The organism is Marilutibacter spongiae, assembly GCF_014145325.1.
In the GTDB taxonomy this organism is placed as follows: Bacteria; Pseudomonadota; Gammaproteobacteria; order Xanthomonadales; family Xanthomonadaceae; genus Marilutibacter; species Marilutibacter spongiae.
Map to the genome: position 1 here is coordinate 57,079 of NZ_JACHTF010000005.1, position 56,064 is coordinate 113,142.

Below are 56,064 nucleotides of genomic sequence, written 5' to 3' on the forward strand. Positions count from 1 at the left end.
GCAGTGATGCAGTGATGGACGCTCATCGAGCGCGCCACCTCGCGACTGGCATCGAGCACCGCGCCCATGGTCAGGGCACCGGCGGGCGCATCGGCGTTGAACGTGCCGAGCGTCCGCGTCTCGAGCAGGTGCAGCAGGAAGGCGGCCAGGTCGCGGGCATCGATGAACTGTGTCGGCGCGGCGGGCGAGCCGGGGCCGAGGATCTCGCCGCCGCGGTCGGCCCGCGCGGGCCAGTAGGTGAAGCGGTCCGTGGTGTCGCCGGGGCCGACGATCAGGCCCGGCCTGACGACGGTCGTGCCGCCGGGCAGTTCCGCGCGCACCGCGGCTTCGCACAGCGCTTTCAGGCCGCCGTAGGTCTCGCCGGTCACCTCGGTGACCGTCGGGTCGGGCAAGCGGATGAGCTCGGCGTCCTCGTCCATGTCGACGATGTCGTTGCGGGCGTAGACCGAGATCGTGGAGACGAGCAGGTACTGGCCGATGCGTGGGGCGAGCAGGCGCGCCGAACGCGTCACGTCGGCCGGGATGTAAGCCGAGGTATCCAGGACCGCGTCCCAACGCTGCTCGCCCTCGAGCGCCGAGAGGTTGGTCTTGCGGTCGCCCTGCAATTGTTCGATGGCGGCGTAGCGTGGATCGCTGAAGCGCTCGGGGTGGGTCTTGCCACGGTTGAACAGCGTCAGCCGGTGCCCCCGTGCGAGCGCGGCCTCGACGAAATGCGGACCCAGGAAACCGGTGCCGCCCATGACCAGGATGCGCAGCGGCCGGTCCTGCGGTCGCGGCGCGGCGGCCTGCGAACCTCCCGTCGCGCACGCCGGCAGCGCCATCGCGACCGCGCCTGCCAGCGCGCCCAGCAACAGTTCACGTCGTCCAGTCTGCATCACGGGCTCCAGCGTCGGGGAATGGCTCGCACTGTGCGACTTTCGTGGCGCGCCGCCATGCGCCGGAGGTCATGCCTGCCCGGTGTTGGAGGCGTCCCCGCCGGGAAGTTCGCGCTGGGTGCGCACGACCCGCCAAGCGGACATCGCGAGACACGCGGCCACGCCGATGCCGACGGCGAACACCGCCCGCGAGCCGAACAGCGCCAGCCATTTGTGCAACCAGACGAAACTGAGGTCGCCGGCGCGGTAGACCACGGTGTCGATGACCGCCTTGCCCTTGTAGCGCGACTCGCGGTCGACCCGCGTATAGATCGTCTCGCGCCCCGGCTTGCCCAGGGAGAACTCGCCGGCGCGCGTGGCCACCTGGACGATCGCGACCAGTACCGGCAGGGGCGACATCGCGAGCAGGGCGTACCCGCAGACGATCGCGAACGCCGGCAACAGCAATGCCGGTGCCACCCCGTGCCGGCGCAGCAACCAGCGCGTGAGCACGAGCTGGATGAGCAGGGTCGTGGTGTTCACCGCCGCATCGATCAGCGAGTAGTAGCGCGTCGCTTCGCGCGCATCGGGGTAGAAGGCCTTCACGATGGCCGCCTGCTCGTTGTAGAGCAGCGTGCCCACGCCCACGCCGAAGAACATCAGCAGCGCGAGCGCCCGCAGGATGGGGCTCGACACCACCAGCTTCAGGCCGGCGACGATCGAACCGCCCATCGCCTGCTCGCCGCTGGCGTCGCGGTGCAGGCGCTCGCGGCGTATCGCCCAGGGCCTGAGCTTGACGATGCACAGCAGGCACACGCCCAGGAACGCCGCCGACACCAGCAGCAGGTGGGCCACGCCGATCACGCCCACCAGCAGGCTGGTCAGGGCGGGGCCTGCCAGCGCGCCCAGGGTGCCTCCGGCGCCGATGTAGCCGTAGAAGCGCTTGGCGTCCTCGTTGTCGAAGACGTCCGCCATGTAGCTCCAGAACACCGTGACCGCGAACATGTTGAACACGGCCACCCAGACGAAGAACAGGCCGCCGCGACCGGGCACGCCCTGGGCGAACAGGGCATGGAAGCCGAACAGGCAGGCGATGAAGGCCAGGTAGACGACGGGCAGGAAGACCCGGCGCGGGAAGTGCGCGACCAGCGCGCCATACAGCGGCTGCAGCAGCACCATGACGACGAACGTGGCGGTGAACAGGATCTGCAGGGTGAAGTCGCCCAGCGCGACCCCATGGCCGGCTGCCCAGGCCAGCAGGCCGGGCGGGAACACCGCGAAGACATCGCCGGAGGCGCCCATCGCGTCGCGCACCGGACGCAGCACGTAGTAGCCGCACAGCAGGCAGAAGAAATACAGCAGCGACCACCACAGCGGTGGCGAGCCCGCCAGCACCGCCCGCAGGCGTCGCCCCCCCGCCGGCCAGGCCTTCATCGTCCGCCGCCCATGTGCTTGTCCGAACCCACCCGGCTCTCCCGACGCTCGAGGTCGCAATGCGTGCACGACGCGCCACGGCGATGCCGAGGGGCATCGCGGCCGCGCGGCGCCCGATGCGCGGCGGGCACGCCGCACATGGTACCCAACCCGGCCTCGTCCCACGCGGCCCGCGCACGCGCGATCTGCTCTAATGCGAACGACCCCGACCCTGGCTGGACCGATGCCCACCAGACGCCACGACTACATCATCATCGGCGCCGGCTCCGCGGGCTGCGTGCTCGCGAACCGGCTCTCCGCCGATCCCGAGGTGAACGTGCTGTTGCTGGAGGCCGGCCCACGCGACCGCCACCCCTTCATCCACATGCCCGCCGGACTCGCCCGCCTGGTGGACCAGGCGCAACTCAACTGGGACTACGACACCACGCCGCAGGCGATGCTGGACGATCGCACGTTGTGGTGGCCGCGCGGCAAGGTCCTGGGCGGCAGCAGCTCGATCAATGCGATGTGCTACACCCGCGGCGATCCCCGCGACTACGACGAGTGGGCGGCCCTCGGCGCAACGGGCTGGGGCTGGAGCGACGTCCTCCCTGCGTTCCTCCGGGCCGAGTGCAACACGCGCGGCGCCGGCCCGCTGCACGGTGGCGCGGGGCCGTTGCACGTGGCCGACCTGCGCCACAGCAACCCGCTGTCGCATGCCTTCATCGAGGCGGGCGTGCAGATGGGCCACGCCCGCAACGACGATTTCAACGGGCCTGGGCAGGTGGGTTTCGGCCTCTACCAGGTGACCCAGAAGGACGGTGCCCGCTGTTCCAGCGCGGTGGCCTACCTCCATCCGGTGCGCGGCAGGCGCAACCTGGAGGTCGTCACCGGCGCGCACGTCTCGCGCATCACCTTCGACCGGGGCGCGGAGCCGCGCGCCTCGGGCGTGGCCTACAGCGCCCGCGGGCGCGCGTACCACCAGCCGGCGACCCGTGAAGTGCTGCTCTGCGGCGGTGCGGTGAACTCACCGCAGGTGCTGATGCTTTCAGGGGTCGGGCCGGCCGACGAACTTCGGCGCCTGGGCATCGAGCGGGTGTTCGAGGCGCCCGGCGTCGGCCGCAACCTGCAGGACCACCTCGACATCTGCACCCTGCGCCGCTCGCGCCTGCCTGTCAGCTACGACCGCGCCAGCGAACTGCGCATCGCCTTCGACTATTACCTGCGCGGGCATCGCGGCGCAGGCACCAGCAATATCGCCGAGGCGGGCGGCTTCCTGCGCTCCCGCCTGGCCCGCGACGCGCGCGCCGACATCCAGTTCCACTTCGTGCCCGCCCTGCTCGACGACCATGGCCGCAATCGGCTGCCCGGCGACGGCTTCACCGTGCACGCCTGCTTCCTGCGCCCGCGCAGCCGGGGCCGGATCCGCCTGGCGAGCGCGCGCGCCGGCGACAAGCCCCGCATCGAGGCGGGCTACCTGAGCGACGAAGCGGGCTTCGACATGGACATGATGGTCGAGTGCGCACGCCTCTCGCGCGAGCTGATGGCCCAGCCGGCCTTCGACCCCTATCGCGGCGAACCGGTCCATCCCGGCCGCGACGATCTCGACGACGCGGGCCTGGCCGCGTTCGTCCGCGCCCGGGCCGAAAGCATCTACCACCCGGTCGGGAGCTGCCGGATGGGCGAGGACGACGAGGCCGTGGTGGACAACCGTCTCAGGGTGCGGGGCGTGACGGGGCTGCGCGTGGTCGATGCCTCGGTCATGCCACGCCTGGTGGGCGGAAACACCAACGCGCCGACGCTCATGATCGCCGAGCGTGCCGCGGAAATGATCCTGGCGCCCGACCCCGCGCGCTAGCGTTCGTCGCTCCGCGCGCCCGCCGGCTCAGGCCCCGCCGAGCATCGGTGGCAAGGGACAATGCAGGACGCCGCAGATGGTGCGCAGGAGTTCGGCTTCGGCGACGCTGACGCGGCCGTCGTGGCCGATCGCCTCGGTGATGGACTCCACCAGTACCTGCTTGGCCAGCGGATCAAGCGCGTCCAGCGGCTCCCACACTTCGTCCAGCGCGACCACGCCCTCGGCCGGCGGCGCGTAGGGCATGTGGTCGCGCGGCAGGATCCGCTGGAGGCCGGCGAGGTAGGCGCGCCGGGCACCGGCCTCGTCCGTGCTGCCGGCCTGGGCCACGACCGCGAGCAGGGTCGCGAACTCGCGCTTGACGCCCGGCACGCGCTTGCGGCCCATGCGGGCATAGCGCGCGGGGTCGAGCGACTCGCGCACGTGCACCGTCAGCAGGCGCGCCAGGCAGTACTCGAACAGGCTCACCCGGCCATCGGCGTAGACCATCGCGTTGGAGGCATCGAGGAAGCCGTCCAGCTCCGGCCGCGGGCGCAGGCGCAGCACCGGGAACGCCATCGCCGCCAGCGGCAGCCGGAGCATCGGGTTCAGGTCGTGCAACTCGCTGTCGTGGATGTGGCGGGCGCGCTCGGCGACGACACGACCCAATCGCGCCGATACCTCGGCCACCTGCTTGCCGGCGATGGCATCGCGCGAGTCCATCAGCAGGCCGAGCAGGAGCGGGACCACGCCTTCGCGCTCGGCGGCGAGCGCGCGCAGGGACGGCGGCATCGCCGCGACCAGGGCGTCGGCACGCAGGTAGTCGTCCGCGCCCGGATGGGCCACCTGCGCGGAGACGGACCGCGGCGACAGCGCCTGCTCGCCCGCGGGCGGCAAGGGCGGGGGCGGCGCGCCTGGCGCAAGGCCCATCTGCACGTCCTCTTCGAGCCCGTTGGGAGCGGCCTGCATCCAGCGACGCGAAAGAGCCTTGAGCTGCGCGTCGTCGAAGCCCGGTTCCAGCGCCTGGATCCGCTCGACCAGGGGCGGATGGGTGGCGAACAGGCCGCTGAACCCGACGCCGTCGCCGAACAGCATGTGGCTGACCTCTTCGGCATCGCCGCGCGCGGCCAGCCGCGAGCCGTCCTCCAGCCCACCGATCTTCTTCAGCGCGCCGGCCAGGCCCGCCGTCTGCCGCGTGAACTGGACGGCCGAGGCATCCGCCAGGCGTTCGCGGCTGCGACTGACGCCGGCCTTGATCATGCGGCCGAAGAACAGGCCGATGGAACCGATCGCCATCGCCGCCAGGGCCGCCACCAGCACCACCGCCACGCCCTCCCTGCGGCTGGCGTAGTGGCCGTGGACCATGACCTTGCGACCGATGATGGCGATCATCATGATCCCGAACAGCACGCCCATGAGACGGATGTTCAGGCGCATGTCGCCGTTGAGGATGTGGCTGAACTCGTGGGCGATCACGCCCTGCAGCTCGTCCCGGTTGAGCCGGTCCAGGGCACCGCGCGTCACCGCGACCACGGCGTCGGACGGCGAGTAGCCGGCGGCGAAGGCGTTGATCGCCGCTTCGTGCTCGAGCACGTAGACCTTGGGTACCGGCACGCCGGACGCGATCGCGATTTCCTCGACCACGTTGCGCAGGCGTCGCAGGTTCAGGTCGCGGGTGTCTTCCGGCACGGGGACCCCGCCCAGCTGCAATGCCACCGGCTCCCCACCGGCGCCCAGGCTGGCGATCCGGAACAGCGACCCCAGGCCGATCACCGCGAGCGTGCCGAGCGACGCCATCGCCATCAGGCCGGGCGTGAACCCGGCGACGACGCCGACCGCCACGTCGACCGCCAGCACGATGCCCAGCACCGCGAGCCCGAACAGCACGACCAGCCGCGTCGAACTCTTGCGCGCCGCCGCCTGGTGTTCGAAGAAGTTCATGCGTGGATCGGCCGGGGGTCGAATGGGCTGGAGACGCGACCCGGCGGCGCCGGACGCTGGAGGAAGTCCCGGGGGCGGGCCCCGGGCTGGCGATTCAGAACTGGACCTTCGGCGCCTCGCGCACCTCGGGTTTGTCGGCGGGGATGTCGAGCAGGGCCGCCGGCGCGAAGTTGAACATGCCCGCCACGACCGAAGACGGGAACATCTCGCGCTTGTTGTTGTAGGCCATCACGCTGTCGTTGTAGGCCTGTCGGGCGAACGCCACTTTGTTCTCGGTGCTGGTGAGCTCTTCGGTCAGCTGCATCATGTTCTGGCTGGCCTTGAGTTCCGGGTAGGCCTCGAAGGTGACCAGCAGGCGGCCCAAGGCGCCATCGAGCGCACCCTGGCTGCGCGAGAGCTCGGCCATCGCGGCCGGGTCGCCGGGCGACGCCTTGGCCGCCGCCAGCCCCGCCTGTGCCGCGTTGCGCGCGGCGGTGACCGCTTCCAGGGTGCCCTTCTCGTGCGCCAGGTAGGCCTTCGCGGTCTCCACCAGGTTGGGGATGAGGTCGAAACGGCGCTGGAGCTGGACGTCGATCTGGGCGAAGGCGTTCTTGAACGCGTTGCGAGCGCCGACCAGGCCGTTGTACATGCCGACCGCCCAGAACCCCAGGACTGCCAACACGACAAGCAGAATCAATAAACCCATCATGACCTTCACTCCTCGTGGCTTGAAACCCCGGGTGGGGTCGGCGCTAGAATCGAATGCACTCCCAGCATACGCAGGCGCTGCGAACGATGAAAGCCACCATGACCGCACGGCCACGCACCTTCCTACGCCTGGCGGTCCTGTCCGCCCTGCTCCCGCTCGCCCTCGGCACCACCGCGCAGACGCCTTCCACCGGCACGCAGGCGCCGGCCACCGACACCATCTCCACCGTCAGCGACACGCCGCTGCCGCCCGGCTTCGACGTGAAGCGCTTCGAGGCCATGGCGCAGGCGCTGGTCGCGGACCGTCGCGTGCCCGGCATGGCCGTGGCCATCGTGCACGAGGGCAAGGTGCTCAGCGCGCGCGGCTACGGCGTCACCGACATGCAGGCGCCCACGCCGGTGGATTCGCACACGGTGTTCCGCCTGGCCTCGCTGTCCAAGGCCTTCGCATCGAGCATGGCCGGGCTGCTGATCAACGAGGGCACCCTGCGCTGGGACAGCAAGGTCACCCAGTACCTGCCCAACTTCAAGCTCAAGGACCCCTACGCCACCCAGCAGGTCACCGTCGCCGACCTGCTCAGCCACCGCCTGGGCCTGCCGCACAATGCCTACGACCGCGACCTCGAGCGCTACGTCGACTACCGCACCCTGACCGGCCGCCTGGCCAATACGCCGCTGCGTTGCCAGCCGGGTACCTGCTATGCCTACCAGAACGTCGCCTTCAGCCTGATCGGCGACGTCGTGTTCGCCGCGACCGGGGACTTCTACAGCCAAGAAGTGCGTCGGCGCATCTTCAAGCCCCTCGGCATGAACGACGCCAGCCTCGGCCTGGAAGGCATCGAGAGCAGCCCGAGCTGGGCGCGTCCGCACATCGCCACCCGCGGCGGCTGGGCCTCGGTCTCGCCCAAGCCGACCTACTACCAGTTGCCGCCCGCGGCCGGCGTCAACGCCAGCGCGAGCGACATGGCGCAGTGGCTGATCGCACAGACCGGCCATCGCCCGGACGTGCTCTCGGCACCCCTGCTGGCGACGCTGCATGCGCCGCTCGTCGACACCCCCGGGCAGATGAGCACGTCCTGGCGCCGGGAACGCATCACCTACGCCGGATACGCGCTGGGCTGGCGCGTCCACGACTACGCCGGCCAGCGGATGATCTACCACGGCGGTGTCGTGCAGGGGTATCGCGGCATGGTCGCGCTGCTGCCGGGCCGCGATTTCGGCGTGGCCGTGCTGTGGAACTCGAACACGAGCCTGCCGTCGGGCCTGCTGCCCATGATCCTCGACAGCGCGCTCGGCCTGCCCGAGCGCAAGTGGCTCGACATCGACTACGACGACGCGCTCACCGGCGAAGGCGGCGCACCGCAGTACGTCGACACGCGGGACCTTCGACTCGTCGCGCGCCACTGACGCCGCGACCGGCCCGATCCATGGGGTGCTTCGTGGATTTCCGGGCAGGGCGGGATGACCAGCGTCCGTCGCATCCGGAAGGAACCGGCTGCGCCGATGGATTGGCCAGCCTCCAGCTGCCTGGAGGCGCCCTCGTCCCTCCTCCCGCGATGCGCCGCCGGCACGCCTTGCCCCGGCGCAGCGCGTCGTGCGTTCGACGAATGCCGGCGTCCCGCTTTCGCTTTCTCCCTGGGCTACTTGAGCGGCACAGGGCCTGGCGCAATGCGCGTGGCTTGTCGCACGGTCCGATCCCCCTCACACCGCCCCCCGGTGCGCTTCGCCTACCCGGACTACGCGGCTGACGATCACGCGTTCGTAGCTTCGTAGGATGGGTAGCGCGAAGCAAAACCCATCGTGCGCGGTCGCCGGAAGCCATGGTGGGTTTCGCCTTCGGCTCTACCCACCCTACGAGGACTCTGCAGCCAAGCCCCTCCCACACCCACACCCACACCCACACGAACCGTCATTCCAGCGAACGCTGGAATCCAGCTTTTGCTTTCAACCGTGCCATCGACCATCGCCCGGGGTAGCTGCCCGGCAAAGAGCGTGGCGCAATGCGCTGCGCTTATCGCGCCCGACGGTCCTACGCGGCCCGTTGCCGTTGATCTTGATCTTGATCTTGACCTTCGCGACTTTGAGGCCGCCGAGCACCGCAGGCCGTGGCGGCCGGACAACGGACAGGTCGATCGCCAGCTGGCACCTACAGGCGCCATGGCCTTACGCGCCTCGCAGTGCGCTCGCCCGACCCGGATGAAGCCTCCATAAAAAAACTCTCCCCCGCCTGGGCCGCGGGGAAGAGTCTGATGACCGTGGAAACGGTATCGGGACGTATCAGATCATCGGTGCCGGGATGTTCGGCAGGGCGGCCGGTGCGGCCTTCTTCTTCGAGGCGCGCTTGGCCGTCTTGCGGACGGTCTTCTTGGCGGCCTTCTTCGCCGGCTTCTTGGCCGCAGACTTCTTGGCAGCCTTCTTCACCGTCTTCTTGGCGGCGGCCTTCTTGGCGGCCTTCTTCACCGTCTTCTTGGCGGCGGCCTTCTTGGCGGCCTTCTTCACCGTCTTCTTGGCAGCGGCCTTCTTGGCGGCCTTCTTCACCGTCTTCTTGGCGGCGGCCTTCTTGGCGGCCTTCTTCACCGTCTTCTTGGCGGCGGCCTTCTTGGCGGCCTTCTTCACCGTCTTCTTGGCGGCGGCCTTCTTGGCGGCCTTCTTCACCGTCTTCTTCGCAGCAGCCTTGCGGACCGCCTTCTTGGCCGCGGACTTGCGTGCGACCTTCTTGGCGGCCTTCTTGGCCGCCGGCTTCTTGGCGACCTTCTTCGCCGCCTTCTTGGCGGCGGGTTTCTTCTTCGCAGCTTTCTTAGTGGCCATGGGATGGCTCCTCGTCAGTGGTCCAGCATTGACCGACCCGGGACGGATCGGGGTGTTGCCCAGTACAAACCAGCCCCGCCGGCAACATGCCGACGGGAAACCGCCGGCACGCGACAGCGCGTACCGGGTCGGGTGCATGCCGGAGCCCCATCCACGCACGAAGCGGGAAGGAAGGTCCGGAGGGAATTGTCGGGGGGAGTTTGGTCACTCGTACGAGTTGGTCGGGAAGTGGCGATGTTGAAGTTTCGAAATCCTTCAAGGGACAGAGGCCCGATACCCACCTTTTCGAAAGCCATGGTGGAGTCCGGTTGCGTGCAGCTCGTTGTCGCGATCGCTTTGCTCACTCGTATATGCAGATGTCTTCTGCTTGGCGAAACGTAATCACGGTTTTTGCAAGTGTCAACAACCCCAGGCGCCGGGAAAGCCCGCCGGAAGCGGTGCTGGGGCGCACATGCCGGCGACCGGCCCGCCGCCTGCGCCATCCCTGGCGAACCGCGCGCGTCCTCCTACACGACCACCGATGCAAGAAAACACTTGAAAACAAGGCATTTCCCGCAAGTGGCTATTTTTTGTCCAGCACTTCCGGGCGTATCGCAAGGCCGTCTTGCGCCCGCCTTCCCCAACCCGGACGGGCGGTCGTGGGACACGAAAAAAAATTGCAGGAGGGTGCTGCTTTTCGCGTCGCACAAGATCATTTGCGCAAAAAAAGAACGCGTTCTCCACGCTGTCGGGTGATGGCCGCGTGTGCTCCCCGACCGAGGACACGACGACAGTCGCGACCGGCGGCGGACGCGACGCGATCGGCAGCACTGCGTCGCCCGAGGACTTTTCCCGTGCCGGCCGGGCAACAGCGGTGGCATGTCCGACGCGCGAACCGTGCGCGCTGACTCGAAGCACGCACGACGCGGCGGTGCTTTGCTCCCTGCCCGACCGCGCGACGACACGAAGTGCCTGGCCGGCGGCCATGAATGCCACCCGTGGGCGGGCACGCCTCCTCCCCCTTGCCGCGTCGGCGAGCGCAGGCCAAAAAAAAACCGGGCGCCCGGCCCGGTCGTCGCGTCGTCTTGGCCGGCACCCGTCGGCGACGGGTGCCGGTCGGCGACGTCAGTGCTCGTCGCTCTCGAGCAGGTCGGCGTACTCCTGCGGGCCCAGGAGCTCCTCGGCCTGTTCCGGGGCATCGGCCTGCAGGGTGTACAACCAACCCTCGCCATAGGCGTCTTCGTTGATGATCTCGGGCTTGTCGGCCAGCGCGGTATTCACCTCGAGCACGGTGCCGCTCAGAGGGGCGTACACGTCCGAGGCGGCCTTCACCGACTCGACGACCGCACAGGCGGTACCGGCCTCGACCTGGTCGCCCGGATTGGGGAGCTCGACGTAGACCAGGTCGCCGAGCAGGCCCTGTGCGTGGTCGGAGATGCCGACGGTGACTTTGCCGTCACCTTCGACGCGAACCCATTCGTGGGACTTGAGGAACTTCAGATCGCCGGGGATATCACTCATGACTGGCCTCTAATGTGGGGGCGGTGGCGGCGGGAACGACGCCTAGTTTAAAGGGGGGACCCCGCGCGCGCGCGGGGCACGAACCAACACGGGTGGAGCAAGGGAACGGGGCGGGCCGGCAGCCTCAGTCCCGTCCGTAAGGCGGCCGGCCGCTCTTCAGGGCGTCGTGCAACGCCTCGATGCGATCCTGCCCCCAGAAGGGTTCATCGTTCAGTACATAGCCGGGCAGTCCCGGCAGGTCGGCGGCGATGGCGGCGGCGGTGTTGCTGCCGTAGGTCGCATGCGCGGCATGCTGGCCCGCCATCTCCAGGATGGTGCCGGCGTCGAACCCACTGGCCTCGAGCAGCCCGGCCAGGACTTCACGTTCGGCGATGTCACGGTCTTCCGCCCAGAGCGCCCGGAAGGCGGCGTCGACGTAGGCCGCCGGATCCAGGCCGGCCGACACCAGGGCGATCGCGCAGCGGTCGGCCAGCCCGGGATCGGTCGGGAAATGGCGTGCCTGGATGTTGAGCGGCACGCCGCGGATGTCGCGCCAGCGTTGCAGTTCCACCACGCGGTAGCGCTGGCGTGCGGGTGCTCGCTTCTTCAGCGGCACCGCACCGTTGGCGTCGAACAGCTCGAAGATGCGCACCGGCCGGTACTCGATCCGGGCACCGGTGTCGCGCGCGACCGCCAGCAGCGCCGCATGCCCGAGGTAGGCATACGGCGAGATGGTGCTGAAGAAGTAGTCGATGCTCGCCATGGTCGCGGCTCAGGCCAGCACGCCTTCCTGGACCTGGCCTTCGCGCACGAACGGGAAGCGGACCACGCGCACGGGCACCTCGCGCCCGCGGATGTCGACGCGCACGTTGCCGTCGGTACCCAGCGGGATGTCGCCCGCCGGCACGCGCGCGAAGGCGATCGCCTTGCCGAGCGTCGGCGAGAACGTGCCCGAAAGGATCTCGCCCTCGCCATGCCCCGTCAGCACCTTCTGGCCATGCCGCAGGACGCCCTTGTCGTCCATCACCAGGCCGATCATCTGCCGCGGCGCGCCGCCGGCCTTCTGCTGCTCGAGCACCTCGCGGCCGATGAAGTCGCGCCCCTCGTCGAGGACGACCGTCCAGGCCAGGGCCGCCTCGTAGGGCGATACGTCGTCGTCCATGTCCTGGCCGTAGAGGTTCATGCCGGCCTCCAGGCGCAGGGTGTCGCGCGCGCCGAGCCCGGCCGGCTTCACGCCGGCCTGGAGCAGTGCGTTCCACAGGGCGACTGCATTGCCCTGCGGCACGACCACTTCGAATCCGTCCTCGCCGGTGTAGCCGGTGCGGGCGATGAAGAGCTCGACGCCGCCGTCGGCCAGCTCGGCGCTGCCCGCGGCGAACCGGGCCAGCTTGCCGATCGCCGGCTGGTCCTCGTCGCGCAACAGGCCGACCACCTTCGCCCGGGCGTTGGGGCCCTGCACGGCGACCATCGCGTAGTCCTCGCGCTCGGCGACCTCGACCTCGAAGGCCGCCGCCTGCCCGCGGATCCAGGCCAGGTCCTTCTCGCGCGTCGCGGCGTTGACGACGAGGCGGAAGAAGGTCTCCGACAGGTAGTAGACGATCAGGTCGTCGATGACCCCGCCCCGCGGGTTCAGCATGCACGTATAAAGCGCCTTGCCGGGCTTCTTCAGCTTGTCGACCGAATTGGCGAGCAGGTGCCGCAGGAAGTCGCGCACGCGCTCGCCGCGCAGGTCGACGACGGTCATGTGGCTGACGTCGAACATGCCGGCGTCCTGGCGCACCTGGTGGTGCTCGTCGATCTGGGAGCCGTAGTGGATCGGCATGTCCCAGCCGCCGAAATCGACCATCTTGGCGCCGAGCGCGCGATGGGTCTCGTTGAGGATCGTCTTGTGCATCGTGTGGGGGAGGGTTCGTGGGGATCGGCGATTATCACAGATTGTCGCCAGCCCGGCCCGGCCGCGGCGCGGGCCGTCCACCACACGCATGCGCACGGAAACGCGGTCGCGACGCGCCGGTCAGTCGGCGGCGACGACCTGCAGGGTCATGCCGTCGGCGCGTTCCACCCGCACCATCGTGCCGGCCGGCAGGTCGGCACCGGCGACGTCCCAGTAGGCATCGGCGATCTGCACGCGACCGCGCCCGTTCACGATCGCGCGGTCGAGCGGCACGACCCGTCCGACCAGGGCCTCGGCGCGCCGGTTCAGCGTCGGGCGGTCGCTCTGCCGCTCGCGACCGCGGAACCAGGTGCGATAGACCTGGATCGAGACGAAGCTGAGCACGACGAAGGCCGCGACCTGGGCCAATAACGTCATGCCCGGCAATGCCAGCACCAGCGCGAAGACCGCCGCCGCGGCAAAACCGAGCCAGAGCATGAACGCGCCGGGCGCCATGGCCTCCGCGGCGAACAGCAGCAGGGCGATCGCCGCCCAGCCGGTGGTCTGCCAGTTCCAGTCCATGGACTCAGCCCCCGATGCGCGGCGGTTGCGGCGCCGGCTTGTCGCCCATCGCCTGGCGCGCGAGTTCGGCGATGCCCCCCAGCGACCCGATCATCCCGGAGGACTCCATCGGCATCAGCACGAACTTCTGGTTCGGCGCCTCTGCCAGGGACTTGAAGGCTTCGACGTACTTCTGCGCAACGAAGTAGTTGATCGCCTGCACGTCGCCCTGGGCGATGGCGTCGGACACCAGTTGCGTCGCCTTCGCCTCGGCCTCGGCCAGTCGTTCGCGTGCCTCGGCCTCGCGGAACGCGGCTTCGCGCTCGCCCTCCGCCTCGAGGATGGCCGACTGCTTCTCGCCCTCGGCCTTGAGGATGGCGGCCTGGCGGAAGCCCTCGGCCTCGAGGATGTTGGCGCGTTTCTCGCGCTCGGCCTTCATCTGCCGCGCCATCGCGTCGACCAGGTCCTTGGGCGGCTGGATGTCGCGGATCTCGATGCGCGTGACCTTCACCCCCCACGGGTTGGTGGCCTGGTCGACCACCGTCAGCAGTTGCGCATTGATGGTCTCGCGCTGGCTGAGCGACTCGTCCAGGTCCATCGAACCGATCACGGTGCGGATGTTGGTCTGCACCAGGGCGATCATCGCCACCTCCAGGTTGGACACTTCATAGGCGGCCTTGGCCGCGTCGAGCACCTGGAAGAAGACCACGCCATCCACCTTGACCACGGCGTTGTCCTTGGTGATGACGTCCTGGGACGGTACGTCGAGCACCTGTTCCATCATGTTGACCTTGCGGCCGACGCCGTAGACGACCGGCACCAGGAAGTGCAGGCCCGGGGTCATGGTGTGGGTGTACTTGCCGAAGCGCTCGACCGTCCACTCGTAGCCCTGCGGCACCATGCGCACCGTCTTGAACAGGATGACCACGCCGGCGAACAGCAGCACCAGCGACAACAGCGTTCCAAAGTCCATGCCCCACCCCCGACGTTGATCCTGCGTGGAGTATAGACACCGCCGCCGCCGCGGCGGGCCGCCGCCGGGCGGGAGCCGACGGACTGCGACGCTTTCGCGCCGGTGGGCATCTAGGATGGATGTATGCCCGCCGCCTCGCCCTCCAGCTTCGCCATCGACGTTCCCGACGCCCTCCTGGCACGGGCGCGGGACGGCGAGCACGCGGCGATGGAACTGCTGTATCGCTGGTTCGAGCGGCCGGTGTTCACGCTGGCGCTGCGCATGTGCGGCGACCGCGAGTCGGCCGCGGACGTGCTGCAGGACACCATGCTGAAGGTCTTCGGCCACCTGGGCGAGTTCCGCCACCGCAACGGGTGTCCGTTCTGGGGCTGGCTGCGCCAGGTCGCCGTCAACGAGTCGCTGATGCGCCTGCGCCACCAGCGGCGCTTCGCGCAGGATGTCGCGCTGGAAGACGACCACTGGCTGCAGGACGAAGGACCGCTGCCCTCGGCCGCCGCCGACGCCGCCCGCCTGCAGCGCGCCCTCGCCGCCCTGCCCGCCCTCACCCGCAGCGTGCTGTGGCTGTACCACGCCGAAGGCTACACGCACGATGAGATCGCGCTGCTGATGGACCGCAGCGCGAGTTTTTCCAAATCGCAGGTCGCGCGTGGCACGCGCCGGCTCCGCCAGTTGCTGGACGCCGCCCCCGCCGCCACGACCCGCGCGACACTGGTTCCGGAGAGCCGACATGCCTGACACCCCCGACACCGGCTTCGCCGATCCGCCCGTGCCTTCGCCACGGCGCACGCCGGCCGAAGAGGGCTGGCGCGACGCCTTCCTCGCGCTGGAACTGGAGACACCCGCCGGCGACGGTTGGCCGCGCCTGGCCACGCGCCTGCCCATGGCCGGCAGACCGATCGTGGTCGCCGACCCGATCCCGGCCGTGCGCCCACGCGATGGCCGGCGGCGCCGGCGAACCGTGGCCGCATGGGCTGTGGCGGCGACGCTGGCCCTGGCGATCGGGATCGCCGTGCCGCGCCTGGACGCGCCCGCACCGTCGCCCGGCGCACCGTCGACATCGGCCCCGTCGACACTCGCGCGAGCGGACGTTTCCCCGCCGCCGGTGCGCGAAGACGCGGCGCCGATCCCGATCGCCGCCACGCCGACGCCGCTCGCCGTCGCCGCGACCACGCCTGAAGCCACGCGCGCCGCGTCGCTCGGGTCGGCCGCCCCGGATGGCGGGGATGCGCCTGCCCCGCACCTGGCCACCCTCGCGACGCGGGCGACGCCTCCGGCCGACGCACGCACCGCCCCGACCACCCACGCGTTCGATCGCCTGTACGACGAGTCGGCACGCCTGGAAGCGGTGGTGATGCTCGCCCGCGACGACGGCATGTCCAGCGCCACCGCGGCGGCGATGACCACGGCGATCGACGCGCGCATCGGCGGCATCGACGTTTCGCTCTCCGAACCCGGCCTGCTGCCCGACGCGCGACTGCAACTCTGGCAGGCGCGCGTGGATGCGCTGCGCGACCTCGCCGGCCTGGAATTCACCCAGCGGCTGATGGCCGCCCAGGGCCGCGACGACGAGGCCACCCTGGTCCGCGTGGACTGACGCCACACCCTGTTTCGAACACACCCGACGAGGTTCCCATGAATGCCCTGACTTCCCGTGCCCTCTGGCTCGCCTGCGGCCTGGCCCTTGCCGCCGGCGCGATCCATGCCCAGACCTCGCCGCCCGCGGATGCCGCGGCGGCACGCAAGGCGCTCGACGAGGCACGCGCCGACCTGGATCGTGCCGCGCGTCGCGTGGCCGAACTGTCGCGCGCAAGCGGCGCGCCGGAAGCGCCCATGGTCCTGGAACGTCGCTTCCAGCGTTCGCCGGTCCTGGGCGTGGTACTGGCGCCCGATGCGGACAAGGGCGTGCGGATCGCCGCGGTGACGCCCGGTAGCGCGGCCGCCCGGGCCGGCCTCAGGAGCGGCGACCGCCTGCTCGCGGTCGACGGGCAAACGGTCGCCGCCGCCGATGCCGACGCGCGCCTGGCGCGTTCGCGCGAGTTGCTGTCCGACCTCTCGACCGACACGCCGGTGTCGATCGCTTACGAGCGCGACGGTACGCAGCGCACCTTGGCGCTCACCCCGACCGTGAGTGAGCGCGTCATGGTATTCCGGGGTGGCGACGGCACCACGACGTTCCCCCGCGGCCGCGTGCATTGGCAGCAGGCCGGCGACGGCAGGCTCGAAGTCGAGGCCGACGGCTTCACGCATGTCCTGGCCTCCGGCGATTCCGGCGCCCACGAGACGATCCTGATCCGAGGCAACCCCGACGGCAGTGCCCAGGGCGGCGTCGCCTCGCCGATGGTGGCGCCCCGCGTGCGCACCGAGATCATCGACCTGGGCCGCGCCGACTGCGCCGGCGGCACGTGTGCCTCGCCGCTGCTGATGGAGGCCTTCCGCTGGAACGGCCTCAACCTGGCGTCGGTGGATGCCTCGCTGGGCCGCTACTTCGGCACCGGCAGCGGCGTGCTGGTGCTCAGCACCGGCCCCGAGCTCAAGGGGCTGCAGAGCGGCGACGTCATCCGCAAGGTGGACGGCAAGCCGGTGGCGACGCCACGCGAGGCGATGGATGCGCTGCGCGGCAAGCCGTCGGGCAGCCGGGTCGCGGTCGAGTACCTGCGCGACCGCAAGACCGCCATCGCCCAGGTCACCGTTCCCGAGCCGATGGTGATCAACATCCCGCGCCCGCCGGCACCGCCACCCCCGCCGCCCGCGCCAGCCGCACCCGACGCGGTGCCTCCGCCCGTGCCAACGCCCCCGACGCCCCCGGCCCCGCCCTCCACCGCGGTACCTGCCGCGCCGGCACCGCCACCGCCGCCGCCCGCACCCGCGGCACCGGGCATGGAGCAGGCACGGGTCTTCGCCTGATCGCGTGCGCCGGCAGGTTCAGCGCGTGCCGCGCGGCGGCGCGGATACCCAGCGGTCGAACACCGCATCGATGTCGGCGTCATCGACCTCGCCGCCGTCCTCCAGGCGCGCCGCCTGCCCGAAGAGCGGGATGATCATCGCCATGCCATCGATCTTCGTCTTCAGTCGGGCCCCCGTCCCTTCGACGAGGAACCCGTCCCAGCGCGCGCGCACCTTTGCCCAGAACGCCTGCGTCGCATCCCAGTAGGCATAGGCCGCGCTGAAGTCGACCTCCTCGGCCTTCTGGTAGTCGTTGAAGCCGAACTCACGGACCAGCGCCACGTGGCTGCCATCGGCGTTGCGCTGGACCTTGGTATTGAACTGCTCGTGCGTCCAGCCATTCGGAGTGACGGTATGGCGGTTCACCACGGACAACGCGTTGTAGTCCTCGCGCTTGGTGTACTCGCGGCGGGGCAACGGGCGCCAGCCGAGGTCGCTGGTCCAGGTGGAGATGCCTCCCTGGTGTTCCCAGCGGCCGGTGCCGCAGTAGCGCGGCGCGTCGCTGACCTCGTAGACGCATTGCGTCCATGCGCCCTGGTTCAGCGCGGCGGGTACTGTACGCACTGTCCAGGTCTGGGTGTCGCTGAACTCGAAGCGTGTCGGCGCCTCGTAGGTCCAGTCCTGCCGCCAGTGCTTGGTCACATGCTGGCTCTTGGCGTCGACCAGGATGTGCTGCAGCACGATCCGGCCCGGGCTGTCCTCGACGACGATGACGGTCTCGTCGCCGCCGCTGCGCATGGCGGGGTTGCGCTCGTAGCCGGCCTGCAGGGTCACCGTTTCGTCGAAGGCGAAGTCGACGATGTATTCACCCTGCATGGCGAGGATGGCGGTGCGGTCGGCGGCGGCGGGCTCGCCCGCGAGCGCGGGTGCGGTCGCGGACAGGAGGACGAGGGTGGCGAGTGCGGATTTCATGGTGTCGGACCTTTGCCTGGCAAATGCGTGCTTGAGGATCTTCAGTGCTGGAGAAACCATGGCCAGGGTCACCAGTTCACCGACAGGCTGACGCCGACGTTGCGCCCCGGCGCAGTGTAGCGCTCGAGCGTACCGCTGCTCGCAAGCGTACCGACCGGCAGTTCGCCGGTGTCCCAGTAGGTCCGGTCCGCCAGGTTGAACACGCCGGCGTTGACGGTTGCACCCGGTGCGAAGTTCCAGTGCGCGAGCAGATCGAGCACGCCGTAGCCCGGCGTCGCGAAGTCGGTATCGACGGGGAGGTCGCGCTTGCGCGCGGCAAAGCGACCGGCCAGCTCGACACCCCAGGCCTCGGCGTCGTATGCCAGGCCGAGCGTGCCACGCAGCGGATCGACGGTTGCGAGTGGCGTGCCATCCGAACGGTCCTCGCCCTCGGCCCAGGTCGCCGCCGCGCGCAGCGACCAGCCGGCCAGGCCGTCGGCGTAGCCGCCAAGGTCGAGGCCACCGCTGAACTCGACGCCCTGGATCTCGGCGTCCTCGACGTTCTGCGACTGGAACACCATCAGGCCCTGGTCGTTGAAGCCGATGAGGCGCAGGGACTCGATGAAATCGTCGTAGCGGTTGTAGTAGGCCGACAGGCTGGCGTAGGCGGTATCGCCGGCGTAGCGCAGGCCAAGTTCGATGCCGTCGCTGGTCTCCGGCTGCAGGTCCGGGTTTGGGATGGCGGTGTACCCGAACTGCAGATTGGTGAAGCCCAGGTTGACGTCGTTGTACGGCGGCGCACGGAAACCATGCGAGTAGCCGGCGAAGGTCGACCAGGCCTCGCTGAAGCGCCAGACGAAGCCCAGCTTGGGCGACACGCTGGTCTCGCTCAGCTCCTCCACCACGACGCCCGGGTTGTCTTCCGCGAAGATCGAATCCACCTTCGGCTCGAGCCGGTAATGGTCGACGCGCAGGCCGGGGACCAGGGTGACGCGGCCGTCGGCGAAGGTCATTTCATCCTGCAGGTACAGCGCCGCGTTGTTGGTCTCGCTGTTCGGAAAATCCCTGACCGGAAATACGTCCGGCGGCATCACTGGCGTGGAGATGCCGCCCGGATTGACCACCAGGCCATCGCGCTTCTGGCGGACGCGTTCTGTAGACAGGTCGAAGCCATAGGTGAATGCATGCTCGACGCTGCCGGTCGCGAACGCCTTGAAGACGTTCCCCTGCAGGCCGACTTCGCGCTGGTCGAAGTTGAACGAGCGCAGGCGGGTCTGCGCCGCACCCGAGGCGAGGATGCGGTCCTCGGCGGTATCCTGCGTCGTCTCGCTGTCCTGGCGGTACAGCTTGACCTCGAAGCCGTCGGCCAGCGCCGAATCGAGTCCGCTCGCCTGCCAGTCCAGCGACACGCGTGCCCGGGTCTGGTGGTCCCGCCCGGTCAGCGACGTCGTCGTCGTGCGGGTCAATGCATTGAAACCCACGGACGACAGCACGTCGGTGTCGACATGATGCTCGTTGCCTTCGACCGTCAGGCGCAGGCGGTGCTTGTCGTTGACGTCGAACACCAGCTTGGACAGCAGGCTGCGCCCGTCGCGCTCCTGAGGGTTGGGCGTGGTGCGGGCACTACCGGCGACGTCGTTGGAGCCCATGTTCTCCGTGTCCTGGCCTTGGTGGTGGCCGACCGCCACCAGGCCGCTCCAGCGATCGCCGGCGAACGCGGTCGTGATGCCCCCGAACAGGCCCTGCCAGTCACCGTCGTAGCCCAGCTTGAACCCGAAGAAGCTGTCGTCGGTGCCCACATAATCTTCGGGATCCTTGGTGATGAAGGCCACCACGCCGCCCAGGGCGTCGGAGCCGTACAGCGCGCTGGCCGGCCCGCGCACCACCTCGACCGCCTTGAGCGTGTCCAGGTCGACGAAGTTGCGGTTGGCGTTGGAGTAGCTGCCGATCGAGAACGCGTCCGACACGCCGATGCCATCGGTCTGCATACGCACCCGGTTGCCGCCGAGGCCGCGGATGCGCACGTCGCCGATGCCGAAGCGGCCGACGTCGCGGGTCACGGTGACGCCCGGTTCGTAGCGGAACAGGGAATCGAGGTCACGGGCGAGCATGGCGTCCATCTCGCTGCGATCGATGGCCGAGACCGTCGCGGGCACGTCGGCGATCTCGCGGGCGGTCCGGGTGGCGGTGACCACGACCCGGTCGAGTTCGGTTCCGGTCGCGGTACTGGCGCCGGCGGCGGCCATGGCATCGCCACCGGGGGCGTCGGCAAGGGCGGGCACGGGCAGCTCCAGCACGATGGCCAGGCAAAGCGGATGGAGCGGGCTGGAAGGCATGGTGGTCTCGGCGTTCGGAATGTCGGGCACACCCGCCCGTGGCGCGGGCCGGCGTGGCGACCGGCGGCCAGGGGGCGGACGCAGGAAAGGGGCCCGCCAGCGGCGAACGCGATGGCGGGCATGCCGTCCCTGGCATGCCGCGCCCGGCGGGGGAGAGAGGGCTTTCCGGGGAAAGCCGCCGGGCGCGGCCTAGGGCAGCATCGTGCTACTTGGTCAGGATCAGCTTGTCGTTGCGGGTGTGCCGCAGGCGGTAGACCTCGCCGCCGTGCTGGATCAGCACCTCGCGCCCGCCACGCAGCAGGGCGTCACTGTCGAGCAGCGCACCGCGGGGCACGCGTGGGGTGGGCAGGCCCAGGCCCGAGGGCTTGAGCGACGCCGCGCGCTCGACGGCGCGCGACGGGAACTGGACGGCAACGGACGAAGCAGCGATCGAATGACGCATGGACATGGCCGTGACTCGTTGTGAATGAGATGCTGATGATAATCATTCTCATTTTCGAGTCAAGCCGTGGGCAGGCGCGAATGCCCTGCCCACGGACCTCAGGCCGTCGCGGCCTTCACCTGTTGCCAGCCGCGCTCGTCCACCTGCTCGAGCACCTCGAGCGCCTTCAGGTTCTGCTCGAGCTGGGCGGTGCGGCTGGCGCCCAGGATCACGCTCGACACGTGCGGGTTGCGCAGGCACCACGCGATCGCGAGCGGCGCGGGGTCCACGCCCAGTTCGGCGGCGACCGCGGTGAAGCGCCGGGCCCGCGCCAGGCGCTCGGCGCCGGCCTCGCCGCGGATGTTGTCCTGCAGCCAGGCCGCGTCCTCCTGCGCCAGCCGGGAGTCGCCGGGAATGCCGTCGTTGTACTTGCCGGTCAGCACGCCCGAGGCCAGGGGCGACCAGATCGTCGTGCCCAGCCCGTACTCGCCGTAGAGCGGCGCGTACTCCAGCTCCACCCGCTTGCGGTGCAGCAGGTTGTACTGCGGCTGCTCCATCGTCGGCGGATGCAGACCGTTCGCGCGGGCGAACTTGCAGGCCTCGCGCAGTTCGGCCGCCGACCATTCCGACGTGCCCCAGTACAGGACTTTCCCCTGGCGGATGAGCGCATCCATGGCCAGCACCGTCTCGCCGACCGGGGTATCGGGATCGGCGCGGTGGCAATAGTAGAGGTCCAGGTAGTCGACGCGCAGGCGCTTGAGGGCGTCGTGGCAGGCGTCGGTCACGTGCTTGCGCGAGAGCCCGCGTTGGGTCGGGGCGGGGTCCCGGGCGCTGCCGAAGTAGACCTTGCTCGAGATGCAGAAGCCGTCGCGCGGCAGCCGCAGGTCGGCGATCACGTCGCCCATCACCCGCTCCGCCTCGCCCTTGGCGTAGACCTCGGCGTTGTCGAAGAAGTTGACCCCGTTGTCCCAGGCGCAGGCGATCAGGTCGCGCGCCTGAGAACGGCCGATCTGCGCACCGAAGGTGATCCAGGCGCCGAACGACAGGGCCGACAGCTGCAGGCCGGACGAACCGAGGCGACGGTATTGCATGGCGGGCTCCAACGTTGGGAAGGCTTCAGTGTATCGGTACCCACGGCGGCGCGAAGCCGGTACAATCCGCGCACTCTTCCTCCGGGGAGTAGCCCACCGGCCGCCCAGCGCGGGTCCGGGGCGCGACGTCAACACACTTGGCCGGCAGGCCATGGCGCGCGCAGTCGACATCCGTCCAGGAACGACCGGGCAAGACCGAAGGCAGGCGTTGCGCGTACCCGGGCCGGGCCGTGCGGCGTCCGCCTTCGCGTCCTGCGAAAGCCCGGCCCGCATCGAGACCCTGGACCCGATATGGATGCCCTGCCCTTTTCCACCACTTTCATTTCCACCGGCACCGTCGCGCTCGCCGAGATCGGCGACAAGACCCAGCTGCTCGCCCTGATGCTGGCGGCGCGCTTCCGCAAGCCCTGGCCGATCGTTGCCGGCATCCTCGTCGCGACGCTCCTCAACCACGCGCTGGCCGGCTGGCTCGGCAGCCTGGCCTCGGGCTGGCTGTCGCCCAGCGTGCTGCAGTGGATCGTAGCGGTCAGTTTCCTGGCCGTGGCCCTGTGGACGCTCAAGCCCGACACCCTGGACGAGGACGAGTCGCTGCCGGCGCGCGGGGCTTTCATCGCCACCCTGATCGCGTTCTTCCTGGCCGAGATGGGCGACAAGACCCAGGTGGCGACCGTGCTGATCGCCGCGAAGTACTCGCCGCTGTGGGAGGTCGTGCTGGGCACGACGCTGGGCATGCTGCTGGCGAACGTACCGGTGGTGGTCCTGGGGAGCCGCTTCTCCTCCCGCCTGCCGCTGAAGGCCGCGCGACTGACGGCGGCCGGGGTGTTCCTGGCGCTGTCGGCCTGGGCGTTCTGGCGCGCATTGGGCGGCTGACGGCGACACCGGCTATCCTGCCGCCATCGTGACGGGGACCTCCCAATGCTGGCAGCGACCGACCATGGACTGAAGGCCGTCATCTCCACGCTGTTGACGCGGCCCGACGAGATCATGCTCGAGATCGGCGCCAGCGGCGAGCTGATGGTGGCTCGCCTGCGCGCGGTGATCGCGGTGCTGCTGCTGTTGTTGCCGCTGGCCAACATGCTGGGCGGCGGCCGCATCGACGAAAACCTGATCGGCCTGGCGGGCGCGGTGGTCGTCAACGTCTTCGCCCAGGTCTGGATGGCCCTGGCGCGCCGCCGCCGCCGCTTCCGCTGGCTGCCGTTCGTGACCACCGCGTTCGACGTCAGCATGGCCACCCTGGTGCTGGCCATGCTCGCCAGCCAGCACCTGCCGGCCGGCCTCAACAGCCTGATCGTGTGGTGCGGGTACATCCTCGCGATCCTGCTCACGGGCCTGCGCAACGACGGCCGCGTCACCCTGATGGCGGGCCTGCTGGCACTGATCCAGTACGGAACGCTCTATGCGTGCATCCTGCTGGTGGCCGACTCCCCCGAGCAGCTGATCTCCATCGACTACGGCACGGTCACCGTTGGCAGCCAGGTGCAGCGCCTGCTCTTGCTGGTCATCGTCACCCTGGTCACCGCGATGATCGTCTATCGCATGCAGCAGCTGGTGCAGATGTCCGGCACGGACGGGCTGACTGGCCTGCCCAATCGCACCTGGCTGATCCACCGCATGCCGCGCCTGTTCGAGGCGGCCGACGACGACGGCAGCAGCCTGACCCTGGCCCTGATCAACCTGGACCGGTTCCGGCGCCTGAACGACGAGATCGGCCATGCCGAGGCCGACCGCGTGCTGCGCCACGTCGTGGCGATGCTCAACGAGATGATCGACGCCGGCGAATGGCTGGCGCGGGTACGCGGCGACGAGTTCGTGCTGGTGCTGCGCAAGCCGGTGGGCACGGCATGGGAGCGTGTCGACGCGATCCGCCGGATCCTCGCCGACCGCCCCTACCAGCCCGAGCGCGGCGCCGATGCCGTGCGCCTGAGCTTCAGCGCCGGCCTGGCCAGCTACCCGCACGACGGCCGCAACCTCTCGGCCCTGCTCCGCCGCGCCGACCAGCGCCTGCAGGGCGCCAAGCAGACCGGCCGCGACCGAGTCGTCGCCCGGGAGGCCTGAAACGCCGGCCCGGCGCGTTCGCGCTTGCCCGTCCTCGCGACCCTGCACTAGGCTGGCGCCTTGTCTATCGCGCCATCGCGGCCGCAGGGGTCAATACGTGGAATTCATCACCCGGATCGGGTTCGGCCTGTTCGGCCTCGTCGTTCTGCTCGCCATCGCATGGTGTTTCTCCAACAACCGCAAGGCGATCAACTGGCGCCTTGTCGGGATCGGCCTGGTCATGCAGCTGCTGATCGCCGGCTTCGTGCTGCTCACGCCCTGGGGGGCGAGCGTGTTCGACATGCTCTCGCGCGGCTTCGTCACCCTGCTGGGCTTCACCACCGAGGGTGCGCGCTTCATCTTCGGCGACTTCACCGATCCGGAGAAGTTCGGCTTCGTGTTCGCCTTCCAGGTGCTGCCGACGATCATCTTCTTCGCCAGCTTCATGAGCGTGCTCTACCACCTGGGCGTGATGCAGAAAGTCGTCCAGGGCATGGCCTGGGTGATCACGCGTCTGATGCCGGTCTCCGGCGCGGAAACCCTGTCGGTGTGCGCCAACGCCTTCATCGGACAGACAGAATCGCCGCTGGTGGTGAAGCCCTACATCTCGAAGATGACCGAGTCCGAGTTGCTGACCCTGATGGTCGGCGGCATGGCGACCATCGCCGGTGGCGTGCTCGGCGCCTACGTCATGCTGCTGGGCGGCGGCGACCCCGCGCAGCAGGCGTTCTATGCCAAGCACCTGATCACCGCCAGCATCATGGCCGCCCCGGCGACGCTGCTGATCGCCAAGATCCTGGTGCCCGAGACGGCGACCCCGCTGACCCTGGGCACGGTGCGCATGGACGTGGAGAAAACCACCACCAACGTCATCGACGCCGCCGCGGCCGGTGCCGCCGACGGCCTCAAGCTGGCGCTCAACGTCGGCGCCATGCTGTTGGCCTTCATCGCGCTGATCGCGCTGCTCAACGCGCCCCTGGTCTGGATCGGCGAAGTCACCGGCCTGCAGGACGTGCTAGGGCGGCCGACCGACCTGTCGTCCCTGCTCGGCTACCTGCTTTCGCCGCTGGCCTGGGCGATCGGCGTGCCCTGGCAGGACGCCAGCACCGTCGGCGGCCTGATCGGGACCAAGGTCGTGCTCAACGAGTTCGTCGCCTACGTGCAGCTCGGCGAGATCCTGCGCGGCAACGTGCCGGGCGTGGCGCTGACCGACCAGGGCCGGCTGATCGCGACCTATGCGCTGTGCGGCTTCGCCAATTTCAGTTCGATCGCGATCCAGATCGGCGGCATCGGCGGCATCGCCCCGGAGCGGCGCCACGATCTCGCGCGTTTCGGCCTGCGCGCGGTGCTCGGCGGCTCGATAGCGACCCTGATGACCGCCACCATCGCCGGCGTGCTCACGCACTTCGCCTGACGTCGCCCCATGTCCGCGGCCGTCGTCGTCATCGGTTCCTTCAACGTCGACCACGTCTGGACGGTCGAGCGCCTGCCGCGTCCCGGCGAAACCCTCGCCGGCCGCTACCGCAGCGGCCCGGGCGGCAAGGGCTTCAACCAGGCCGTGGCCGCGCGACGCGCGGGCGCGGATACCCGGTTCGCCTGCGCGCTGGGACGCGATCCCGGCGCCGAACTGGCTTTGTCGCTGGCCGCGGCGGAAGGCATCGAGATGCTGGCCCTGCGCGTTGACGAGGCCACCGGCACCGCCGGCATCCAGGTCGACGCCACCGGCCGCAACAGCATCATCGTCGGGCCGGGCGCCAATGCCCGGCTCGACTCGGCCCACGTGGCGGGTGTCGCCGACCGCTTCGAAGGTGCGCGCGTGATGCTGGCCCAGCTCGAGACGCCGGTGGACGCGGTCATGGCGGGGTTCGCCGAGGCCCGCCGCCGCGGCATCACGACGATCCTCAACCCCGCCCCCGCCGATGCCGGGGTGCCCGACGCGCTCTGGGCGCTCACCGATTTCGCCACGCCCAACGAAACCGAGTTCAGCATGCAGCTCGAGCGCTGCTGCGGGCTGGAGGTCGATGCCGAGACCCTGGCCGCGCGGACGGACGCATCGCTGCACACCCTGTGCCGGCGCCTGCTCCCGTCCGGGACGGTCGTGGTCACGCTCGGCGCGGCCGGCGTGTTCGCGTCCCGGCCGGAAGCCGCGCGGGCCGACGGCGGCCCGGCGTGCCTGCGCGTGGCCGCCCCACGGGTCGAGGCGATCGACACCACGGGGGCCGGCGACGCGTTCAACGGGGCACTGGCCGCGGCCCTGGCGGCGGGCCCCGATCGCGATCTGGCGGCGGTGCTGCTGGACGCGGTGCGCTTCGCTTCGCTCTCGACCGAGAAGACCGGCGCCGCGCTGTCCATGCCCCACCGCAGCGAGCTCCGGGCGCGCTTCCTGGACCCAGGCGCGCGACCCTGAAAATTAACGTCGGATTAACAACACTTGCCCTAGCCTGCTCCCGGGCCTCGTATTTGAGGAACTCGTCACACTTTCAGGGAGAAAGCGCATGGCCGGAAAATTCGAGATCAGCACCCGCAGCAACGGCGAATTCCAGTTCAACCTGATGGCGGGCAATGGGCAGGTCATCCTCACCAGCGAGGGCTACTCGGCCAAGGCGGCGTGCCTGAACGGGGTGGAGTCGGTCAAGAAGCACAGTGAGGACGAAGGCTTCTTCGAGCGCCTCACCGCCTCCAATGGCAGCCCCTACTTCAACCTGAAGGCGAGCAACGGCCAGGTCATCGGCCACAGCCAGATGTACAGCAGCACGTCCGCGCGGGACAACGGCATCCAGTCGGTGATGACGCACGCGCCGTCCGCGCTGCTCAACGACAAGACGGCCTGAGCGCCCCACCGGCCACGCCGCGGCGGCGCCGGGCGCACGCCGCGCCTTACAATGCACGGATGTCCCACGACGGCTTCCGCATCGGTCCGCACGCCATCGCGCCACGCCTCGTCCTGGCGCCGATGGCCGGTGTCACCGACAAGCCCTTCCGCATCCTGTGCAAGCGCATGGGCGCGGGCCTGTGCGTGTCGGAAATGACCACGTCCGACCCACGCTTCTGGAACACCGCCAAGTCCCGCCACCGCATGGACCACGAAGGCGAGCCCGAACCGGTCAGCGTTCAGATCGCCGGCACCGAGCCCGAGGTGATGGCCGAGGCGGCCCGGCACAACGTCGAACATGGCGCGCGGATCATCGATATCAACATGGGCTGCCCGGCGAAGAAGGTCTGCAATGCCTGGGCCGGCTCGGCGCTCATGCGCGAGCCCGAACGCGTCGCGCGCATCCTCGCGGCCGTGGTCGCCGCGGTCGAGGTGCCGGTCACGCTGAAGATCCGCACCGGCTGGGCGAGCGACCAGCGCAACGCCCTGCAGATCGCCCGCATCGCGGAGGACTGCGGCATCGCCGCGCTGGCCGTGCATGGGCGCACGCGCGACCAGCAATACACCGGCGTCGCCGAGTACGACACCATCGCCGAGGTCAAGGCGGCGCTGTCGATCCCGGTCTTCGCCAACGGCGACATCGATTCGCCGGAGAAGGCCGCCTACGTACTGGCGCACACCGGCGCCGACGCGCTGCTCGTCGGCCGCGCCGCGCAGGGACGGCCCTGGATTTTCCGCGAGATCGCGCACTACCTGGCCACGGGCACCCGGCTGGCGCCACCGTCACTGGCCGAGGTGCGCGACGTGCTGCTCTCCCACCTGCGCCACCTGCATGCCTTCTACGGCGAGGCCTCGGGCGTGCGCATCGCGCGCAAGCACCTGGGCTGGTATGCCAGGGACCGCCCCGAGCACACGCTCGAACAGCGCGCGCTGTTCCGCGCGACGGTCAACCGCGCCGACACCGCCCACGACCAGTTGCGGATCACCGCCGACTATTTCGATGCCCTGGTGGCGGGCGAGCCGCCGCGCCTGACCGCGGCCGCCTGAGGCACGACCGGCGGGCGCGCGGCAAGCATCAAGCGTGCCAGCCAAAGGTCACCGGTGCGTCTGGCTCATGCACCTGGACACGAATGGCGCTCCAATGCACATGCCGGGATGTCCCCATCGGCAGTATCCTCCGCTGCCGCGTCCCGGCGCCCAGGAGACCCCCATGAACGGCAAGATCACGCTTTTCGTACTGGCCTCGTTCGCGGCCATGCCCGCCATCGCCGGCAACGACCCCGTCGGCGACCTGTCCGGCATCACCGGCCTGAGCGAGCGCAAGGTACAGATGGTGCTCGGCAACCGTACCGCCTTCGCCGAGTACCGCTACACCTACGACCGCGCGCTCGCGCGCTTCACCCGTGCGGTCGGCAAGGATGCCCACGAACGCCTCATCCGCGGTGAATCGGTCGCGCTGCGCGACAGCGAAGGCCGTGAAGTGGTCGTGCAGCTGCCCGGCGAGCTCCGGTCGGACCGCACGCTGTAGGCACGCACGCGCGTTCAGCGCTCAAGGGCAGGCGCCGCGCGACGCGGCGCCGCGCCCCCGCCCTGCGCGACCCGCTCGTCCTCCGGCGGCGGCGCCGGCGAATGCCAGATGCGACGCCACATGTCGCCCAGCCGGCGGCTGGCCTCCCAGGGCCACTCCAGCTGCGTGGGCGGGATCTCGCGCCAACCGCCTTCCTGCGCCTGGGCCACCGCGAAGCGGAAGCTGAAGTCGGGTTCGGCCCCCATGCGCAGGTCGGACAGCACGAGCTGGCCGTCGCGCTGCTCGGCCTTCATGAAACCGTGGTTGAACCAGCCCAGGCGGCTGACGCTGGGGTAGTCGGCGACCTGCGCGAAAGCGCGTGCGTCGGACGGATACGCGCGAAACGTCATCGGCCCGGTGTCGGCGACCAGCGAACGCTCGCCCTCCAGGAAACCCTCGGGTGTCATCGCCACCACCCGCCAGAGCAGGATGTTGAACGGCATGGGCACCGAGAAGCGTGGCGCGTCGGCAAGGCCGCGCTCGGACAGCGTGTCGCCGGCGACGCGGTCCACCGCCGACTTGGCGAGCAGCGATGCGCCCAGGTACAGCGAACTGATGGCCAGTCCCAGGACGAGTGCGTGGCGCGCCACGGGTCGCTCGCGCGCGAACCACGCCACCAGGCAGGCCACGAGCAGCCAGATCGTGTAGAGCGGATCGATGATGAAGACGCTGGACCACATCACCGGTCGCGTCGGCAGGGGCCACCACAGCTGCGTGCCGTAGACCGTGAACGCATCGAGCACGGGATGCGTGCACAAGGCCAGCTGGATCGCCCAGAACCAGCGGCGAGGCGATTGCGCGACGCGCTGGCCGCGGCCCTTGCACCAGGCCCAGATGGCCCAGGCCACGAAGGGCAGCACCAGCAGCGAGTGGCTGAGGCTGCGGTGCCAGGTCATCCGCCGTACCGGGTCGTCGGTCAACAGATGGATGGGCAACACGTCGAGGTCGGGCAAGGTGCCGAGCGCGGCGCCCGCGAGCAGCGCGGCGCGCCGGTGCCCGCGGGGCGCGATGGCGGCCGCGATGGCGCCGCCGAGGACGATCTGGGTGAGGGAATCCATGCTTGCATGCTACCGGTCCCTCGCCCCCCGGGTCCCCTCCCGGAGGTCCTGCCCGGGCGCGGTCAGGCCGCGCTCGGGAATGCCTCGCGGGACGGCGTCGAGGTGGCGGGCAAGGCCGGCAGCAGCGCCAGGGTCTCGCCCGTGTGCGACAGCAGCCGCAGGCTGCCATCGGGGTCCTCGCACAACGCGGTGAGGCTTTCCACCCAGTCGCCGTCGTTGGCATACACGCATCCATCGCGTTCGAACAGGGCGGCCCGGTGGATGTGGCCGCACACGATGCCGTCCAGGCCGCGACGCTGCGCGTCGGCCAGGCCGGCGCCGACGAAGCGCGCGATGTAGCGCTCCGCGGCGCCGCTGCGGCGCTTGAGGAATTCCGACATTGACCAGTAGCGCAGGCCCAGGCGCCGGCGGGCGCGGTTGAGCCACTGGTTTCCGGTCAGGATGCGGTAGTAGAGCCAGTCGCCCAGCCGCTCCTGCAGGCCGCCGAACTGGGTGGCGTCGTCGTAGTCGTCGCCATGGGTGACGAGCAGGCGCCGCCCGTCCGCGGTGACGTGGATGGTGCGTCGCCGGACCTGCATGCGCGGCAGGGCCAGTCCGCAGAACCTGCGGGCCGGGCGGTCGTGGTTGCCGGGCACGTACACGAGTTCGGTGCCGGCCCGGGCCAGGGCGTGCAGCGCTTCCACGACCCGTTGCTGGGGGGATTTCCACACCGCCCGGCGCTGTGCCATCCACCACAGGTCGACGATGTCGCCGACCAGGTAGAGACGATCGCAGCGCAGGCCGCCGAGGAAGTCCGCCAGCTCGGCGGCGTGGCAATGCTTGGATCCCAGGTGGACGTCCGAGATGAACACGGCGCGGCGCCTGGCGGGGAGACGGCTCATGGGCGTGCCATGCGCGGGGGGTGCTTTCACGGACAGGCTCCAGGCGTCCCGGGGGTGTCGTGCAGGGGCTCGGGGGGGCGCACCTGCAGGTAGCGCGCGCGCTTGCGCGGCCGCAACTGGTGCATGTCGACCTCGATCAGCCCATCCACCGAGTCGCTGAAGCCGGGGTCGACGCCGAACGCGAGGAAACGGGCGCCACCGGGTTCGCACAGCTCGGTGTACTGCTTGTAGAGCATGGGCAGCGCCGCCCCCATCGCCTCGAGGTTGTCGCGCAGGACCGCGAAGGCCGTGTCCGCGTCCAGGGCCTCGTCGAAGCCCGGCGGCGCGGCGCGGTAGCTGAAGGGTCGATTGGACACCGCCTGCCCCTCGGCGCTCCCGTAGAAGCGGCTGTAATAGGCGACGATCTGCTCGCGCGCGTCGACCGGCAGCGCGGCACTGATCGACACCGGTCCATACAGGTAGCGCACCCCGGGGTGGGCCACGAGGTAGGCGCCAATGCCCTGCCACAGGTAGTCGATGCTGCGGCTGCCCCAGTACTCCGGCACCACGAAGCTGCGTCCCAGCTCCATGCCTTCCAGCAGTCGCGGCAGGGACGCGTCGGCGTAGCGGAACAGGGATGCGGTATACAGGCCGGCGAGCCCCCGCGTCGGCAGCACGTCGGCACCCCGGGCGACCCGGTACGCCCCGGCCAGCCGGCGCGCCGGGGCATCCCACAGCACGATGTGCTCGTACCAGCCGTCGTACGCGTCCAGGTCCAGCGCCGAGCCGGTGCCTTCGCCGACGCGACGGAACGTCAGCTCGCGCAGGCGCCCGATCTCGCGCAGCAGCTGAGAACCGGTGGCGAGCCGGCCGACCCGGATCTGCTTGCCGTCGGCGGTGGCGCCCAGCAGGGCCAGGCGCGCCACGCCGCGCGCGACCACGTCGGCATCGACGGGCGGTACGAGGGGAACCGGTGCGTCATCGAGCCGTCCCGCCGGCGGCGCGCGGCGCGTGCCGATCGCGTGCAGTTCGCGGCGGACGCGGCGCAGCAGGTCCGCCGGCTCGGTGTCCGCGGGCAGGTGCAGCAGGCGCCCGATGCGCAGGGTGACGCGTCGGCGCCGGCGGGCGAACATTTCCCGCGCCAGCAACATGGTGCCCATCGGCTTGAAGACCGCCGACGCGCCATAGAACAGCGCCGAGTTGCGGGCCTGCACGCGGATCGGCAGGACCGGCGCGCCGCTGCGCCGGGCAAAGCGCAGGAAGCCGCGCCGCCAACGACCGTCGGAGACGCCGCGCAGCCCCAGGCGCGCGACCTCGCCCGCGGGGAACACGATCACGCAGTGCTCCTGCTCCAGCGCCGCCTGCACCGCGCGCAGGCTCTCGACGCCTGCGGCCCCGCCAATCACCCGGACCGGCAGCAGCAGGCCGTCCAGGCCATCCACCATCGACAGCAGCTCGTTGGCGACGATGCGCACGTCGCGGCGCACGCTGCCGACGAGATCGAGCAGGGCCAGCGCATCGAGCGCGCCGGAAGGATGGTTGGCGATGACCAGGAGGCGACCGCGGGCTGGAATCCGGTCTCGCTCGGTGGGGTCGACGACGTAATGCGCCTGGAGGAAGTCCAGCGCCGCGGTGACGAAATCGAAGCCCCGCAGGTGGCGGTTCGCCTCCAGGAAGCGTTCGGCCTCGTCCAGTCGCGACCAGCGGCCCAGGGTCCTGAGCAGGGGCCGCGACAGGCGCGACCTGCGGCCACTGAACCAGTGCGGGAAACGCTGTTGCAGACGCTCTTCGATCCGGCCCATCCGTTCGCATCACTGGCGACCGTGAGGCCGTCGGCGGCAGCTTGCGGCCAACGCGCGACGCGCATGTGTCGCCGCGACGACAGGTCCGTGACACGGGTCCGGGCAGGCTGCGAACCCCGCGGATGGCTTAACCCGCAGGAAACGGTCGGACGAGGCACAATGCATGTCCGCCCGGCAGCCTGTATCATTTCGCCATCCCTTTATCCGAATTGAAGGATATAGCCTCGATGTCCAGCTACCTGTTCACCTCCGAATCCGTGTCCGAAGGCCATCCGGACAAGATCGCCGACCAGATTTCCGATGCCGTCCTCGACGCGATCCTGACCCAGGACAAGCGCGCCCGGGTGGCCTGCGAGACGCTGGTGAAGACCGGCGCGGCGATCGTCGCCGGCGAAGTCACCACCACCGCGTGGGTGGACATCGAGGAGCTGACACGCAACGTCATCAACCAGATCGGCTACGACAATTCCGGCGTTGGCTTCGACGGCCACACCTGCGCGATCATCAACATGCTCGGCAAGCAGTCGCCGGACATCGCCGCGGGCGTCGACGGCAGCGCGAAGAAGCAGAAGAAGCCGGAAGAACAGGGCGCGGGCGACCAGGGCCTGATGTTCGGCTACGCCTGCAACGAGGCACCGGAATTCATGCCGGCGCCGATCTACTACAGCCACCGCCTCGTCGAGCAGCAGGCCAAGGTGCGCAAGAAGCGCAACTCGCCGCTGCCCTGGCTGCGCCCGGATGCCAAGAGCCAGGTGACCCTGCGCTACGACAACGCCAACCAGATCGTCGGCCTCGATGCCGTCGTGCTGTCGACGCAGCACGACCCGGGCATCAAGCAGAAGGACCTGGTCGAGGCCGTGCGCGAGCACATCCTCAAGCCGGTGCTGCCGAAGAAGTGGCTCGACGCCCTGCCCAGGAACAAGGTGCACATCAACCCGACCGGCATCTTCGTGATCGGTGGCCCGGTGGGCGACTGCGGCCTGACCGGGCGCAAGATCATCGTCGACACCTACGGCGGCATGGCCCGCCACGGCGGCGGCGCGTTTTCCGGCAAGGACCCCTCGAAGGTCGACCGCTCGGCCGCGTACGCGGCCCGCTATGTCGCCAAGAACGTGGTCGCCGCGGGCCTGGCCGACAAGTGCGAAGTGCAGGTGAGCTACGCCATCGGCGTCGCCGAGCCGACCTCGATTTCGGTCACCACCTTCGGCACCGGCCGCATCAGCGACGACAAGATCGAGAAACTGATCCGCAAGCACTTCGACCTGCGCCCCTACGGGATCGTCAAGATGCTCGACCTGATCCATCCGATCTACCAGGACACCGCGGCCTACGGCCACTTCGGCCGCAAGCCGAAGGAAGTCAGCTACGTCGACGGCGCCGGCACCAAGCAGGTCGCCACGGCCTTCTCCTGGGAAAAGACCGACAAGGCCGAGGAGCTGCGCAAGGCCGCGAAGCTCAAGTAAGCGCAACGGCGCCCGGCGCGGGGCGCCGCTCTCCGGAACGGGCCGCTTGCGGCCCGTTTTCATGTCACCTTGCCGCCCGATGGTGTTTGATGGCCGTGCCGTAGGCCCGCACCCGTGTCGCGGACCCGTGGCCCGCATGGCGCCGCCTCGCGTGGCGGGCGCCCTCCACCGGCCTGCCGCAGCGCCACGATCGGCCGCACCGGCACCGTCCCGCGGGCACGCCAACAGTTATGGCACTCCCCCTTGGTGACGGAGCATGCCCATGCCCGACAGGTTCGACGAAATGCACGACGCGGCCGGCGAGGTCCGGTCGCACTACCGGGCCTTCGACGACTGGGTGCGCGAGACCCCCGACGCGATCATCGCCGGCAAGCGCCGCGAGGCGGAGATCTCCTTCACCCGCGTCGGCATCACCTTCTCGGTCTATGGCGAGGAGTCGGGCAACGAGCGCCTGATCCCGTTCGACATCGTGCCGCGCATCCTGCCGGCGTCGGAATGGCGGATGCTCGAAGCCGGCCTGCGCCAGCGCGTGCATGCGCTCAACCTGTTCCTGGGCGACGTCTACGGCGAGCAGCGGATACTCAAGGAAGGCCGCGTGCCGGCGCAGATGGTGCTCGGCAACAGCGAGTTCAGGCGTGAGATGCAGGGCCTGGCGGTCCCCGGTGGCATCTACTCGCACGTCTCGGGGATCGACCTGGTGCGCGCCGGCGACGGCGAGTACTACGTGCTCGAGGACAACCTCCGCGTGCCCTCGGGCGTGTCGTACATGCTGGAGAACCGGCGGATGATGGCGCGCCTGATCCCGGAACTGTTCGCCCGCCAGCAGATCGCGCCGGTGGAACGCTATCCCGACGCCCTGCTCGAGATCCTGCGCCAGGCGGCGCCGCCCGCGGTCGACAGCCCGATCGTCGCGGTGCTGACGCCGGGCGCGGCCAACTCGGCCTATTTCGAGCATGCCTTCCTCGCCCAGCAGATGGGCGTGGAACTGGTCGAGGGCGCCGACCTGTTCGTGCGCGACGACATGGTCTACATGCGCACCACGCGCGGTCCGCAGCGCGTGCACGTGATCTATCGCCGCATCAACGACGACTACCTCGATCCGACCGTCTTCCGCCCCGAGTCGATGCTCGGCGTCCCGGGCCTGTTCGATGCCTACCGAGCCGGGCACGTCACCCTGGCCAACGCACCCGGCACCGGCGTCGGCGACGACAAGTCGATCTACCCGTTCGTCCCGGACATGATCCGCTTCTACCTGAGCGAGGAGCCGATCCTGCACAACGTGCCGACCTACCAGTTGCGCCACCCCGACGAGCGCCAGTACGTGCTCGACAACCTCGCCGACCTGGTGGTCAAGGAAGTCCATGGCGCCGGCGGTTACGGCATGCTGGTCGGCCCGGCCGCCACCCGCGCGGAGATCGAGTCGTTCCGCCAGCGCATCCTCGACGATCCCGACAACTACATCGGCCAGCCCACGTTGTCGCTGTCCACCTGCCCCACGTTCGTCGAGAGCGGCCTGGCGCCGCGCCACATCGACCTGCGTCCCTACATCCTCTCGGGCGAAAAGATCCACGTCATGCCCGGCGGCCTGACCCGGGTGGCCCTGCGCGAAGGCTCGCTGGTGGTGAACTCGTCGCAGGGCGGCGGCACCAAGGACACCTGGGTGCTCGATACCGACGCGCCACTGCCCGGAGGAGCCCGCTGATGCTGTGCCGGACCGCCAACGACCTGTACTGGGTGGCGCGCCACATGGAGCGCGCCGAGAACACCGCCCGCCTGCTCGACGTGACGCAGCGCATCGCGATGCTGCCCGAGCGCCTGGACCGCGGCAAGGCGCAGGCCGCGCCCTGGCGCCGCGCGCTGGAAGCGCTGGGCGTGGCGGAGCGCTTCGAGGCCTGCCACGACCGCGTCGACGGCGAGACCGTGGTCGACTTCCTCCTGCTGTCGCCGGACAACCCCTCCTCCGTGCAACAGGCCTTCCATGCAGCCCGCGAGAACGCGCGCGCCCAGCGCGTGGCGATCACCGCGGAGATGTACGAAGACCTCAACGCGACCTGGCTCGAGATGCGCGGCATCGACGCCGCGCGGATCCGCAACGAGGGCATCAGCGGCGTACTGGAGTGGATCAAGAACTGCTCGGCCTCGTTCCGCGGGGTCATGATCGGCACGCTCGGCCGCGACGAGGGCTACCACTTCCTGCGCCTGGGGACCTTCATCGAGCGTGCCGACTGGGCCATCCGCATGCTGGACGTCGTCGGCAGCGACGCCGACCTGGCCGAGAGCCGCGAGGTCCGCGACGCGGTGGAGTACTTCCAGTGGAGCGCCCTGCTGCAATCGCTGTCCGCCTTCGAAACGTATCGCCGCCTCTACCGGGACTCGGTCAATCCCGTCACGGTCACCGAGCTGATGCTGCTCAACGGCGGCAACCCGCGCTCGCTGCGCACCTGCGTCGGTCGCCTCCACGAGGTCCTGCAGGCGCTGGCCGGGCACGACGGACTGGAAGTCGTGCGGCAGGCCGGCTCGCTCGCCGCCCAGGTACAGTACGCCCGGCTCGACGAGATCGTCGACAGCGGGCTGGAAGCCTGGCTGCACGACGCGATGGGGCGGCTTGCCCGGCTTGGCGACGAGATCCACCGCCAGTTCATGTCGGCCGACGGCCAGGGCGCGCGCGTGGGCGATGGCACGCGGGGCCCGTCGCAGGCACAGTCGGCGATGCGCCAGTGAACCGCGCTTGCCACGCCCCGCCGTCCCGGCACAATGACACTCCCGCGACCTGCCGCCATGCGGCCCGGAGCCCATGACCTACTGCATCGGAATGAACCTCGACGCCGGCCTGGTGTTCCTGTCCGACGCAAGGACCAATGCCGGCGTGGACGACCTGCGCAGCGCCGGCAAGATGCGCACCTTCGGCAACGACGGCGAACGCCTGCTGGTGACGCTGTCGGCGGGGAACCTGTCGCTCACCCAGAACGTCCTTAACCTGCTCGACCAACGCGCCCGGCACGAGCCCGACCGGCCGGGCCTGCACAACGCGCGCTCGATGGTCGACGTCGCGCAGCTCGTGGGCGATTGCATGCGCGAGGTGCGCGCGCGCGACGAGGCCTACCTGCGCGCGCGCGACATCGACCCCACCGGCAGCTTCATCGTCGGCGGGCAGATCGCTGGCGAGGCGCCGCGCCTGTTCCTGGTGTACTCGGAAGGCAATTTCATCGAAAGCACCCCCGAGACGCCGTATTTCCAGACAGGGGAGACGCGTTTCGGCAAACCCATCATCGACCGCGTCATCGTGCCGGGCACGTCCCTGCACGAGGCCAGCAAGTGCGCGCTGGTGTCGATGGACTCGACCATGCGCGCCAACCTGTCGGTGGGCCCGCCGCTGGACCTGCTCGTATATCGGCGGGACAGCCTCGGCGCGCCGATCCAGCGCCGCCTGGAGGAAACCGATCCCTACCTGATGACCCTCCAGCGCCAATGGAACGATGCCCTGCGCATTGCCCTCAATGCGCTCGAGCCGGCGCCCTGGCTGGACGACTGCGACGGCTGAACGGGTGGCGCCGGCGGGACGCCAGCGGGCGCGGCTCGCGGTAGAATGCGCCCCTGCCCCGCCGAGGGGCGCTGCGACCGCCGCGATCGTCCCCCGGGACGGCCACCGCCGGCGGCCAGGCTCGGCAGGGTTTCACATGCACCAACGGCGCCCGGTCTGCGAACCCCCGCCTCCGCGACGGCCGACGGCCGCCGGGGCGCACAGAACCGGAGTCCACATGAACGCTGTACAGAAGACCTTTTCCCAGGATGGCGACTACAAGGTCGCCGACATCTCGCTGGCCGACTGGGGCCGCAAGGAAATCGACATCGCCGAGCACGAGATGCCGGGCCTGATGTCCATCCGCCGCAAGCACGCCGCGCAAGCGCCGCTCAAGGGCGTGCGCGTGACCGGCTCGCTGCACATGACCATCCAGACCGCCGTCCTGATCGAAACGCTCAAGGACATCGGCGCGGACGTGCGCTGGGCCTCGTGCAACATCTTCAGCACGCAGGACCACGCCGCGGCCGCGATCGCCGCCACCGGCACCCCGGTCTTCGCCTGGAAGGGCGAGACGCTGGAAGAGTACTGGGACTGCACCCTCGAGGCGCTGAGCTTCCCCGACGGAAAGGGTGGCTACCTCGGCCCGGAGCTGGTCGTCGACGACGGCGGCGACGTGACCTTGCTGATCCACAAGGGGTATGAGCTCGAGAAGGGCGACGCGAGCTGGGTCGAAAGCGCCTCGGGCAGCCACGAGGAGCAGGTCATCAAGAACCTGCTCAAGCGCGTCAATGCCGAGCGCCCGGGCTTCTGGACGACCGTCGTGGAAAGCTGGAAGGGCGTCTCCGAAGAGACCACCACCGGCGTCCACCGCCTGTACCAGCTGGCGCAGGACGGCAAGCTGCTGGTCCCGGCGATCAACGTCAACGACTCGGTCACCAAGTCCAAGTTCGACAACCTCTACGGCTGCCGCGAGTCGCTGGCCGACGGCCTCAAGCGCGCGATGGACGTGATGCTGGCCGGCAAGGTCGCGGTGGTCTGCGGCTACGGCGACGTCGGCAAGGGCTCGGCCCACTCGCTGCGCGCCTACGGCGCCCGCGTCGTGGTGACCGAGATCGATCCGATCTGCGCCCTGCAGGCGGCGATGGAGGGCTTCGAGGTCAACACGATCGAGAACACCCTCGGCCGCGGCGACATCTACGTCACCACCACCGGCAACAAGGACATCATCACCGTCGAGCACATGCAGGCGATGAAGAACCAGGCGATCGTCTGCAACATCGGCCACTTCGACAACGAGATCCAGGTCGATGCCCTCTACGCCCTGTCCGGCGTCGAGCGCACGAACATCAAGCCGCAGGTCGACAAGTTCACCTTCAAGGACGGCCGCTCGATCTTCCTGCTGGCCGAGGGTCGCTTGGTCAACCTGGGCTGCGCGACCGGCCATCCGAGCTTCGTGATGAGCAACTCGTTCGCCAACCAGACGCTCGCCCAGATCGACCTGTGGGCGAACAAGGACGCATACGCGAACAAGGTGTACCTGCTGCCGAAGAAGCTCGACGAGGAGGTGGCCCGCCTGCACCTGGAGAAGATCGGCGTGAAGCTGACCACGCTCAGCCAGGAGCAGGCCGACTACATCGGCGTTGCCGTGGACGGCCCCTACAAGCCCGAGCACTACCGCTACTGAGCCGGCGCGCGTCGCCAGCGGCATGTCGGAACGGGCGCCTCGCGGCGCCCGTTTCCGTTGCGGGGAGCCGGACATCCCGGCGATCGCGGGGATGACGAGGGGTGGTCGCATGGCACCGTAGGATGGGTTGCGCGAAGCAAGGGCCATCGCGCGTCATGCGTGCGGCTGCGCCCACGGCGGGATTCGCCTTCGGCTCTACCCACCCTACGGCCAGGGCGCGGCCAAACCCGTTCGGCGGACCCAAAAACCGTCATTCCAGCGAACGCTGGAATCCAGCCTTTGGCCAAGCTCGGGCGTTCTCCGCGGCCCGGCGCAGCGCGCTGGAATGACGAAAAGTGGTGGCCTGTCACCGCGGGAGGGGTTGCGCGAAGCAGAACCCATCGTGCGCAGCGGGCGAAAGCCATTGGCCTTGCCCGCCCCCGGTGCGATGCCCGCCGCGTGTTCCCGCGGTGGCGTGAGGCACCGTGCTTCAGCGGACGGAGGCGGCCCTGAAAACGGCCAGCTGGGCATCGAACGCGCGCCGGTAGGCCGGTCGGGCCTCGGCACGGGCGACGTAACGCGACAGGTTCGGGTGAGCATCGAGCAGGCCCGATGCCCTGAGCCTGAGCAGCACCGACGCCATCATCAGGTCGCCGACGCTGAAATCGCCATCGAGCCAGGCGGCATCGCCGAGCCGGTCGGCGAGCGGGCGCAGCCGGTCGTGGATCCGCTCCTGCACGAGCGGCAGGCGCTCCGCGCTCCATGGCCGGTCGGCTTCCAGCAGTCGCGCGGTGACCAGTTCCAGTATCGGTGGCTCGATCGTGTTGAGCGCTGCGAACAGCCACGCGATCGCGCGCGAGCGGTCGGCGCCCGCGACGGGCATCAGGCCGGGGTGCCGCTCGGCGATATGGAGCACGATAGCGCCGGTCTCGAAAAGGACGACATCGCCGTCCTCGTAGGTCGGGATCTGGCCGAACGGGTGCCGCGCCAGGTGCGTGGGCGCCTTCATGTCCTGGAACGACAGCAGGCGGACCCCATAGGCCTGGCCGACCTCCTCCAGCGCCCAGCGCACGCGCATGTCGCGCGCCAGCCCCTGGCCGCGGTCCGGCGATGATTCGAAGGCCGTGAGGGTCGGCATTCCGGTGGTGGCCCGTGGGTTCTTCATGTCCGGCTCCTGTTCGCGATCGCATCGCTTCAGCGGGTCGACGATCCACGGGCCGGGGTATCGACGCGGTGCGTGGCGGCCGCCCGCGCGCGCATGCCCCGATGGCAACACACGAGCGTCCGGCGCGCTGCCCCGCCCGGTCACCGCCAGTTCGCGTTGGCGTCCCAGAACGCGACGCTGCGGCGGTAGGCATCGCGATCGATCGGCACGCCTGAACCGCCTTCCTCCACGCCCAGTGCGTTGCGCATCATGGTGATCGGCGCCATCGGGATCTCGTCCGGGGTGGCGGTGTACAGGCAACCCACCACGCCCCACTCGCGGTCGATCGGGTTGCCTTCCTTCTGGAGCTGCGCGGCGCTGTAGACGATCACCACGAGGTAGTCCGCGACGGGAGGCTCCACGCCTTCGAACCAGCGCACGAGGACCGGGAGTTCCTGGCGCGAGCGGGACTCGTAGCCCGAGCGCAGCAAGTGGCGGTTGGCCTCCGTGACCGGCACCGTCAGGCAGCGCGTGGTCGTCCAGTTGCGATGCACGTGCAGCTTGCAGAAGGGCGCGTATCCCTCGAGCACACGCAACGGTTGCGTTGCATTGAGGTATTGCTCGAACTGCTCCGGACTGCAGTCGCGGATGGTGTTGGGGCGCGGCTCGCGGGGAAACAGCCGGGTGCGTGCGAAGGGCGTGAGACGAATGGACATCGGCGGACCGGGCGCTGAAGGGGCGGCCGCACAGGGTAGCCCCTTGCCTCTTGAACAATTCGTTTACATTCATCGCGATGAAGCGATACACTAACCCGATCCCACGCCCGAGCGCCTGCCCGATGAGCACACCCCACCGTACGCCCATCAGCTTCGAGTTCTACCCGCCCAAGACCGATGAGCAGCGGACCCAGCTCGATCGCACGGCGGCGAAGCTCAAGGCGGCCGGCCCGGAGTACGTGAGCGTCACCTTCGGCGCCGGCGGGTCGACGCTCAGCCACACGCCCGAGGCCATCCAGCACCTGGCGGCGCGGCACGGGTACAGCGCCGCACCGCACATCACCTGCATGGGCGGCTCGCGCCAGGAAATCCGCGGCATGCTCAAGCTCTACAAGGCCATGGGCGCCAAGCGCCTGGTCACGCTGCGCGGCGACCTGCCCTCGGGCATGGTGAGCCCCGGCGACCTGCGCTACGCCAATGAGCTGGTGGAGTTCATCCGCGACGAAACCGGCGATCACTTCCACATCGAGGTCGCCGCCTACCCCGAGATGCACCCGCAGGCGCGCGACGCGCATGCCGACCTGGCCCACTTCAAGCGCAAGGTGGAGGCGGGCGCGAACGGCGCCATCACCCAGTATTTCTACAACGCCGACGCCTACTTCCGCTTCGTCGACGACGCCCGGGCCCACGGCATCGACATCCCCATCGTGCCGGGCATCATGCCGATCTCGAACTTCAGCCAGATCCGACGCTTCTCCGACATGTGCGGCGCCGAGATCCCGCGCTGGATCGCGCAGCGCATGCTGGCCTATGGCGACGATGCCGCCAGCGTACGGGCGTTCGGTGCCGACGTAGTCGCCGAACTGTGCCAGCGACTGATCACCGGCGGAGCGCCGGCCCTGCACTTCTACACCCTGAACCTGGCCAAGCCCTCGCTGAGCGTGATCGAACGCCTGGCCTGAGCCCGGCTGGCGGGCCCCTGAACGGCGGGCACCGCCTTCACTGTCCGCCCCCCGCGGGCGGCGGTAACCTGCACGCGTGCCCCCTTCCCGCCCCACGCCCGCGCCCCCCATGCACAGGCCCGCCACGGCTACGCTGCTGGTCGGTCTCCTGCTGGTCTCGGCCTGGCCACGGCCCGCCGATGCCCAGGTGCATCGCTGCAACGCCCCCGACGGCACTTCGATCTTCACCGACCGCGCCTGCGCCTCGCTGGGCGCGACCGCCAGCCTGCCAGACGCGGGCACGCACGCTGCCCGCCACGCCAGCAGGATGCGCTGCATGGGCTCGGTCCAGGACCTGATGTTCGAGATGTCGATGGCCTTCGATGCCGGCGACGCCAACCGCCTGGCCAGCGTCTACCACTGGGCCGGCATGTCCTCGGGCAGCGCCTACGCGACCATCGAGCGCCTGGACCGCATGGTCAGCCGGCCGCTGGTGGACATCGTCGCGATGATGCCCGACCCGCCCGACCCGCCCCCCAGCCTGCAGCCGCTGCCCCGAGCACCGGTCGCCGCCCGCGCGGAGGGCGCGATCCCCGCACGACAGGCGGACCCGGCCAGCGAGGACGACTCCTACGTGGAGACGCTTGCCCGGCGCTACGCCGACTCGCCTGAGCCGGAGCCGGACGCCCAACCGGTCCAGACGGTGCGCCACGACGCCGCCGGCGCGCCATACGGCCGCCCGGCGGTGCCGCCGCCCGCCACCTTGCCGCCCGCGCCCATCGTGCCGGTGGCACCGGCCAGGCCAGTCGGCATCAAGGTGGTCCAGACGCTGACCGACGGCATGACGCCGACCAGCACCGTCTTCGGCCTGACCCGGCATTTCGGTTGCTGGTGGATCCGCAACTAAGGTCCCCGGGTGCGGGCGCCGCGCCGCGAGACAGGGCAAAATGGTCGCCTTTACTCCACTTGAAGGGACCCCGGCGATGCAGCAGTACCCCGACTGGATCTGGCACAACGGCAGCATCAAGCGCTGGCAGGACGCCACCACGCACGTCATGGCACACGGCCTGCATTACGGCTCGTCGGTGTTCGAGGGCATTCGCTGCTACGAAACGCCGGACGGGCCGGCGATCTTCCGCCTGACCGACCACAATCGCCGCCTCTATGCCTCGGCGCGCATCTACGACATGGCGCTGCCCTACGACCTGGACACCCTCAACGCCGCCTGCCACGAGGTCATCGCCCGCAATGGCCTGACCCGCGCCTACCTGCGCCCGTTCGCGTGGCGCGGCCTGGGCGGTTTCGGGCTGTCGGCCGACACCCCGATCGAGATGTCGGTGGCCACCTGGTTCATGGGCCCGTACCTGGGCGAAGCCGCGCTCGAGACGGGCATCGACGCCTGCGTGTCGAGCTGGCAGCGTTTCGCGCCGAACACCATCCCGGCCGGCGCCAAGGCAGGCGGCAACTATCTCTCGGGCCAGCTGATCGCCCGCGAGGCGCGCCGCCTGGGCTTCGGCGAAGGCATCGCGCTGGCGTCCACCGGCCTGCTCAGCGAAGGCGCGGGCGAGAACCTGTTCCTGGTCTTCGACGGCGCCCTGCACACCACGCCGGTGAGTGCCGCGCTGCTCAACGGCATCACCCGCAACACCATCATCACCCTCGCCCGCGAGAACGGCATCGAGGTCGTGGAGCGCGACCTGCCGCGCGAATACCTGTACCTGTGCGACGAACTGTTCATGTGCGGCACGGCGGCGGAGATCACCCCGATCCGCTCGGTCGATGGCCGCCAGGTCGGCGCCGGTCGCCCGGGGCCGGTGACCCGGCGCATCCAGGACCTGTTCTTCGGCCTGTTCGACGGCCGCACCCAGGACACCCACGGCTGGCTGGAACCCCTGCAGGGCTGACCGCCCCGTGCATCGCCACCGCGCCGCCTCGACACCGGCGGCGCGCCTCAGTCGACGAGCGCGCTCGTTGCCTGGGGACCAAAGGACATGGTCGCCACCACGCCCCGGATCTCGCCCGGGGTGACGCGCACGTTCCAGCCGTAGAGATCGCACAGGCGACGCACGATCGACAGGCCGATGCCCCCGCCCTGCGAATGGCCGGCATGGGTGCCGCGATACCCGCGCTCGAACAGCTTGGCGGCATCCTCGGCGCTCAGCCCCGGGCCGGAATCGATCACTTCGACCGAATCGGGCAGGAGGCGGACGATGACCTCGCCGCTCTTGGTGTACTTGACCGCGTTGCCGATCAGGTTGCCCAGCGCCACCGAGACGGCCGCTTCAGGGGCGTCGACGACCAGTTCGCTGTGTCCCTCGATCCGCAGCTCCAGCGGCTTGCCGGCGATCTGCGCGCGATGCGATTCCAACAGGCTGTCGGCGAGCCGGCCGACGTTGGTGGCGCCGTGGCCGCGCTCGTTGCGCGAAAGCAGCAGCAACGCGCTGATCAGGTCGGTGCACTGCGCCTCGGCGCGCTGGATGCGCAACAGCCGGCTGCGGGTCTTCTCGTCGATGTCGGGATGGGACAGCAGCAGCTCCACCGCGCCCTTGATGACGGCCAGCGGCGTGCGCAGCTCGTGGCTGACGTCGGCATTGAACTCGCGGTCGCGCTCGACGACCTCGGTCAGGCGCGCGGAATAGTCGTCGAGGGCCTCGGCGAGCTGGCCGACCTCGTCGTCCGGGAAATGGCTGGCCAGCGGTTCGAGCTGGCTGCTGTCGCCGGACTCCTTCAAGCGCGTGGCCAGTTCCGAGACCGGGCTCATGACGCGCGACGCGGACCACCAGCCGACCAGCAGCGACAGCAGGCTGAAGACGAAGACCGAGACATAGATCGCGCGGTTGAACTGGGTCTCGCCGCGCACCGACTGGGTCATGTCGTAGGCGAGGAAGAACCACTCGTTGGGCGTCTTGCGCACCGCCAGCTTGTAGGCGAACGGCGAGCCATCGGGGTTGGTCCCCGACATGCTATGGATGCCGTCGCCGAACTCGTACCAGTCCGGCTCTTCCTGGCGCAGCGCATCGAAGTTCTCGCGGCGCACGACCTTGCCGTACATCTGCTGGAACGGGATGCTCGGCGATTGCCCGGGCGCGGTGTAGTAGCTCTCCGCGTAGGCGTCGATGTTGCGGTTCATCACGTCCTCGACCAACTGGTTCTCCACGCGGTTGCGCGTGTAGTTGGTCGCCCACGCGAACAGGGCCGTCAGGCCGAAGCCCAGCAGCACGAAGGCGAGGATGATGCGGCTGCGAAGTTGTCGCCGGAAGCGCCGGCGCCGGCGTGGGCGCGGGGATGCGTCAGTCGCGCTCATCGGGCGCGGCGATGCGGTAGCCGATTCCGTGGCGGGTCTGGATCAGGGGCACCTCGAAGGGCTTGTCCGCCACCGCCCGCAGGCCGTGGATGTGCACCCGCAGGCTGTCCGAATCGGGCAGTTCCTCGCCCCAGACGCGGGTCTCCAGTTCCTGCCGGGTGACCACCGCGGGCGAAGCTTCCATCAAGGCCTGGAGGATCTTCAGCGCGGTCGGGTTGAGTTGCAGCAGCTTGCCCTGGCGCCGCACTTCAAGCGTGTCGAGGTTGTACTCCAGGTCGCCCACGTTGAGCACCCGGGTCTGCACGCCACGGCCGCGGCGCGAGAGCGCGTTCAGGCGCACCTCGACTTCCTGCAGGGCGAACGGCTTGATCAGGTAGTCGTCGGCCCCGGAATCGAAACCGGCCAGCTTGTTGTCGAGGCTGTCGCGCGCGGTGAGCATCAGCACCGGGGTCTGCTTGCGCGCCTCGTTGCGCAGCTTGCGGCAGACCTCCAGGCCGTCCATGCCGGGCAGGTTGAGGTCCAGCACGATCGCATCGAAGTCGTGGACCACCGCCAGGTGCAGGCCGGTGATGCCGTCGGCGGCGAAATCGACCGTGTGGCCGCGATCTTCGAGGAAGTCGCCCAGGTTGGCGGCGATGTCCTGGTTGTCTTCGATTACGAGTATGCGCATCACGCCTTCCTTCGGAGGGTGCAGGCCCGGTGGGACCGACGACCCGGTGTATGTTTGACCGCCGACCGGAGCCACGGTTCCTGAACAGGCAGCATGTCCCCATGCGACCGCATGCCCCGATTCTGCCAGAGCGACGGGACGGCGCCGTGCAGGCGCCTTCACCCCGTCCCGGCACGTGCCAATAAAAGGCCCAGGGACGGGACCACCGTGCCTGGGCCAAGATTGGTTCGTACTGTCCCGATACCGTAACCCGCTATGTCCATCGACTGACCTGAGGCTGACCGAACTGGAACGGGCTGAGCTGCGGTCCGACCAAGGCTACGCGGGTGCCGATTAAAGGCTTGTTAAATACTGGAACCGCGCTGAAATCTTGTTCACATTGCTTTTAATTCAGTGACTTGCGACACCCAGGCGCGTCGGCATTCAGTCGCCCAGGACACTCGCAGGCGTCAGGCTGCCCTGGCGCAATGCGTCCGCACCGGCCTCCTGCTGTCGCCGACGCTCGGCCACGGTCTGGCAGGAGCTGACGACGAAATTGCTGCCCACGCGTCGCTCGCGCGTGCAGACCCGGCGACTGTCCTCGGCGGCCTGGGTCAGCAGCGTGTTGACCTTTTCCTGGGCGTTGAACAGCTCAACCCGAAGCTGCGGCGGCATCGCATCCACGCTCCCCGACTGCCCCAGCAGGGCTTGCATGGCGTCAAGCGAGGCGACGACCTCGGCACGCGCCGCGGCCGACAGCTCGGCATAGGTCTCGCCGTCGGCGAGGTCCCGCGCGATCGCTGCCCGCTGGGCGGCGAAATCGGACCCGGCCGAACGCGCCACATCGAGTGCGGCCTCGCCATGATAGGCCTGCACAGGCGTGGACAGGCACAACAACAGGGCACAGCCCAGGACGACTGCCTTCATCGCGAACTCCTTTTGTTTCCCGGAATGGATCGGCACGGCCCAACGCCGGCCCCCTTGACCACGAAGCTAGCGCGGTCGACGCGCACGTGGCACCTCGGAGGCGCAACCCGCCCGATGCGGCAAAGCCGGCGTCCTGCGGTCTACTAGGATTTCCGCGCGTGGTTGCGCTTGGCGGCGCGGCGTTTATGGCGCTCGGCGGAGTAGCGGATGATCTCGCCGGCGATGTCGATGCCGGTGGCATCCTCGATCCCCTCCAGGCCCGGCGATGCGTTGACCTCCAGCACGAGCGGTCCGCGCGCGGACCGGATCAGGTCGACGCCGGCCACGCCCAGGCCGAGGACCCGGGCCGCACGGATCGCGACGTCCTGCTCGGCGGCGGTGGCCTTCACCACGCGGGCGCGGCCGCCGCGGTGCAGGTTGGAGCGGAAATCGCCCTTGGGGGCCTGACGCTTCATCGCCGCGACGACGCGGCCGCCCACCACGAAGCAGCGCAGGTCGGCGCCCTTGGCCTCGGCGACGAACTCCTGGACCAGGAACTGGGCATACAGGCCGCGCAGCGCCTCGATCACGCCACGGGAGGCGCTCAGCTTCTCGGTCAGCATCACCCCGGCGCCCTGGGTGCCCTCGTTCAACTTGATCACGTGCGGCGGCGGACCAAGCATCGACAACAGGTCGTTGGTGTCGTCGGGATTGTCGCCGAACACCGTGGCCGGCATGCCGATCCCCTGCGCGGCGAGCATCTGGTGGCTGCGCAGCTTGTCGCGCGCGCGCAGGATCGCGTCGGAGGCGTTGGGGGTGAAGGTGTCCATCAGTTCGAACTGCCGGAGCACCGCGCTGCCGTAGCGGGTCACCGACGCGCCGATGCGCGGGATCACCACGTGGTAGCCGGACATCGCCCGTCCCTTGTAGTGCATCTGGAACCCGTCGGAGGCGATGCGCATGTAGCAGCGCAGCGGATCGAGCACGCGCACCGAGTGCCCCTGCTCGCGCGCGGCCTCGGCCAGTCGCCGGGTGGAATAGAGTTTGGCGTTGCGCGACAGGATCGCGAATTTCATCGGGACATCATCCGGAGGGGGAAGCCGGCGCGTCGCCCTGGGGCGGGCGACCGTGCAGGTAGGAGCGTGCCGGATCGACCGTGAACGCACGGGCCAGGGCCGTGCGCCCCAGCAGCATCGGGAACAGCATGCCGCGTCGATCCGACAGGTTGATTTCAATCTCGCGTTCGATCCCCGCCAGTCGCAAGGTCGTGCGCAGGAACACCCGCAGCGTCCTGCGTCCGCCCGAATCGGTCACCTCGCGCTCGTCGAGCACCGGGGCGACGACGTCGCGCGCCGCACCGCCCAGGCCCGGCGACAGCCGGAAACCGACCCAGGGCGCGCCGGCCTCGACGAAGCGCCACTGCTGGTCGACGTGGAGGGCGGAGCTGCGCGCCCCGGTGTCGACCTTGGCCTTCACCGCGGCCAGCCCCAGGTCCGGCAGGGCGACCGACTCGCGCCAGCCGAGCACGACCCGGGGCGGGCGCACCGGCTTGGGGGCATGCGGATGGGTCATCGGGCCTCCTGGACCCTGGCGACGGCCGGGTCGGGCGTCGGAAAGCACAACGGCGGCACGGTCCCGTGGGACCAGCGCCGCCGCCTGGATCTGGAGCGGGTGAAGGGAATCGAACCCTCGTCAGTTGCTTGGGAAGCAACAGCTCTACCATTGAGCTACACCCGCGTGGCGCAGAGTCTACGCCGCGCGGCCCGTTCCAGGCAACGCGGCGCGACCGTCCGGTCGCTCAGAAGGCCTTGCCCAGGCTCAGGAAGGCCGAGAGGTTGTCGGTGCCTTCGCGCGCGAACGCGCCCGAAATACCGAAGTCGGCCTCCAGGCCGAAGAGGCCGGCGCGTGCGCCCAGCAGGACCGAGCCGTGGTCGCCGTCGATCTCAAGGCCGGGCACGGCGAAGGGTGCCGCGCTCGGCAGCGACTGCAGGCGCGCGAAGGCCTCGTCTTCCTCGTCCTCGAACTCATGCTCCCAGCTGACCCGGGCATAGGGACGGAAGGCCTCGCTGGCCTCGATCTCGACCTGCCAGCCCAGGCTGCCGACCAGCGAGTCGTGGTTCTGCTCCGGGAACGCCATCGAGGTCGACAGGGTGGGATCGTTCTCGGCCAGTTCGTCGATGTCGATGCTTTGCGACACCAGCGATGCCACCGGGCCATGGCGCAGGTTGCCGTGCTCGAACGCATAGCCGCTCTCCACCGCCACGACCAGGCTGGTGCCATCCGCCGAGGCCGAATGGCTGCGCGTGACCGCGCCGAGCTGGACCTTGCGGTCGAGGTCGTAGTTCGACCAGTTGTACCCGACCTGGCCCGTCACCCACGCGCGCTCGCCGCGCCAGCCCAGGTAGGCGCCCAGGCTGGTGTCTTCGTGGCTGAACTCGCCGAAGCGGCGGCCGAAGTCCATGGTCTGCTTGCCGAAGCCGAGGAAGCCGCCGTAGACCAGGTTGCCGCTGCGCCAGTCGAGGCCGGCGGTCAGCGCCGGGCCGATGCCCTCGGCGTCGACCATGAGGCCCGCGTCCTCGTCGAACTTCTGGTAGTCCCCGCGCACGTCGGCCCAGGCGCGCATGCCCTCGGCGTCGGGACGCCCCTCGACCTGCGCGGCGACGCGCTCGGTGCGCGCCAGGCCGCTGATCTCCTGCGTGTACGGCATCAGCGCGACCATGCGCGGCGCCTCGAGCACCGAGATCGCATAGTCGGCGAGGATGTTGTGGGCCTTCGAGGACGGATGCACGCCATCGGCGAAGGCATAGGTGTCCGCTGCGTCCGGGCTGACATAGGTGCCCGGATTGCAGGTCAGCGACTGCGCGGTGATCTGGGGCTGGCAGGCGGTGCCGGTGACGTTGGTGAAACCGTAAGGCACGGGGTTGTCGGTGATTTCCTGCAGCAGGTGGAAGGTGTCGAGGGGAATCACGCGCAGGCCAGACGCCGCGAGGCCGCCGAACAGGGCGTCGTTGTAGGCCGTGGACAACTGGGTGCCCTGCCCCTGGGCCAGCGGTCCCTGGGCGATGAAGCCCGGGGTGCGGCCGAGGTCCGGCACGGTGGGCACGAGGATGTAGCGCGCGCCGGCGCCCTGCAGCGCGCCGACGATGCCGATCTGCGACGTCACCGCGGCGCCGATGGTCGGCGCGGCCGGCGCCCCGCCGGTCACCGCGAACAGGTCGTTGGCGCCGCCCCAGACCGTGTACAGGGCATTCGGATCGGCGCGGCCGCCGGTACTGGCCAGGTAGTTGCCGACCTGTGTCGCCAACGAGGGAATCGGACCGAGCGCGCCGGTCGTATCGGTGCCGACGCGCGCGCCGCCCACGGCGTAGTTGTCGCCGCCCTGGTTGTCGCTGAAGGCCTCGTCGCCGTAGAAATCGGCCAGGTATTCGGACCACACCAGGCCGGGGTTGGTGGTGAACTTGCCGAGGATCGCCGCCGACGGCCCGGCCTGGTTGACCAGCGCCGGCCGGAAGTGGCCGGAGTCGGTCAGGCTGTCACCGAAAAAGACGGTCTGGGAATAGGTCTGCGCGGCAACGGGCGCGGCGGCGATCGCCAGGGCGGCGGCCAACACGGTACGAACGGGTGCTTTCATCGGAGTTCCTGGTTTCCTGGGATGTCGTGCGTGCATGCACGCGGTGCATGATTGTCCGCAGGCAGGACATACGCTAGCGGATGGCGCATCCAAGCACGCCGCGGGGCGGCGACTCAAGCCGCAGTGCGTCATGGCCATCCCGGGCAGCGGCTTCCCAGCCGCGGTCCATCGCGGGACAATGGCGGCATGGACATCCGACTCAATGGCGAGGCGCGCGACATCCCCGCCGGCACCACCGTCTCCATGCTGCTCGCGAACGAAGGTTTGGCCGAACGGCGCGTGGCGGTCGAGGTCAATGGCGAGATCGTGCCGCGTGGCCGGCATGACGGGCATGCGCTGGCCGCCGGCGACCGCGTCGAGATCGTGCACGCCCTCGGCGGCGGCTGACGCGCGGCTACGGCGGGCGAGCGGCCTGCATCCGCGCCGCGCAGGGGCGCGTACCCGTCGGAGAGCGCCCGCAGCGGCGATCCCGACAGGCCTTCATGTCCATCCCCGCCCTCCACCCTCCAGCCTCACGGGCGCGTGTCCGCGCCCGCGCGGCCAGGCGGCCATCCCAATGCGTGACGCGGGCGCTGGCATTCCGCGGCGATCGCGCGCATTGTCGCCGCTGGCGTAGCTCGACCACCGGGCCGTGCCCGGCGGTTGCTGCCTGCGATGAGGGTGCGCCGCCGTACCTTCCGCCCTTCCCCGGTCCACCCGCCCCCTCCGGAGCATCCATGGCGTCACCCAGCGCAAGGCCCGAGCCCGACGCCGAACGACTGCGCGCCCTGCTTGCGCGGGTCGCGGAAGGCGACGCCCTGGCCTTCGACGCTTTGTACCGCGACGCCTCGCCGCGACTGATGGGCGTGTGCCTGCACCTGCTGGCCGATCGCGCCGAGGCCGAGGACGTGCTGCAGGACGTGTTCGTGACCGTCTGGAACAAGGCCGCGCAGTTCGATCCACGCAAGGCCGGCGCCATGACCTGGATGGCGACGGTCGCGCGCAACCGCTCGATCGACCGCCTCCGCGCCCGCCCCGCGGCGCAGCGCCTGGCGCCGATCGACCTGGCCGAGGCGCTGGCAGACGAAGGCCCCACGCCCGCGGCTTCGGCGGCAAGTGCGCAGGACGGCCGGCGCCTGGACGCCTGCATCGATGAACTCGAGCCGCGGCGCCAGCGCCTGGTCCGGATCGCGTTCTTCGAAGGGGCCACCTACGAGGAACTGTCCCAGCGCGTGGGCTCGCCGCTGGGCAGCATCAAGAGCTGGATCCGGCGCAGCCTGCAGCAACTCAGGGCGTGCCTGGAACGATGAACATCCGCGGGCACGACATCGACGGCGAGCCACCGGGCGCGGACATCCGCGCCGGCGAGTATGTCCTGGGCGTGCTCGATGCCGCCGAGCGCCGCGAGACCGAGGACCGCATTGTCCGCGACCCGGCCTTCGCGCGACTCGTCGAGGAATGGGAAGCCCGGCTGGCCGGCCTGCTCGAGGGCATCGCGCCGGCCGACGTGCCCGCCCACCTGTGGCCACGCATCCGCGCGCGCCTGGGCTGGCCGGCGGTCGCCGCCACGCCTGCCGGCATCTGGCAGGACGTCAGGGTCTGGCGCGGCGTCGCGGCCCTGGCGACGGCCGCGGCGATCGCCGCGATCGCGCTGGGCCGGTTCCACGCGCCTGCTCCGCCGCCATCGGCCCCGTCGGTCGCCACCACGCCGGGCGAAACGCCCCCGCCTGCGCCTCACGGCGACAGCGCCGCGCCGCTGCCGGTCACCCTCCTCGCCGGCGAAGACGGGTCCCCCGCCTGGCTGGCCGCCGTGGACGCCGCCAACGGCACACTGCGCCTGGTGCCGGTACCGCACCCGGTCGATGCCGGTGGCCGTGTCCCGGAACTGTGGCTGATCGCCGAGGGCGAGGCGCCGCGCTCGCTGGGCCTGCTCGCCACCGACCGCGCGCAGACCGTCGTCGTACCCGCGACGCTGAGGGCCGGGCTCGCGCCGGGCAGCCTGCTGGCGATCTCCCTGGAGCCCAGCGGCGGCGCACCGGCCGGCGCGCCGACAGGGCCGATCATCGCCAAGGGCGGATTGCGCGCGCTCTAGCTTCTTCGGCTTCTTCGGCTTCTTCGCCGGGTCCATGCATCCGCTTGACGCGGGATTGCGTATCCCCGGTAGGACGAAGACAGGAGCGCCCCATGCCCGATACCCGCGCCGAGCCGCGCGAAGCCAGCCCCGGTCGAACGCGTCGATGGCGATCGATACTGCGCTGGTTCGACACCGCGGACGCGCAGGGCTACGAAGCAGGCGGCGATCGCATCGACTGGCTTCGCGCGACCCCCTTCATCGGCATGCACCTGGCATGCCTGGCGGCGCCCTGGGTCGGCGTCTCCGCCGTCGCGATCCTGGTGGCAGTCGCGCTGTACGCCGTGCGCATGTTCGCGCTGACCGCGTTCTACCATCGCTATTTCTCCCACCGCACGTTCCGTGCGTCGCGTGCAGTGCAGTTCCTGGGCGCGGTGGTCGGCGCATCCTGCGTGCAGCGTGGCCCGCTGTGGTGGGCCGCGCATCACCGCAACCACCACCGGCACGCCGACACCGAGCATGATCCGCATTCGCCGCGGATCCGCGGTTTCGTCCACAGCCACGTCGGCTGGTTCCTCAGTCCGCGTGGCTTCCATACCGACTGGGCGCGCATCCCCGACCTTGCCCGCTACCCGGAGTTGCGCTGGCTCGACCGCTTCGACCTGCTCGTGCCGGTGGCTCTGGCGGCCGCCGTATACGGCTTGGGCGCCGTGCTCGAGCGGATCGCGCCGCAGTGGGGCACCAACGGGCCGCAGATGCTGGTGTGGGGCTTCTTCGTGTCGACGGTGGTGCTCTTCCATGCCACCGTCACCATCAATTCGCTCGCCCATCGCTACGGCACCCGCCGCTTCGAGACCCGCGACGACAGCCGCAACAACGCCTGGCTGGCGCTGCTGACCTTCGGTGAGGGCTGGCACAACAACCACCATTTCTTCCCCGGCTCGGCGCGCCAGGGTTTCCGCTGGTGGGAAATCGACCTGACCTGGTACGGCCTGCGCGCCCTGTCCGCGCTGGGCGTGGTGCGCGGCCTCAAGCCGGTACCGGCGTGGGTCGCGGAAAGGGCGCGACGATGAGCCAGCGCATCGCCGTCGTCGGTGCCGGCATCGCCGGCCTCGCCAGCGCGTGGTGGCTGTCGCGGCGCCACGAGGTCGTCCTGTTCGAATCCCAGGCGCGCCTGGGCGGCCACACCCATACCCACGAGATCGACCTCGACGGCCAGCGCCACGCGGTCGATACCGGGTTCATCGTCTTCAACCGGATGCACTATCCGTTGCTCGACGCCCTGTTCGACACCCTGGACGTGGCGTCGCGACCGACCACGATGAGCTTTTCCGTGCACAGCGAGGCCAGCGGCGTCGAGTACAACGCCAGCACGCTGGACGGCCTGTTCTGCCAGCGCCGCAACCTGGTCTCGCCGCGCTTCCTGCGCATGGTCGCCGACATCCTGCGCTTCAATCGCGAGGCCGCGACGCTGCTGGAGGCTACCGGCGATGATCCCACGCTGGGCGAATACCTGGCCCGGCGACGTTACGGGACCGCCTTCCGCGACGAGCACCTGGTGCCGATGGCATCGGCGCTGTGGTCGTCCCCGCCGAGGAAGATCCTCGAGTTCCCGATGCGCTTCCTCGTGCGCTTCCTGCAGAACCACCAGATGTTGCAGGTATCGGGCCGCCCGCAATGGCGCGTGGTGGAGGGCGGATCGTCGACCTACATCCGCGCGATGCAGGCCCGCTGGCGCGTCGAAGAACGCCTCGCCTGCCCGGTGGAGTCGGTGCGCCGCGACCATGCCGGCGTCGAGCTACGCCATGCCGGGGGGCGCGAACGTTTCGACCAGGTCGTGCTGGCCTGCCACAGCGATGACGCGCTGCGCCTGTTGCGCGACGCCAGTGCCGAAGAACGCGAGGTCCTGGGCGCGATCCGCTACCAGGCCAACGATGCCGTCCTCCATGGCGACACCCGACTGCTGCCGGCCGACCCCAGGGCCTGGGCGGCATGGAACGCGCACGTGCCGGCCCGAGAAGGCGCGCCGTGCACGGTCACCTACCACATGAACCTGTTGCAGGGCATCGAGTCGCGGCAGCCGTTCCTGGTCACCCTCAACCGGAACGCCGCGATCGACGACAGCAAGGTGCTCAGGCGAATGAAGTACCGCCATCCGCTGCACGACCACGCCGCGGTCGCGGCGCAGGCCCGGCGTGGCGAGATCCAGGGTCGGCGCCATACCTGGTTCGCCGGCGCCTATTGGGGCTGGGGATTCCACGAGGACGGCATGCGCAGCGCGCACGAGGTGGCCTCGGCCTTCGGCGTCGCGCCCGGCCAGGCCGACGGCAGGGCTGAACACCAGGGCGAGGCCGCATGAACGGCGAACTGGCCAGCGCGGTCTACGAAGGGCGGGTCCAGCACCGTCGGCACCGCCCGAGCCGGCATGCCTTCTCGCACGGACTGGGCCAGTTGTGGCTGGACCTGGACGAGATCGACCGCGTGTTCGACCGCCACTGGCTGTGGTCGGTGGACCGGCGCAACGTCGCCGAGTTCCGCCGCCGCGACTACCTCGGCGGCGACGACGGCATGCCGCTGGCCGAGAGCGTGCGCAGCCGCGTGTGCACGGCCCTCGGGCACGCCCCGACCGGTCCGGTCCGCCTGTTGACCCATCCGCGCTATTTCGGCCATGTCTTCAATCCGGTCAGCTTCTACTACTGCTACCGCGCCGACGGCGTGGGGCTGGACGCGATCCTGGCGGAGATCACCAACACGCCCTGGCAGGAACGGCATGCCTATGTCCTGGATGTCGGCGACGCACGGCGACGCGGCAACGTCCTGGAATGGGACTTCGACAAGCGCTTCCACGTGTCGCCCTTCATGGCGATGTCCCGCCGCTACCGCTGGCGCTTCACCGTGCCCGGCGACATCCTCGGCGTGCACATGCAGGCGCGCGACGGCGAAGACCGCGAGTTCGACGCCACCCTCTCACTCAAGCGCCGCCCGCTCGACGGCCGCGCGCTCGCCCGCCTGCTCTGGCGCTATCCGCTGATGACCGCGCAGGTCGTCGGCGCGATCCACTGGCAGGCGTTGCGCCTGTGGCTCAAGCGCACCCCCGTACACGACCATCCGCGCCACGCCGGAGACACCCGATGACCGAAGCCGTAACCCGGATCGACGATCCCGCCCGATACTCGACGATGGACCGCTTCCTGCGCGAACGCCTGCATGCGATGTTCGCGACGCTGGACCACGGCCGGCTCACGCTCGTCGACGGCCTGGGCAGCGCGCACTTCGGTCGCGTCGCGCCCGATGGGCTGGAAACCACGGTCCGGATCGCGGATCCGGCGTTCTACCGGGCGGTCGCCGCTCGCGGCAGCGTGGGGGCCGGCGAGGCCTACATCGAGGGCCACTGGCAATGCAGCGACCTGGTGGCGCTGGTGCGCCTGCTGGTGCGCAACCGCGACCTGCTCGACGGGATGGAGGGCGGTCTGGCCCGGCTGGGCGGCTGGATGCTGCGCGCGTGGCATGCCCTGCGGCGCAACACCCGCGATGGCAGCCGGCGCAACATCACCGCCCACTACGACCTCGGCAACGAATTCTTCGCCCTGTTCCTGTCCCCCGACCTGATGTACTCCTCGGCCCTGTTCGAATCCGCGGACGAGCCGCTGGAAACCGCCTCGCGGCGCAAGCTGGAAGCGATCTGCGCCCACCTGGCGCTCCGACCCGGCGACCGCGTCGTGGAGATCGGCACGGGATGGGGCGGCTTCGCCCTGCATGCGGCGCGCCACCATGGC

At 69.8% G+C, this 56,064-nt stretch carries 52 protein-coding genes, 1 tRNA gene and 1 riboswitch (2 of these 54 cut by a window edge); of the genes, 27 read left to right on the forward strand and 26 right to left on the reverse strand.

Annotation, left to right across the window (positions count from 1 at the left end; genetic code table 11):
• Together H4F98_RS05830 and H4F98_RS05835 are read right to left on the reverse strand one after the other, a co-directional pair.
• Positions 1-875: the 5' portion of an NAD-dependent epimerase/dehydratase family protein gene (locus tag H4F98_RS05830; RefSeq protein ID WP_182685805.1), read on the reverse strand. 325 nt of this gene lie to the left of the window's left edge; the window shows 875 of its 1,200 coding nt (coding positions 1-875); its start codon is at positions 873-875; the stop codon falls past the left edge of the window.
• A 69-nt stretch (positions 876-944) separates the two neighbouring features.
• A complete protein-coding gene (locus H4F98_RS05835) occupies positions 945-2,288 on the reverse strand; it encodes an NTP/NDP exchange transporter (protein WP_182685807.1) in 1,344 nt (447 codons plus the stop codon).
• A gap of 223 nt (positions 2,289-2,511) precedes the next feature.
• Between H4F98_RS05835 and H4F98_RS05840 the strand changes: the two genes are divergently transcribed.
• Positions 2,512-4,125 (forward strand): GMC family oxidoreductase, encoded by a 1,614-nt coding sequence (locus tag H4F98_RS05840; protein ID WP_182685809.1) that lies wholly within the window; start codon positions 2,512-2,514, stop codon positions 4,123-4,125.
• 27 nt (positions 4,126-4,152) lie between these two features.
• Here H4F98_RS05840 and H4F98_RS05845 read toward each other — a convergent pair whose 3' ends face one another.
• Together H4F98_RS05845 and H4F98_RS05850 are read right to left on the reverse strand one after the other, a co-directional pair.
• Entirely contained in the window at positions 4,153-6,042 is a 1,890-nt protein-coding gene (locus tag H4F98_RS05845) for a M48 family metallopeptidase (RefSeq protein ID WP_182685811.1), read from the reverse strand.
• Between the two features lie 94 nt (positions 6,043-6,136).
• Positions 6,137-6,727: a LemA family protein gene (locus tag H4F98_RS05850; protein WP_182685813.1), complete on the reverse strand. Its 591-nt coding sequence runs from the start codon at positions 6,725-6,727 to the stop codon at positions 6,137-6,139.
• A gap of 89 nt (positions 6,728-6,816) precedes the next feature.
• On the opposite strand from H4F98_RS05850, the gene H4F98_RS05855 reads away from it, so the two are divergent.
• Positions 6,817-8,136: a serine hydrolase domain-containing protein gene (locus H4F98_RS05855; protein ID WP_425487577.1), complete on the forward strand. Its 1,320-nt coding sequence runs from the start codon at positions 6,817-6,819 to the stop codon at positions 8,134-8,136.
• Between the two features lie 870 nt (positions 8,137-9,006).
• Here the strand turns inward: H4F98_RS05855 and H4F98_RS05860 are convergent.
• The 6 genes from H4F98_RS05860 to H4F98_RS05885 form a co-directional block, all read right to left on the reverse strand.
• Positions 9,007-9,537: a hypothetical protein gene (locus H4F98_RS05860; protein ID WP_182685817.1), complete on the reverse strand. Its 531-nt coding sequence runs from the start codon at positions 9,535-9,537 to the stop codon at positions 9,007-9,009.
• A gap of 1,104 nt (positions 9,538-10,641) precedes the next feature.
• Complete coding sequence (gcvH, locus tag H4F98_RS05865) at positions 10,642-11,037, reverse strand: glycine cleavage system protein GcvH (RefSeq protein WP_182685819.1); 396 nt, start codon at positions 11,035-11,037, stop codon at positions 10,642-10,644.
• Positions 11,038-11,161: 124 nt separating this feature from the next.
• Positions 11,162-11,779 (reverse strand): 2-hydroxychromene-2-carboxylate isomerase, encoded by a 618-nt coding sequence (locus H4F98_RS05870; protein WP_182685821.1) that lies wholly within the window; start codon positions 11,777-11,779, stop codon positions 11,162-11,164.
• Between the two features lie 9 nt (positions 11,780-11,788).
• The gene (gene gcvT / locus H4F98_RS05875; protein WP_182685823.1) at positions 11,789-12,910 is read right to left on the reverse strand and encodes a glycine cleavage system aminomethyltransferase GcvT; all 1,122 of its coding nucleotides are present in this window, start codon (positions 12,908-12,910) and stop codon (positions 11,789-11,791) included.
• 120 nt (positions 12,911-13,030) lie between these two features.
• A complete protein-coding gene (locus H4F98_RS05880; RefSeq protein ID WP_182685825.1) occupies positions 13,031-13,471 on the reverse strand; it encodes an NfeD family protein in 441 nt (146 codons plus the stop codon).
• 4 nt (positions 13,472-13,475) lie between these two features.
• Complete coding sequence (locus tag H4F98_RS05885) at positions 13,476-14,423, reverse strand: SPFH domain-containing protein (protein WP_182685827.1); 948 nt, start codon at positions 14,421-14,423, stop codon at positions 13,476-13,478.
• Between the two features lie 123 nt (positions 14,424-14,546).
• On the opposite strand from H4F98_RS05885, the gene H4F98_RS05890 reads away from it, so the two are divergent.
• The 3 genes from H4F98_RS05890 to H4F98_RS05900 are packed head-to-tail and all read left to right on the forward strand — an operon-like array spanning position 14,547 to position 17,327.
• Positions 14,547-15,158: an RNA polymerase sigma factor gene (locus H4F98_RS05890; protein WP_182685829.1), complete on the forward strand. Its 612-nt coding sequence runs from the start codon at positions 14,547-14,549 to the stop codon at positions 15,156-15,158.
• Positions 15,151-16,017 carry a hypothetical protein gene (locus H4F98_RS05895; RefSeq protein ID WP_182685831.1) on the forward strand — a complete coding sequence of 289 codons (867 nt, stop codon included), beginning with the start codon at positions 15,151-15,153 and terminating at the stop codon, positions 16,015-16,017. Before H4F98_RS05890 ends, H4F98_RS05895 begins: the two co-directional genes overlap by 8 nt.
• A 38-nt stretch (positions 16,018-16,055) precedes the next feature.
• The gene (locus H4F98_RS05900) at positions 16,056-17,327 is read left to right on the forward strand and encodes a PDZ domain-containing protein (protein ID WP_182685833.1); all 1,272 of its coding nucleotides are present in this window, start codon (positions 16,056-16,058) and stop codon (positions 17,325-17,327) included.
• Between the two features lie 18 nt (positions 17,328-17,345).
• Here H4F98_RS05900 and H4F98_RS05905 read toward each other — a convergent pair whose 3' ends face one another.
• From H4F98_RS05905 to H4F98_RS05920, 4 genes are all read right to left on the reverse strand, one after another.
• Positions 17,346-18,278: a DUF6607 family protein gene (locus H4F98_RS05905; protein WP_182685834.1), complete on the reverse strand. Its 933-nt coding sequence runs from the start codon at positions 18,276-18,278 to the stop codon at positions 17,346-17,348.
• Between the two features lie 68 nt (positions 18,279-18,346).
• Positions 18,347-20,593 (reverse strand): TonB-dependent hemoglobin/transferrin/lactoferrin family receptor, encoded by a 2,247-nt coding sequence (locus tag H4F98_RS05910; RefSeq protein WP_281368129.1) that lies wholly within the window; start codon positions 20,591-20,593, stop codon positions 18,347-18,349.
• Between the two features lie 205 nt (positions 20,594-20,798).
• Positions 20,799-21,035 (reverse strand): hemin uptake protein HemP, encoded by a 237-nt coding sequence (locus tag H4F98_RS17025; RefSeq protein WP_182686020.1) that lies wholly within the window; start codon positions 21,033-21,035, stop codon positions 20,799-20,801.
• A gap of 98 nt (positions 21,036-21,133) precedes the next feature.
• Positions 21,134-22,105, reverse strand: a complete 972-nt coding sequence (locus tag H4F98_RS05920) for a potassium channel beta subunit family protein (RefSeq protein WP_182685836.1) — start codon at positions 22,103-22,105, stop codon at positions 21,134-21,136.
• 291 nt (positions 22,106-22,396) lie between these two features.
• Here H4F98_RS05920 and H4F98_RS05925 point away from each other — a divergent pair, with 291 nt between their 5' ends.
• From H4F98_RS05925 to H4F98_RS05955, 7 genes are all read left to right on the forward strand, one after another.
• The gene (locus tag H4F98_RS05925; RefSeq protein WP_182685838.1) at positions 22,397-22,975 is read left to right on the forward strand and encodes a TMEM165/GDT1 family protein; all 579 of its coding nucleotides are present in this window, start codon (positions 22,397-22,399) and stop codon (positions 22,973-22,975) included.
• Between the two features lie 45 nt (positions 22,976-23,020).
• Positions 23,021-24,160, forward strand: a complete 1,140-nt coding sequence (locus H4F98_RS05930) for a GGDEF domain-containing protein (RefSeq protein WP_182685841.1) — start codon at positions 23,021-23,023, stop codon at positions 24,158-24,160.
• A 97-nt stretch (positions 24,161-24,257) separates the two neighbouring features.
• On the forward strand, positions 24,258-25,553 hold the full coding sequence (locus tag H4F98_RS05935) for a NupC/NupG family nucleoside CNT transporter (RefSeq protein WP_343064736.1): 1,296 nt from the start codon (positions 24,258-24,260) through the stop codon (positions 25,551-25,553).
• Positions 25,554-25,562: 9 nt separating this feature from the next.
• On the forward strand, positions 25,563-26,546 hold the full coding sequence (locus H4F98_RS05940) for a ribokinase (protein ID WP_182685843.1): 984 nt from the start codon (positions 25,563-25,565) through the stop codon (positions 26,544-26,546).
• Between the two features lie 88 nt (positions 26,547-26,634).
• A complete protein-coding gene (locus H4F98_RS05945; RefSeq protein WP_182685845.1) occupies positions 26,635-26,970 on the forward strand; it encodes a YegP family protein in 336 nt (111 codons plus the stop codon).
• A 59-nt stretch (positions 26,971-27,029) separates the two neighbouring features.
• Positions 27,030-28,058 carry a tRNA dihydrouridine synthase DusB gene (gene dusB / locus H4F98_RS05950; RefSeq protein WP_182685847.1) on the forward strand — a complete coding sequence of 343 codons (1,029 nt, stop codon included), beginning with the start codon at positions 27,030-27,032 and terminating at the stop codon, positions 28,056-28,058.
• Positions 28,059-28,221: 163 nt separating this feature from the next.
• The gene (locus H4F98_RS05955) at positions 28,222-28,539 is read left to right on the forward strand and encodes a hypothetical protein (protein ID WP_182685849.1); all 318 of its coding nucleotides are present in this window, start codon (positions 28,222-28,224) and stop codon (positions 28,537-28,539) included.
• Positions 28,540-28,553: 14 nt separating this feature from the next.
• On the opposite strand, the gene H4F98_RS05960 is transcribed toward H4F98_RS05955, so the two are convergent.
• The 3 genes from H4F98_RS05960 to olsF all read right to left on the reverse strand — a co-directional run bounded on the left by H4F98_RS05960 (position 28,554) and on the right by olsF (position 32,298).
• The gene (locus tag H4F98_RS05960) at positions 28,554-29,636 is read right to left on the reverse strand and encodes a metal-dependent hydrolase (protein ID WP_182685851.1); all 1,083 of its coding nucleotides are present in this window, start codon (positions 29,634-29,636) and stop codon (positions 28,554-28,556) included.
• 62 nt (positions 29,637-29,698) lie between these two features.
• Positions 29,699-30,517, reverse strand: a complete 819-nt coding sequence (locus tag H4F98_RS05965) for a UDP-2,3-diacylglucosamine diphosphatase (protein ID WP_182686024.1) — start codon at positions 30,515-30,517, stop codon at positions 29,699-29,701.
• A gap of 26 nt (positions 30,518-30,543) precedes the next feature.
• A complete protein-coding gene (gene olsF, locus H4F98_RS05970; RefSeq protein WP_182685853.1) occupies positions 30,544-32,298 on the reverse strand; it encodes a bifunctional ornithine lipid synthase OlsF in 1,755 nt (584 codons plus the stop codon).
• A gap of 227 nt (positions 32,299-32,525) precedes the next feature.
• Between olsF and metK the strand changes: the two genes are divergently transcribed.
• The 5 genes from metK (at position 32,526) to ahcY (ending at position 38,968) form a co-directional block, all read left to right on the forward strand.
• A complete protein-coding gene (gene metK, locus H4F98_RS05975) occupies positions 32,526-33,761 on the forward strand; it encodes a methionine adenosyltransferase (RefSeq protein WP_182685855.1) in 1,236 nt (411 codons plus the stop codon).
• Positions 33,762-34,023: 262 nt separating this feature from the next.
• Positions 34,024-35,463, forward strand: a complete 1,440-nt coding sequence (locus tag H4F98_RS05980) for a circularly permuted type 2 ATP-grasp protein (RefSeq protein ID WP_182685856.1) — start codon at positions 34,024-34,026, stop codon at positions 35,461-35,463.
• On the forward strand, positions 35,463-36,482 hold the full coding sequence (locus H4F98_RS05985) for an alpha-E domain-containing protein (RefSeq protein WP_182685858.1): 1,020 nt from the start codon (positions 35,463-35,465) through the stop codon (positions 36,480-36,482). Before H4F98_RS05980 ends, H4F98_RS05985 begins: the two co-directional genes overlap by 1 nt.
• Positions 36,483-36,555: 73 nt before the next feature.
• Positions 36,556-37,302, forward strand: a complete 747-nt coding sequence (locus H4F98_RS05990; RefSeq protein WP_182685861.1) for a proteasome-type protease — start codon at positions 36,556-36,558, stop codon at positions 37,300-37,302.
• 57 nt (positions 37,303-37,359) lie between these two features.
• Positions 37,360-37,462: riboswitch (S-adenosyl-L-homocysteine riboswitch) on the forward strand.
• 57 nt (positions 37,463-37,519) lie between these two features.
• Positions 37,520-38,968 (forward strand): adenosylhomocysteinase, encoded by a 1,449-nt coding sequence (ahcY, locus tag H4F98_RS05995; RefSeq protein ID WP_182685862.1) that lies wholly within the window; start codon positions 37,520-37,522, stop codon positions 38,966-38,968.
• Positions 38,969-39,437: 469 nt separating this feature from the next.
• Here the strand turns inward: ahcY and H4F98_RS06000 are convergent, their stop codons facing one another.
• Together H4F98_RS06000 and H4F98_RS06005 are read right to left on the reverse strand one after the other, a co-directional pair.
• Positions 39,438-40,112 (reverse strand): glutathione S-transferase family protein, encoded by a 675-nt coding sequence (locus H4F98_RS06000; protein WP_246372927.1) that lies wholly within the window; start codon positions 40,110-40,112, stop codon positions 39,438-39,440.
• 140 nt (positions 40,113-40,252) lie between these two features.
• Positions 40,253-40,807, reverse strand: coding sequence for a DUF3228 family protein (locus H4F98_RS06005; RefSeq protein WP_182685864.1), 555 nt, complete (start codon positions 40,805-40,807; stop codon positions 40,253-40,255).
• 122 nt (positions 40,808-40,929) lie between these two features.
• On the opposite strand from H4F98_RS06005, the gene metF reads away from it, so the two are divergent.
• The 3 genes from metF to H4F98_RS06020 all read left to right on the forward strand — a co-directional run bounded on the left by metF (position 40,930) and on the right by H4F98_RS06020 (position 43,652).
• The gene (metF, locus tag H4F98_RS06010) at positions 40,930-41,769 is read left to right on the forward strand and encodes a methylenetetrahydrofolate reductase [NAD(P)H] (protein WP_182685866.1); all 840 of its coding nucleotides are present in this window, start codon (positions 40,930-40,932) and stop codon (positions 41,767-41,769) included.
• Between the two features lie 109 nt (positions 41,770-41,878).
• A complete protein-coding gene (locus H4F98_RS06015) occupies positions 41,879-42,655 on the forward strand; it encodes a hypothetical protein (protein WP_182685867.1) in 777 nt (258 codons plus the stop codon).
• A gap of 76 nt (positions 42,656-42,731) precedes the next feature.
• Entirely contained in the window at positions 42,732-43,652 is a 921-nt protein-coding gene (locus tag H4F98_RS06020; RefSeq protein WP_182685870.1) for a branched-chain amino acid transaminase, read from the forward strand.
• Between the two features lie 47 nt (positions 43,653-43,699).
• Here H4F98_RS06020 and H4F98_RS06025 read toward each other — a convergent pair whose 3' ends face one another.
• The 7 genes from H4F98_RS06025 to H4F98_RS06055 all read right to left on the reverse strand — a co-directional run bounded on the left by H4F98_RS06025 (position 43,700) and on the right by H4F98_RS06055 (position 50,238).
• On the reverse strand, positions 43,700-45,052 hold the full coding sequence (locus tag H4F98_RS06025) for a sensor histidine kinase (protein ID WP_182685872.1): 1,353 nt from the start codon (positions 45,050-45,052) through the stop codon (positions 43,700-43,702).
• Positions 45,039-45,722, reverse strand: coding sequence for a response regulator transcription factor (locus tag H4F98_RS06030; RefSeq protein WP_141518235.1), 684 nt, complete (start codon positions 45,720-45,722; stop codon positions 45,039-45,041). Before H4F98_RS06030 ends, H4F98_RS06025 begins: the two co-directional genes overlap by 14 nt.
• 423 nt (positions 45,723-46,145) lie before the next feature.
• Entirely contained in the window at positions 46,146-46,628 is a 483-nt protein-coding gene (locus tag H4F98_RS06035) for a hypothetical protein (protein ID WP_182685874.1), read from the reverse strand.
• A gap of 143 nt (positions 46,629-46,771) precedes the next feature.
• Positions 46,772-47,683 carry a 30S ribosomal protein S6--L-glutamate ligase gene (gene rimK, locus H4F98_RS06040; RefSeq protein WP_182685876.1) on the reverse strand — a complete coding sequence of 304 codons (912 nt, stop codon included), beginning with the start codon at positions 47,681-47,683 and terminating at the stop codon, positions 46,772-46,774.
• Positions 47,684-47,690: 7 nt separating this feature from the next.
• Positions 47,691-48,179 carry an ATP-dependent zinc protease family protein gene (locus H4F98_RS06045; protein ID WP_141518232.1) on the reverse strand — a complete coding sequence of 163 codons (489 nt, stop codon included), beginning with the start codon at positions 48,177-48,179 and terminating at the stop codon, positions 47,691-47,693.
• Positions 48,180-48,270: 91 nt separating this feature from the next.
• A tRNA-Gly gene (locus H4F98_RS06050) sits at positions 48,271-48,344 on the reverse strand.
• Between the two features lie 61 nt (positions 48,345-48,405).
• Positions 48,406-50,238: an autotransporter domain-containing protein gene (locus H4F98_RS06055; protein WP_182685878.1), complete on the reverse strand. Its 1,833-nt coding sequence runs from the start codon at positions 50,236-50,238 to the stop codon at positions 48,406-48,408.
• 186 nt (positions 50,239-50,424) lie between these two features.
• Here H4F98_RS06055 and thiS point away from each other — a divergent pair, with 186 nt between their 5' ends.
• The 7 genes from thiS to H4F98_RS06090 form a co-directional block, all read left to right on the forward strand.
• Positions 50,425-50,625, forward strand: coding sequence for a sulfur carrier protein ThiS (gene thiS / locus H4F98_RS06060; protein ID WP_182685880.1), 201 nt, complete (start codon positions 50,425-50,427; stop codon positions 50,623-50,625).
• Between the two features lie 329 nt (positions 50,626-50,954).
• Entirely contained in the window at positions 50,955-51,527 is a 573-nt protein-coding gene (locus tag H4F98_RS06065; protein ID WP_182685882.1) for a sigma-70 family RNA polymerase sigma factor, read from the forward strand.
• Entirely contained in the window at positions 51,524-52,309 is a 786-nt protein-coding gene (locus H4F98_RS06070; RefSeq protein ID WP_182686028.1) for an anti-sigma factor, read from the forward strand. The genes H4F98_RS06065 and H4F98_RS06070 overlap by 4 nt, the downstream gene beginning before the upstream one ends.
• A gap of 92 nt (positions 52,310-52,401) precedes the next feature.
• On the forward strand, positions 52,402-53,361 hold the full coding sequence (locus H4F98_RS06075; RefSeq protein ID WP_182685884.1) for an acyl-CoA desaturase: 960 nt from the start codon (positions 52,402-52,404) through the stop codon (positions 53,359-53,361).
• Entirely contained in the window at positions 53,358-54,647 is a 1,290-nt protein-coding gene (locus tag H4F98_RS06080; protein ID WP_182685886.1) for an NAD(P)/FAD-dependent oxidoreductase, read from the forward strand. The genes H4F98_RS06075 and H4F98_RS06080 overlap by 4 nt, the downstream gene beginning before the upstream one ends.
• Complete coding sequence (locus tag H4F98_RS06085; protein ID WP_182685888.1) at positions 54,644-55,423, forward strand: DUF1365 domain-containing protein; 780 nt, start codon at positions 54,644-54,646, stop codon at positions 55,421-55,423. Before H4F98_RS06080 ends, H4F98_RS06085 begins: the two co-directional genes overlap by 4 nt.
• A protein-coding gene (locus H4F98_RS06090) for an SAM-dependent methyltransferase (protein ID WP_182685890.1) crosses the window boundary here: on the forward strand, positions 55,420-56,064 show its 5' portion. It continues 618 nt past the right edge of the window; only the first 645 of its 1,263 coding nucleotides appear in the window; it begins with the start codon at positions 55,420-55,422; its stop codon lies off the right edge, out of view. Before H4F98_RS06085 ends, H4F98_RS06090 begins: the two co-directional genes overlap by 4 nt.

Coding starts and splice junctions, on each gene's coding strand:
- H4F98_RS05835 (WP_182685807.1), bottom strand. CDS start 2,288: ATGAAGGCCTGGCCGGCGGGGGGGCGACGCCTGCGGGCGGTGCTGGCG.
- H4F98_RS05840 (WP_182685809.1), top strand. CDS start 2,512: ATGCCCACCAGACGCCACGACTACATCATCATCGGCGCCGGCTCCGCG.
- H4F98_RS05845 (WP_182685811.1), bottom strand. CDS start 6,042: ATGAACTTCTTCGAACACCAGGCGGCGGCGCGCAAGAGTTCGACGCGG.
- H4F98_RS05850 (WP_182685813.1), bottom strand. CDS start 6,727: ATGGGTTTATTGATTCTGCTTGTCGTGTTGGCAGTCCTGGGGTTCTGG.
- H4F98_RS05855 (WP_425487577.1), top strand. CDS start 6,817: ATGAAAGCCACCATGACCGCACGGCCACGCACCTTCCTACGCCTGGCG.
- H4F98_RS05860 (WP_182685817.1), bottom strand. CDS start 9,537: ATGGCCACTAAGAAAGCTGCGAAGAAGAAACCCGCCGCCAAGAAGGCG.
- gcvH (WP_182685819.1), bottom strand. CDS start 11,037: ATGAGTGATATCCCCGGCGATCTGAAGTTCCTCAAGTCCCACGAATGG.
- H4F98_RS05870 (WP_182685821.1), bottom strand. CDS start 11,779: ATGGCGAGCATCGACTACTTCTTCAGCACCATCTCGCCGTATGCCTAC.
- gcvT (WP_182685823.1), bottom strand. CDS start 12,910: ATGCACAAGACGATCCTCAACGAGACCCATCGCGCGCTCGGCGCCAAG.
- H4F98_RS05880 (WP_182685825.1), bottom strand. CDS start 13,471: ATGGACTGGAACTGGCAGACCACCGGCTGGGCGGCGATCGCCCTGCTG.
- H4F98_RS05885 (WP_182685827.1), bottom strand. CDS start 14,423: ATGGACTTTGGAACGCTGTTGTCGCTGGTGCTGCTGTTCGCCGGCGTG.
- H4F98_RS05890 (WP_182685829.1), top strand. CDS start 14,547: ATGCCCGCCGCCTCGCCCTCCAGCTTCGCCATCGACGTTCCCGACGCC.
- H4F98_RS05895 (WP_182685831.1), top strand. CDS start 15,151: ATGCCTGACACCCCCGACACCGGCTTCGCCGATCCGCCCGTGCCTTCG.
- H4F98_RS05900 (WP_182685833.1), top strand. CDS start 16,056: ATGAATGCCCTGACTTCCCGTGCCCTCTGGCTCGCCTGCGGCCTGGCC.
- H4F98_RS05905 (WP_182685834.1), bottom strand. CDS start 18,278: ATGAAATCCGCACTCGCCACCCTCGTCCTCCTGTCCGCGACCGCACCC.
- H4F98_RS05910 (WP_281368129.1), bottom strand. CDS start 20,593: ATGCCTTCCAGCCCGCTCCATCCGCTTTGCCTGGCCATCGTGCTGGAG.
- H4F98_RS17025 (WP_182686020.1), bottom strand. CDS start 21,035: ATGCGTCATTCGATCGCTGCTTCGTCCGTTGCCGTCCAGTTCCCGTCG.
- H4F98_RS05920 (WP_182685836.1), bottom strand. CDS start 22,105: ATGCAATACCGTCGCCTCGGTTCGTCCGGCCTGCAGCTGTCGGCCCTG.
- H4F98_RS05925 (WP_182685838.1), top strand. CDS start 22,397: ATGGATGCCCTGCCCTTTTCCACCACTTTCATTTCCACCGGCACCGTC.
- H4F98_RS05930 (WP_182685841.1), top strand. CDS start 23,021: ATGCTGGCAGCGACCGACCATGGACTGAAGGCCGTCATCTCCACGCTG.
- H4F98_RS05940 (WP_182685843.1), top strand. CDS start 25,563: ATGTCCGCGGCCGTCGTCGTCATCGGTTCCTTCAACGTCGACCACGTC.
- H4F98_RS05945 (WP_182685845.1), top strand. CDS start 26,635: ATGGCCGGAAAATTCGAGATCAGCACCCGCAGCAACGGCGAATTCCAG.
- dusB (WP_182685847.1), top strand. CDS start 27,030: ATGTCCCACGACGGCTTCCGCATCGGTCCGCACGCCATCGCGCCACGC.
- H4F98_RS05955 (WP_182685849.1), top strand. CDS start 28,222: ATGAACGGCAAGATCACGCTTTTCGTACTGGCCTCGTTCGCGGCCATG.
- H4F98_RS05960 (WP_182685851.1), bottom strand. CDS start 29,636: ATGGATTCCCTCACCCAGATCGTCCTCGGCGGCGCCATCGCGGCCGCC.
- H4F98_RS05965 (WP_182686024.1), bottom strand. CDS start 30,517: ATGAGCCGTCTCCCCGCCAGGCGCCGCGCCGTGTTCATCTCGGACGTC.
- olsF (WP_182685853.1), bottom strand. CDS start 32,298: ATGGGCCGGATCGAAGAGCGTCTGCAACAGCGTTTCCCGCACTGGTTC.
- metK (WP_182685855.1), top strand. CDS start 32,526: ATGTCCAGCTACCTGTTCACCTCCGAATCCGTGTCCGAAGGCCATCCG.
- H4F98_RS05980 (WP_182685856.1), top strand. CDS start 34,024: ATGCCCGACAGGTTCGACGAAATGCACGACGCGGCCGGCGAGGTCCGG.
- H4F98_RS05985 (WP_182685858.1), top strand. CDS start 35,463: ATGCTGTGCCGGACCGCCAACGACCTGTACTGGGTGGCGCGCCACATG.
- H4F98_RS05990 (WP_182685861.1), top strand. CDS start 36,556: ATGACCTACTGCATCGGAATGAACCTCGACGCCGGCCTGGTGTTCCTG.
- ahcY (WP_182685862.1), top strand. CDS start 37,520: ATGAACGCTGTACAGAAGACCTTTTCCCAGGATGGCGACTACAAGGTC.
- H4F98_RS06000 (WP_246372927.1), bottom strand. CDS start 40,112: ATGAAGAACCCACGGGCCACCACCGGAATGCCGACCCTCACGGCCTTC.
- H4F98_RS06005 (WP_182685864.1), bottom strand. CDS start 40,807: ATGTCCATTCGTCTCACGCCCTTCGCACGCACCCGGCTGTTTCCCCGC.
- metF (WP_182685866.1), top strand. CDS start 40,930: ATGAGCACACCCCACCGTACGCCCATCAGCTTCGAGTTCTACCCGCCC.
- H4F98_RS06015 (WP_182685867.1), top strand. CDS start 41,879: ATGCACAGGCCCGCCACGGCTACGCTGCTGGTCGGTCTCCTGCTGGTC.
- H4F98_RS06020 (WP_182685870.1), top strand. CDS start 42,732: ATGCAGCAGTACCCCGACTGGATCTGGCACAACGGCAGCATCAAGCGC.
- H4F98_RS06025 (WP_182685872.1), bottom strand. CDS start 45,052: ATGAGCGCGACTGACGCATCCCCGCGCCCACGCCGGCGCCGGCGCTTC.
- H4F98_RS06030 (WP_141518235.1), bottom strand. CDS start 45,722: ATGCGCATACTCGTAATCGAAGACAACCAGGACATCGCCGCCAACCTG.
- H4F98_RS06035 (WP_182685874.1), bottom strand. CDS start 46,628: ATGAAGGCAGTCGTCCTGGGCTGTGCCCTGTTGTTGTGCCTGTCCACG.
- rimK (WP_182685876.1), bottom strand. CDS start 47,683: ATGAAATTCGCGATCCTGTCGCGCAACGCCAAACTCTATTCCACCCGG.
- H4F98_RS06045 (WP_141518232.1), bottom strand. CDS start 48,179: ATGACCCATCCGCATGCCCCCAAGCCGGTGCGCCCGCCCCGGGTCGTG.
- H4F98_RS06055 (WP_182685878.1), bottom strand. CDS start 50,238: ATGAAAGCACCCGTTCGTACCGTGTTGGCCGCCGCCCTGGCGATCGCC.
- thiS (WP_182685880.1), top strand. CDS start 50,425: ATGGACATCCGACTCAATGGCGAGGCGCGCGACATCCCCGCCGGCACC.
- H4F98_RS06065 (WP_182685882.1), top strand. CDS start 50,955: ATGGCGTCACCCAGCGCAAGGCCCGAGCCCGACGCCGAACGACTGCGC.
- H4F98_RS06070 (WP_182686028.1), top strand. CDS start 51,524: ATGAACATCCGCGGGCACGACATCGACGGCGAGCCACCGGGCGCGGAC.
- H4F98_RS06075 (WP_182685884.1), top strand. CDS start 52,402: ATGCCCGATACCCGCGCCGAGCCGCGCGAAGCCAGCCCCGGTCGAACG.
- H4F98_RS06080 (WP_182685886.1), top strand. CDS start 53,358: ATGAGCCAGCGCATCGCCGTCGTCGGTGCCGGCATCGCCGGCCTCGCC.
- H4F98_RS06085 (WP_182685888.1), top strand. CDS start 54,644: ATGAACGGCGAACTGGCCAGCGCGGTCTACGAAGGGCGGGTCCAGCAC.